Genomic DNA, 57,671 nt, shown 5'->3' on the forward strand with positions numbered 1-57,671 from the left:
AGCGCGAAAGATAATTGTGTTAATAATTGATAATTTGTTTGAATTTCAATGCCTAACAAGTCTGCATTACTGACATTTCTATAGCTACCGACATTACTTGAGTTAAAAATGGCGACAATTGAATTTTCTAATTTTTGTTGGTAAATAGATGAAGATATAGACAAACTTTTGTAAAGGTACTGCCCCCCCATTGAGAGTGTTTTTGCTTCTTCTGGCAATAAATTATCATTACCCTTAAAGGAGCCTCTATCACCAAATAATTCGTATAATGTCGGTGTTCTAACACCATTACTTAAGTTACTGGTAACTTTTAAATTACCTTGCTTAAAGCTTAACCCGACTTCAGTTGTTTGATAATTATCATTGGCTACAAACTTAGCTGCACTGGATTGATTAATCGCTATGTTTGAATTTTTCTCTTGTAGGTTACTCAACAATGCATACACTTCTATGGGGAGTGACTCGGGTTGCCACTCAATGCGAGAGCCTATGTTGAGTTGTTCTTGTTTTGCTGAAATATCACATGACGCTATACCATTACATTGTGTTGGTTTTCCGTTGTGTTCGCTAACAGAGCTGAAATTTTGTTTATTAAAACTGACAAATGGCACTAGATTAAACTCGTTCCATGTAAGGTAAGGTTTAAAGCCGATATGTTTTTTTGTTGTTTCATAATCATTGATATCAAGTTTTATCGAGTCGGGACTTGAAATATAACGCTCATCTTTATTTTCAGCGTAGGCTTCAAATTCAATTGAATTTAGCCAAGGGGATTTGGTTAACCATTGATGTTGATAGCTATAGCGTAAGTTGTCAGAGTTTAACGTCGAATTGTTTTCAGGGGAGTTGTTTTGGTAATTAGGCAGGGCTTTTTCTTGATCGTTATATTGTACATTGACCCTGATCTGATGTTGATTAAATTGGAATATGTCGTTTATAAAAAAAGACTTCTTTGTAAACTCATTATTTCTTAATGCTTGTCTGTCAGACGTATCACTACTACTAAAGCCCGCTGGAACGATAAAATCGTAATCGTTGTCACTGTTAATATAATGACCACCAAAAGACAGACTGTGAGTTTTAAATGCTTTATTATAAAGCGCATTAACTTCTTGATAGCCAAATGAGCCGGTGGCCAAGGTTAATTTACTGGAGTCTTCAGTGGGGTTGTAAGTGTTAATGCGAATAACACCACCTATAGGGGTAGCGCCGGTACCAATCGCTTGATTTTTACTGATTTCAATACTTTCAATTTGTTCTGTGGGTATCTGGTTTAAATCAAAACCACCAAATTGGCTATCGTTAATCAGTTGACCATCAATATAAAGTTGGACCTGCTTACTACTCGACCCTCTAATTGAAACAGAGACAGGATTACCAATTCCACTTATTTGGCGAATTTGAATGCCATTTATCGACTGTAAAATATCGGCAAGCGTTTGCGATGAGTATATAAAGCTTTCGCGATGTAATACTTGATAATTAGGTGTATTAAATGACTGATCATTAACAACTTCAATGACTTCTATATCGTCAGTTGACACGTCTTCTACTTGCGCAAATACAGGCATCGCTATGAGTAAAAGAACAAAGATATTTCGTAAATAAGAAAAAATAATAACCTCAAAAAATTTTGAGGGAGGTACGGAAGGATCATGACAACTAGCTATTGCTAATGTCATTAAATTCCGTAGCGCCCACCGCACTGCAAGTCATTCGATATCATTTAGGCCGGTCTCCGGGCTTAACTTTACATAGCGTAAAGTATTACCGTTGCGGGGGCAGCGCTAGAATTATGCATAGCATGTACTAACTTCCCGATTATCTCTAATTTATACCTTGTTAAAGTATAAATATTGAGCACCTAATCAATTATGGTCGTTATTTTGAGACTATTAATATAGCTTGTCAACAGTTAGAGTATTAAATCTATAGTTCATGGCTAGTTAGCTTTAATCGTTCGACGGGTTTAACGCAACGTCATTTACTCTATATTTTGACCCAGCCCTTTGAGTTCAGAGGTAAAATATGTCGTATTATCAGAAAAATTTTGTTGCCAGACTATTTTATCTGATGGTATTAACGATGATCTGGTGAGGCATTTTTGACGTTACTGACACTTTAGTGACGGCAATTTCTTCTTTTTAATTAATAATGAGTCGTTCAATAACAGCCGATAAAACCTAAGCTCTACGGTAGGTATTTATTGTCTGCCAATTTCACCTAGGCTGTTTAATGGTGAGTTTGGCTAGTCATTATCAGCGACAATTGTCATTGTTATTGATTCGCTATATCCACTGATTTTAAAGTTAATTTTTCAATAATATTAGCTAGCTGATTTTTTTCTTCAGCACTTAATACCGATAATAGTTCTTGCTCACGAGCTAGCACCATAGGTATTAACTGTTGATATATCGCCAAACCTTGCGTGGTTAGTTTTAATAGCGAAGAGCGTTTATCGGATTTATCTGTGTTTTTAACCAATAATCCCTGAGCTTGCATCCTTGTTATTGCCCGGCTCGCCGGCATTTTTTCTAAGTTAGTTTGTTCACCTATCTGCTTTGCGGATAATAACTCTCCGTTACCTAAGCTGGCTAGCACTCGCCATTCTTGACGAGAAAGCTCAAATCTTCCTGTGTAAATGTCAGCAATATTATCACTCACTTTTACTTGTAGTTGCGTCAGCTGATAAGGAAAAAAGTTGGTTAAGTGTAAGCTTTTCATCGTTTAGTTATGCTCGGCTATGCTTGTGAAGTAATGTTGTTATCTACTCTAAATGATTCGGCATTTAAGTGATGTTTTTTCAATAATTTATAGAATTCTGTTCGGTTTCGCTGCGCTATTTTTGCGGCTTGTGAAACATTACCTTCGGTGGTTTTTAGTAATTTTGCTAAGTAGTCACGCTCGAATTGCTCTCTCGCTTCTTGAAAAGAAGGCAGCTGTGCACTTTCATTACGTAAAGCATTATTAATTAAACTCTCACTAATTAACGGCTCGGTAGATAAAGCGACGCATTGCTCAACAACATTTTGTAATTGTCTAATATTACCGGGCCATTCAGCCCTAATTAAAATCTCCATCGCGGCTTGGCTAAAGCCGTTTATTTTATGACTGGTACTTTTAATCGCGACTGTTAAAAAGTGCTGGGCAAGCAAAGGAATATCTTCACGTCGTTCAGACAGGGCTGGTAAAGTGAGTTCCACAACATTTAAGCGGTAGTAAAGATCTTCACGAAAGCTTTTATCTATGATCGCTTGTTGTAAATTTTTATGGGTAGCGGCAATAATACGGACATCGACTTTTACTGACTGGGCACTGCCGACTGGGCGCACTTCTTTTTCTTGTAAGGCGCGTAATAATTTAACTTGAAAGCTCATCGGCATGTCGCCGACTTCATCAAGAAATAACGTACCACCATGGGTTGATTGGAAAAGCCCTTGATGATTTTTATCTGCGCCAGTAAAAGCACCTTTACAGTGTCCAAATAACTCCGACTCGAGTAATTGTTCAGGTATTGCCGCACAATTAATTGCCGTAAATTTTTTATCATGACGCTTACTTGCTAAATGCACGGCTTTTGCCAGGAGTTCTTTACCTGTACCACTGGGACTATGGATCAATAAACTAAAGTCACTTTGGGCAACTTGATAAGTTTGCTGTAACAACGAAGACATAACGGCACTTCGGCTAATTATTTTCTTGCGCCAAATATCGGCTTTTTTGTCGGTATTATGAGCGCTACTTTGTGGTTGTAAGCGAATGGCTTCTTGCACAGTAGAGAGTAATTCTTGGCTTTCAAAAGGTTTGGTTAAAAAACTAAATACGCCTTGCTTAGTCGCACTAATAGCATCGGGTATCGTGCCGTGTGCGGTCATAATTATGACGGGTAAATTAGGCTGTTGCTGACGGATTTTTTCAAATAATGCCATACCGTCCATACCTTCCATACGTAAATCGCTGATCACTAATTGCGGATGAAATGTTTCTAAAATACCTAAAGCCATTTTAGCACTGTTTGCTGACTCTATTTGATAACCCGCAGCAGATAAGCGGATACCAAGTAATCTTAATAAACTGGGATCGTCATCAACAAGTAGTATTTTTTCACTTTTTTGCTGATCGAATTTTTTGCTGTTTGTTGAAACCATCATTTTACTGCCCATGCTCATTAATATTATGTTCTATTTTTCTCAGCTGATTTATTTGCTGCTTTAACACTTCTAATTGTTGTTGTTGATATTGATAGGCTTGCTTAATGAGCTGTCGCGCCTTTTTTTCTTGCGATAGTTCATTCAGTTGTAATATCTGCTGATTGAGTTGTGTTTTTAACATACTAAAAAAGGCAAAGTCGCTTTGGCTTAGATTGTTTTTACTCAGGGTAATAAGCGACAGCTGATTTAATTTACTTTTTGCGGTGAACGGATTGTGAACCGGTGAATGAGGTAGAGCAAAAAATAGTGCTGATTTTAATTGCCATTCAATAGTTTCAGCACTGTTATTTTTATCTTGTTTGATTAACATGCTCTTGGCTAACGAGACTAATTGATGTTGGTGTATTTTATCGGCAATTTGTGCTTGGTTTAACTCGACTAAAGACAAATAATATTCTGTATAATCAAGGGGGCCACTGTTAATGTGATGGCTTTTATTGTCGCTGTTTAGTAACTGACAACCCGTTAACACGGGCAGTAATAACAGTAAAAAACTAACAGTGAGTATTCTATAAAATAAATATAACATTACACTGATACTCCACTCATTTTTTTTGTTAGAAAAGCATTAGGCAAGGTTATTGTCATGGCAGTGCCACTATTTTTACCTGTGTTACTGGTTATATTAATGGTGCCATTTAAGCGCATCAGTAACTCCTTTACTATGGTTAAACCTAAACCACTACCTTTTATTTTGGCATTCTTTGCCGGTGTTCCTTGATAAAAAGCATCAAATATTTTTTCTTTTTGGCTACTGGCTATTCCGCGACCTTGGTCAATAACGGTTATCGACAACAGACTATTATCAAGTGAACAGTTAATGTTAATAACATTATTGTCGTGCGAGTACTTTATCGCATTGGATAAGAGGTTATCTAAAATAACACTTAATTGTTTGGCATTGACCTTGAGTTGTATTGCGTGGTTTTTATAGTCAATGGTTAAGTTTTTCTGTTTAATATCTAAAGTTCTTTGCTGTAATACCTGAGTAACTAACAATGATAAATCAACAATTTCAGTATCTTGTAAACTGGTCGAGTCGAGCACAATATTAAAGTCAAGTAAGTCTTCAATTAAACGTTGCAAGCGGGTAACACTGCTACGGATAATGTTAGATATTTCTTGCTGCTCGGGGTTTAACTCACCAACACTGTTATCGTACAGTAATTCTGTTCCCTCTCTAATGGCGGCAAGTGGCGTTTTTAGTTCATGGGAAATATGACGAATAAAACTAGATTTTTGTAACTCCAGAGCATGCAAGCGCTTGCGCATCACTTCCAAGGCGTCAGCAATTTCTGTCATCTCAGGTGAGCCATGTAAAGTGACCTTTTTTTCAAAGTCTCCTAATGCTAAATGATGTATTTTACTGAGTAATTGCTTGAGCGGTTTAGTGATTAAATAGATAAAAATTGCGGCGATAAGCAAAGTAAAGGGAATGATAAGTAAGCTTTTTAGCATATCGTGTCTAACACCGTTGGCTGAATCTTTAACCTGTTCTACTTGTAAAACAAGTAAATTATTACTTTCTTCGGCTATTATTTTTCGTATCGAAACTAGTTGGGTAAATTGCTCTTGTAACAATGTTAATGACGATTCTTCTAGAGGGTGCCGCGTTAAGTAGCTATGCAGGTACTCAATCGCTTGAGAAAACTCTGTGCTGAGCAAGCGTAAGCTTGGGTTGCTTTTAAAGAGGTTATTACTCGCCATTGCTTTTAAGATAACTTGTTCGTCTTTTAAATAAACACTCAATAAATCTTGATCTTTTAGAATGATAAATTGCCCAGCACTGCGTTCCATTTTAGCTAAGGTAAAGTTAATTTCACGGTTTGTTTTAACGAGTTCAGCAACATTAAAGATAGCCGATGTACTTTGTTGAGAAAGCTCAGTGACTTGATTTGCGCTATAAATTAACGCTATGACTAGCGGAAACGCAACAAAAGTAAAACCTAAAATGCTTAGTTTTCTAATCGAATACAAATTTATTGCAAAAAGTTCGGACAAGCTAAATTTTTTCATAGATATCACAAGTATTAATCAGGAGTGTATTTTAGTTTTATTAAGATAAAAAACAAGCGTGTCGCTTATTTGAGACAGTACTTTAGATGATACTAGAATGTTTTTTGTTATGACTTTTATAAGTTAGTCACTGTTTTACATCGGTTATTTTCTGAATTATTAACGATTTTGTTTTTTTACTTTTTTTTCGGGCTGTTTTATCTGTTGCTTAATGGCGACACTTTAGGCGGCTTAGTTATTTTGGTTTTGTCATTAATTGAATTAAATCAATACCTTATGTTTTTGGTTCGATTCCTGCAATGTCGTTAATGATATTATTACAATCATTAAAATAACCCGATGAACTCTATAAATAAAGGAATTAAAATGAATTCTATTAGCTTAACAAAAGTGACTCTACTTGTTGGTACTTGTGCCTTAGCTTCGTATTTTGTCAACGCAGGAGATAAAGTTGCAAGCCTAGATATTCCTATTGCTGAACAAGCAGCAATTAAACCTGTGGCAACTAAAATGTTGTCGGTAGACAATGTAGCAAAAAGTACACCGGCCATACTGACTCAGTTTGATGAAGATAAAAATGGTTTGCTTAATGAAGCAGAAGTTATTGCGAGCAAAGATGAAAAATTAGTTAAGCATTTTAAAGACATCGATAAAAATGCTGACGCTGAAATCAGTGCTAGCGAGCTAAAAACCTACCTTGCGGCTGTAAAAATTAACAATTAATGGTTGAAAAATAAGCCATATCTCTCTAGAATTATAGTCCCTAATTTCCAACTGTAGATAATAAACAGTTGGAATTTTTATTAGTTAATACGCAGTCGAAAACTATTATGAGCAATAAACCCACTGACGGTGTCCCTATAGAATCAATGCCTCGATTTGTACAAGTTGATGATTGGATTTTTGAAATAAAAACCGTACGAGCTATACGTGTTGATGAATATGGTAAACCCTACACGGCGATCGCCAATTTAACAGTAAATGGAGATAACGCTTACATAGACGGTTTGTTAACACGAGAGAATGAAAAATTTAATCGAAAAGATTACACAGCTTTCCATAAATTTTGTCAGCAAATGCAAGTTAAACAAGCTCATTTCGATCGCTTTAAAAATAACAAACTCATTGCTGAACGTGTTGATGTTAAACCGATTAAAGTTGAAGCGGTTAAGCAGGCAACAATACTTAAACTGGTTCGTTAATCTTATCTGCAGGTTTGCGCTATTTTTCGAATCAAAAGCGGCTAAACTATCAATAACTCTTAATCCCCAGATAAAATGAATACCTATTTATGTCATTAAGTACTGCTCGTCTCGACCGTTTCATTAGTGAACATTGCAACGTTAGTCGCAGAGCTGTGCGTTTAATGTTAGCGAAAAAGCGTATAGCGGTAGATACTATTATTGCAGATGATATTGGCCAACGAATTGATAAGTTCTCAAAAATCACTCTAGATGGACACATTTTACAAGATAATCGTGCGCTCTATATAATGCTCAATAAACCTATTGGTGTAGTCAGTGCAACGATAGATAAACAACACAAAACGGTCATAGACCTACTTGTCGAGCAAAACTTATTTAGCGACAGTGGTAACGAAGAAAAAGACAACTTACATATTGTTGGTCGACTCGATTTAAATACTTCCGGGTTACTGTTACTGACCAACGACAGTCGTTGGTCTGAACGACTTATGTCCCCAGAGCATAAAGTAGAAAAGTGCTATCAAGTCACTTTACAAAACCCGTTAACAGATGACTATCAGTCAGCTTTTGCACAAGGGATGTATTTTGAATTTGAAAATATCACCACTAAGCCAGCAAAATTAACAATTATGAGCAATTTTGTTGGCCAACAAGCTAATCAATATATTGCTGAAGTTAAATTAATAGAAGGGCGTTATCACCAAATTAAGCGGATGTTTGGTCGGTTTCGTAATCCCGTTATAGGCTTGCATCGACAAGCCATCGGAAACTTATTCTTGGACGAAAATCTACCTGTAGGTCAAAGTCGATTTCTAACGGATGATGAAGTACTTGGTATTTTTACAACGACTGTTACTAACTGATAAGAATAGATTAATCTAACTCATCAGCATCACTAATACGCTCTAATCGTTCCTGTTCTTCAGCAAATGCTGCTTTTATTTCTTCTAATATTGTATCAACATCAGCCGATTTTGTGTCTTCTTTAAATAGGCCCGTTAACTCTGTTTCTGGTGATAATTCTGCTTTCTCATATAAGGCCCACATTTCTTGAGCATATTTACTTTTTGCTAATTCTGGGGCAAATTGAGCATAATAATCAGTAATATTTTCAACATCGCGCAGTAACATGCTTTTGGCATTATTGTTGGCTGAGGCATCTACAGCCTGTGGTAAGTCAATAATAACAGGACCGTATTCGTCAACTAGGACATTAAATTCTGATAAATCACCATGAATGATACCCTCGCAAAGCATGATCTTTACATAATTCATCATGATAAGGTGATCTTCAATGGCGTGTTCACGTGGCAATATTATGTCATTTAAGCGCGGTGCAACGTCGCCTTCACCGTCGGTGATCAGTTCCATTAACAGCACACTTTCAAAACAACCAAATGGCTGAGGCACTCGTACACCAGCAGCAGCTAACGTATAAAGGGCTTCAACTTCGGCATTCTGCCAAGCATCTTCTTGTTGTTTCCTGCCATACTTTGAGCCTTTTTCCATCGCGCGTGCGCGACGGCTATTACGGCTTTTTCGACCTTCTTGGTATTGAGCGGCTTTTTTGAAACTGCGTTTATTGGCTTCTTTATATACTTTGGCACAGCGAATATCATCGCCACAACGTACCATATATACAGTTGCTTCTTTGCCACTCATTAATTGACTGATTACTTCGTCAACCAGTCCATCGTCAACCAGGGGTTGTAGTCTTTTAGGTATTTTCATTATTTAATTAAATCGGCTTTGAAGTTATTCTTCGTCAAGTTCGTCGAAGTCTTCGTCTTCACCAAGCGGTTTTACTGAACGGAAACCTTCTTTTACGACGATCTCTACATAGAATGAAGTTAAGCCAAGCTTTTCAGCTTCGTCGATATGTTTATTAAGTGCAGATAAGTGTACAACTTCTGCGTCTGCTTCGGTGATACCATATTTAGAGTCAAAATCCCAAAAATCAACGCCAGCAGGCAGCTTTTTGTTTCTTTCTCTTTTTATGTATTTTTTCACATCATGTTTTACACCTTCAAATAAGCGAGCAACTTTAATTTTTGGGTGAGTGATGTTGAATGTTTTTTTCATGACGTTCCTAAATGATATTGTTAAGAGAATTTGTTACATATGATCTGCATTTTACGTTAATTTTTCCTTGGGTGCGACAGTTAGTATTTGCTAAAGTGAACTTGGTTATATTTTTCGATGTTTTATTCAATTTTTTATAAGGTTTTTCTGTTATGTCATCCGTTATTAAACGTTTCTCCCAGTTAGTTTTTGTTTCATTAACAACATTGCCCTTAGTAGTGAATGCTTCGGGTAATAACAATTTTACTCAATGTATCAATAATTTGCAGGTCAAGGCCGAATCTGCTGGTTATTCAGGCTATATTGTTAATGATATTATTCCAGCGCTTGCGCCGATAAAACGCGTGATTGAGCTCGATCAACGCCAACCTGAATTTAGTCAAAGCTTTGCTGATTATTTAAAATTACGCTTAACTAATTATCACATCCAAACCGGTAGAAAGAAATTAGCTGAGCATAAAGAGCTGTTTGACAAATTGTCTAAAAAATACGGCATTCCTGCACAGTACTTAGTGTCTTTTTGGGGCTTAGAAACTAACTTTGGTAGAAACAAAGGGAAAATGTCGGTGTTAAACTCTTTAGCCACATTGGCCTGTGATGAGCGACGTAGTGAATACTTTACCGCTGAATTATTTGATCTGTTTCATTTGATCGATAATAAAACGGTCACCACCAAGCAACTCGCTGGTTCTTGGGCCGGAGCCATGGGGCATATGCAGTTTATGCCTTCAGCATTGAGAAAGTATGCATTAGACGGCGATGATGACGGTAAAGTAGATGTTTGGCAAAGTGAAGCCGATGCGTTAACGAGTGCGGCTAATTACTTAAATAGCATTGGCTGGATAGAAAAAGAGCGTTGGGGTCGTCAAGTACAGCTGCCAAAAAACTTTGCTTTTCAACAAGTCGAGTTTGATCAGTTCTATCCCTTAGCAACCTTTAAAGCTTTAGGCGTAACACGTGCTAATGGTACTGCTTTATCTGATTATAAAATTGATGCTGAGTTAGTCTTACCTGCTGGCGCTGGTGGACCTGCATTTTTAGTCTACCCTAATTTTAATGTTATTATGAAGTGGAATTTGTCTGAGAATTATGCGCTTTCTGTTGGCTTGTTAGCTAACCGTATTCAAGGGGCTAGCGGCTTAAAAGTCAGTGCTCAAGATAAGGACGTATTATACAAGCCTGCTGAACTACAAGCGCTTCAGGAAAAGCTTAATACGTTAGGTTTTGACGTTGGAAAACCTGATGGTATTTGGGGACCAAAAAGTCGTAAAGCTATTCGTTTATATCAATTACAACATAATTTAATCGCCGACGGTTTCCCCAATAGTGCGGTATTAATAAAAGCAGGTATTCAAGGATAACTCTATTTATCTCTTAGTTAAGATATTTATGCTTATGCAATTGAGTGACTACATACTCATTAAGTCTTATTAAGACGCTTATATACGCCAATTGAAAAGATGGCGCCGAAGAAAAGGGAAGTTCAAGTAGGTTGATATTACTGAGTCTGTCTATGCTCAGTAATGTCTTTTGCGTTACCCTAATGTTTAATCTTCAGCTAAGTGCCTACTCAAAATTAAGTGCGTTAATACTAGTTTTACATCGGCACGATTTTTAATATTTGTGACGTTTTATGCAAAACACTCGGCCAGTTTTGCGGTAATCTTTCGCCCAGTCACATGCTAAGTCATAACATCCCTTTTATCGCTATATCAATAAAAAACTCCAGTATATTGTCGTTTGATAGCGTTTTCCTGTAATGACCATCATTCAAAGAACAAAGAGATGAATTGCATTTTATGTTAAATAAATAAGCTATAAACATCCTTCTTTATCTCAAAACATGATGTAGATCTAATTTTTAACAAATAGCCTTTCCAGCCAACCATTGTGTATGTATGTATTGTTTAAGATCATCATTTTTCTTTTTCGTTAATTTATAATCGCCACATTACTCATATGAAGTGCTGGAATTTTCAAAATAATGTACTTGGCAGTTGAATTATTTTATTTGTATTGGGATAAAATACAAAAATTTTGCTGATGAATTATTAAAGCACTTTTACTACTTTATGGTCATACAGGAAGTTAACATGTATAAAAAGTCATTAATTAATATAGCGTTAACAGCTATTTTATTACCGTCACATTTTGCTATAGCAAACAACAACGATGTTATTCATCAAGGCATTGATGAAAAAACTGAAGTTCTCGTTATTATTGGGAAAACACCACGAAAAATTCAAGACGTTGTCGGTGCTGTTTCAGTCATTAATAGCGAGACAATCGATAAACAATTAGTGCACGATATCGCTGATCTTGTTCGTTATCAAGCGGGTATCAATGTTATTAATTCTGGCAGTCGCTTCGGTGATTCAAATATTGCGATTCGTGGCATTTCCGGTAATCGTATTGCAACAGAAATAGATGGAGTACCGGTTGCAGAACAATTTAATGTCGGTAGCTATTCAAACTCAGGCAGAAACATGATCGACCCTGATTTGATAAAACAAGTTGAAATTCTACGAGGGCCTGCGTCAAGTATATATGGCAGCGATGCGATAGGTGGGGTGATTTCTTATGTGACTAAAAAACCATCTGATTTACTCAGCCAAACAGACAAAGATGTCTATTTGGGGTTAAAAACAGGTTATTACTCAATTGATGACAGTAAGGCTATTTCTTTAAATACAGCTTTTGCTTATGGTAAGTCTAGTGCGCTATTTTCAGGGTCTTTGCGCAAAGGCCATGAGTTTGATCACAACACATCAACAGATTTAGCTAAAGATATTCAAGATAACGAAACTCAGTCTTTTCTTGCTAAGTACTATTATGAGATATCAGACAACCAAGAAATCAGTTTTAGTTATGATTACTTTTCACGTGATAGCCAAAGTGATATGCGTGCAATTTTGGGGTTAGGGCGTTTTGAGTCAACTCATTTATTACTAGGTGATGATGAAACTGTTCGCGAAAATTTTTTAGTAACTTATGATTTTGTTTTAGAAAATGATTGGTTAGAAGGTGGTTATATTCGACTTTATGATCAAAATACTGAAACACAACAACTCACTGATGAAAGCAGGGTATCTAGGGGTAAAGAGTACCTTTATGACAGAGACTTTTTTTATGAACAAGAAGTGCAAGGATTAAGGTTTAATTTTTATACTAATATTGATACTCGTGGTACCACTCAGCATATTGGTTATGGCTTAGAGTTAAGTAAGAGTAAAACTAAAGAAATGCGAAACGGTGTACAAACTAATATAGCCACAGGTGTGTCAACAAATAACATTTTATCTGAGGTATTTCCTGTAAGAGACTTTCCTATTTCAGAGGTTAAAGAGTTAGGTATTTATATTAATGATGAAATTGCCATAGAGGGTACTAATTTCACCATTATTCCGGCGATTCGTTATGATCGTTATAAATTAACACCTAAACCTGATGTTATGTATTTAGAAGATAATCCTGCTACTGAAATTGTTTATATCAGTGAAGATAGTTTTTCACCTAAATTGAGTGTTGTTTATCAAATAAATAATAACAGCAAAGTCTATCTTCAATACGTTAAAGGTTTTCGAGCTCCCCCTTTTGAAGACGCTAATATTGGTTTAGACATTCCAATGTTTAAAATGCGAGCCATTCCAAACGCCGATTTAAAATCTGAAAAAACTCATGGCTATGAAATAGGTTATAGCGTTGATATTGAACAACATACATTTAACTTGGTTGGCTTTTTAAATGATTATAAAGACTTTATTCAAACAAAAGTTAACTTAGGGTTTGATCCAGCGGTGCAACGATTAATATTTCAATCTCAAAATATTGATAATGCAGAAATCTATGGCGTTGAACTTAGCTACAAAGGTAAATTTGATAATGTTTTTAATAGCAATAATAGTATAACTGCCTATGGTAATTTATTTTGGAGCGATGGTGAAAATAAAGATACAGAGCAACCATTAAATGAAATACAACCCAATCATGCTCTACTTGGTGTGCAGTGGTTAAGTGCTGATGAAAATGCATCTATTGCATTTAATGCCAGCTTAGTTGATGGAAAATCAGATATTGATGATCCCGACAATAAGTTAGCTACAACGTCTGGCTATACAACGTTTGACTTGGTGGTTAATTACAGTCTTAGCGATAAAATAACTTTAGCTGCAGCAATATATAATATAACGGACAAAAAATACGCTCATTGGTCTGACATAAACGGATTTGAAGCGAATGATCCACTATTAGATACCTTAGCTGCGGCGGGCATTAATGGCTCAGTACAAATCAAGTATGCTTGGTAGCTTAAGTTAGAAAAATATTAACACAAGAACTTAAGATGAATAAAAAGCCTATTATGAATAGGCTTTTATGTTCATGATGGCTATTTTTAGACAGCCTATCTTTCAAGGGATGAGTGTATCTTTGTTCGTCAACGATCAGTTTTTTGCTTCTGATAAAAAACTGAATAGCTACATCAAGGTACGAAATAGTGCAGTGGCGTGCCTGCATTATCATTCTCTGCATCGATGTTATCGACACTTCTGTTTATATCGATGCAGTAGGAGAGTCAGGCAGCAGTGTTAAAATAAGGCAACACTCAGGCTATGTGTGTTGAGTTTTATTCGTCAATACATTGAGTGAGAATAATCCTTACCCTGGTGTAAAATCAACAAGGCTTAAATTGAACCTTTATTGCTTTTACTCTGAAACACTATTCTTTAGGTGATAAATAAACGTAATAAAGCGGCCGATCACTAGCAATAATTTCTACAATAATAGAGATTTCTTTTGAGTAATATTTTTGGATACTTCTTACTTTACGCCATGTGCTGTTAAGCACTGGGTATATTCTTTGTCGGTGCCATTGATATGATTAATTAACCATTCTTTTAAGAAACTACTGACTTCAGATAGTGCGTCATGACCTTTTTCATCATACAAGCTAACGAATGATTCAACTTGAGCTATCATCACCTTATGTTGTTTTTTATGGGCTTCAACATCAATAAAATTATGCTCAACAAGTAAATTTTCTTCTCGTTCAAAATGATATTTTGTGTAAGCAATTAAATTACTCAATGCTTGACGTTCAAAATCTTCACTCATCGCATAGTCATAGGCAGTAGTGAACTGATTAAGTAAGTTAATCAGTTTTTTATGATCATTATCTAAACTTTCAATGCCGACGCTATATTCTTCTTGCCACTCCAGCTGATTGCTTTGATTCGTTTTCTTATAAATCAAAGGTACCAGTGCTAGCACAACAATTAATACCCAAGAAACTGGATTGGCCATGCTTGATAAAAAGCCTAAAAAAATAGCAACAATAATCAAACCAATAATGGCGGCATATAGTAAAGACTTAGTGCGGTTATTCATAAATAATACCCCTAAAATTAATGTGGTTAAGTAGTTGGTTTCTGTGGTGATTCTAATACGAAAATAGCTTAAGTCTTCTAAAAACGCCTAATTTATTGACCTTGATCAAGTTGCAAATTCATTGATGACTAAAACTTTTAAAACTTGATCTGAATCAGGTTATTTATTCCTGAAGTAATGAATAGTTACATTTGTTTACTGGACTAACACTTTTTCTTGTAATTGATTTTAAGTTGCTTTCAATAATAAAGCGCGTAGACCAGAACGTTAACAACGACGAATTTGTTTATTGGTGTTTCAGTTTCGACTTTTATTAAAGCGAAATAACCGAAATTCTAATAAAAATAAAAATAAAATTAGAGTAGAACACTGAAAAAATAAGAATTATCCAAAACATTAAGCTCGTAAAAATATCTGGAGAATGACGATGAAAATAATTAAATATGGCTTGTCAGCACTTGGTTTAGCAATAGGAATGGCCGTTACTGGTATTAGTCTGTCTGTATCAGCAACAGAGCCGACTTTGTCTGAGGCTGACTTTGATAAAGCGAAATTACAATACTTTCAACGCTGTGCTGGTTGTCATGGTACTTTGCGTAAAGGCGCAACAGGCAAAAATTTAGAGCCTGAAAATACTTTAAAAAAAGGCCAGCAACGTTTAGAGAAGATTATTTCTTTAGGTACTGAAGGTGGTATGAATAACTTTGACGATTTATTCAGTAAAGAAGAAATAGCTAATTTAGCGACCTTCATTCAGATGGAACCACCTATTCCTCCAGAAATGTCTTTAGCGCAAATGCGCTCTTACACCAAAGAATATGTAGCACCGAAAGATTATCCAACTAAACCAATGCATGGTTTAAATTGGAAAAACTTCTTTGTTGTTATCGAGCGTGACGCAGGTACTGCCGCCATTATTGATGGTGATACTAAGAAAATTATTGCACACCTCGATACGGGTTACGCAGTACATGTCATTAAAGGTACAGAACATCATAAAGTTGACCATGCAAAAGATATTGGACGTTTTTGGTACACCATTGGTCGTGACGGTAAAGTAAATAAAATTGATTTATGGCAAACGCCTGACAAAATGTTAGTTGCTGAAACTAAAATGGCTTATGACGCTCGTGATATCGCAGTTTCTGGCGATGGAAAATACGTAATTGCTGGAGGTTACTGGCCTGCGCATTTCGTTATTATGGATGCAGTAACATTAAACCCACTTAAAGTTGTATCTACTCGTGGTTACAATACTAAAGGTGAATTCATCAATGAAGCACGTGTAGCTGCTATTTACACTTCGCCTTTAACGTCTTCATTTATCGTGGCAGTTAAAGAAACTGGTCAAATGCTACAAGTTGATTATACAGACTTAGATAACTTAACCATTACTAGTATTGCTTCAGCAGAATTTTTGCATGATGGTTTCTTTGATCCCTCTGGTCGTTACTTCCAAATTGCGGCTAATGCTTCAAATAAAATGGTTGTGATTGATACTATTGAACGTAAGTTAGAAGCGATGATTGAAGTTGATGCATTACCGCATCCTGGTCCTGGCGCTAACTGGATTGATAAAGAATGTGGTCCTGTTGGTGGCACAACTCACTTAGGTGTTGGCCTAGTATCAGTATGGGGCAATGATCCTATGGGTCATCCTGATAAAGCTTGGAAACTTTGCTATGAAGTTGAAACAGATGGTGCTGGTGCATTTATCCGTACTCATGAAACTTCACAATATGTTTGGGCTGATCAGTTGAAACATCCTGAGCCAGAAGTTCAACAATCAGTACAAGTATTTGATAAAGATACTCACCAAATCGTTAAAACTATCCGTGTAACAACCGAGCCAGGTAAAGCGGCACTGCATATGGAGTTTAATGATGACGGTACTGAAGTTTGGGTATCTGTTTGGAATCGTAAAGATGCTAGAAACCCTACGGGTGAGATTGTAATTTACGATGCAAAAACGCTTAAAGAGTTACATCGTATCAAGGGTTTAACAACGCCTACTGGTAAGTTTAACGTTCATAATCGTATGAACCACAAAACTTAATTAGTCATTTGACTAATAATGCGAGTGCAACAGCCGTTGTACTCGCACTCTTTGTTTAATTTTTCGCTTTATTCCTACGAGTTAATTATGGTAAATAACACAATAACTAAACCTAGCTTTTGGTCTCGTCGACTCCTGCTGGGTACAACAGTAGCCGGAGCTGTGCTCTTTTTTGTTGTCGGTATTGTTTTTTGGGGTGGCTTTAACACCGCGATGGAAGCAACAAACACCACAGAGTTTTGTATCGGCTGTCACGAAATGGAAGACAATGTTTATCAGGAATATAAACCCACCATACATTTTTCAAATAGAACTGGCGTAAGAGCGGGTTGTCCTGATTGTCACGTACCTAGACCTTGGATCCACAAAGTGGTGCGTAAAATACAAGCCTCTAAAGAAGTATTCTCTTGGTTAACGGGTAAATTAGATACCAAAGAAAAATTTAATGAACATCGTTTTGAACTTGCTCAGAGCGTTTGGAAAGCGATGAAAAATACTGATTCACGAGAATGTCGGAATTGTCATAATTTTGAGTCTATGAATCCAGAATATCAAAAACCTCGGGCTCGCAAGCAGCATTTAAATGCATTTGAAACAGGGCAAACCTGTATTGATTGTCATAAAGGTATTGCTCACCATGGTGTGAGAGATCAATTGTCAGATGAAGCACTTGAAGCTCTTGAAGCACCAAACCCTGAATTTATTCGCGAAGTACCGCAAATGTACCTTGATGGTTTAGCGCGAGTAGAAGCAAAAGAATCCAAAGATGCTGCAGATATCAAGGAAGCAGAGCTTGCTGAGAAAGCGAAGATAGATGAAAAAATTGAACAAGCAGTTCAAGCAGCATTAACCAATGCAGGTACTAATTCAACCGCTAATAAAGCAATAACTGATAATGCTTTAGCGACGAGTTCTAGCAGCACGATTAATGTTGATTGGTCAAAAGCAAAATCCACAGATATTAGCGTTTTTTATCCGGGAACTGCATCGTTAGAATGGATATTAGGCCGTTCACATGGTGGTAAACGTGCTTTTAGTAAAGGTGACCGTTGTATTGAATGTCATGGTAAAGAAATTGCTGATATTGGTGAAAATATTGTTTCAGGTAAAAGTGAGAAGGAACTTGAGCCAAACATAATACCGGGTAAGCGAGGAAGTTTCCCCGTAACAATTGATGCTAGCCATGATGATGAAAGCTTATATTTGAGGTTTAGTTGGGCTGACGGTGATCATGCGCCAGTTCCGTTTGTTGAAGGGGGTAAAATGGATCCTGATAACCCAATGAAGTTAGCCTTTATGTTAGCAACGGACGATGTTGAATATGCTGACCGTGCTGGGTGTTGGGCAACCTGCCATGCTGACGCTAACTCTATGCCTTATGCGCCGATAAAAGAGGAACTCATCGGCTCAGATATCGCTACACGCTTAAATTTAAATTCAGGTGTTACTAAGTACTTGAAAGAGTCGCGTACTGAATTAGAAATAAAAGGCCGTGGTGATAAAGCATTGGGTGGTTGGGATAAATTGAAAGGCCAGAGTGATATTGATGCTGCGGAAGCTGAAAATAAATACATGGATATTGTTCGCTATAAATCTGGCAGCAAAGAAGTTGAAGATGGTCAAATATTAGCTGAACGTAATATGCATGGAGGTCAAGGCGCGGAAGTTGAAGCGTCATTGAAAAATGGTACTTGGTCTGTGGTCATTAAACGTAAGCTTAAATCTGACAAAGTGGGTGATGTCAGTATTGCCGCAGGTGCAGTATATAACTTTGGCTTCGCGATACATGATGATTATTCAAGCGCTCGTTACCATCATGTATCATTTGGCTATAAGTTAGCACTTGATAACGATAACGCAGAAATTAACGCCGTTAAACTTTAACACCGCTATAAACATTATTAGCAATGGGTTATTTACTGAGCTCCAAAGTGCAACTTTGGAGCTTTTTTATATTCAGGATGGCTGTTCATTGACATTCTTGTTACACGGCATTAGGGCATCAGGGCGCTATGGCAATGAGCGATTTTATTATAGCTTTGAATGACAGAACACTGACTTTTTAGCTTTTAGCCGGTATAAAGAACCATTTTATGAAAGCGATTATGGGGGTAAGTTATTTGTTCAAAGGGAGTAACCCAATAATATCCAAAACTGTTTGTTAAAGGTAAGTCGAGTGCCGGTAAAAACTCTACTTTATCAAGCTGATTTCGAATAAGAAACTTAGGGAGCAAAGCTATGCCTAACTCTCCAGTGGCGGCTTTAGCAATGATAGATACTAGCTCAAACAGCATGTCTTGTTTTGTTGGCGTTTAAGCATTAGGTTGTAAAAACCAATCTTGCCAAGCTTAAATACGTGTTGCTAAGTGTAGTAGTAGTAGTAGTAGTAGTAGTCACTTTAAATCATCGATGTTATTTAAATAATGCTTTGTTAAAAATTTGGCTGAAATAACGCGCATAAATTATTCACCCATTAAAAAATCACTTTGAGTTTTGGCCAATCTGGATAGCCACTGTGAATGGTAAAGAGAGTTTTAGATATGAAAGTCAAGGGGTTAATGTCAGGGGTTGGTCGTTCATAACTAACGTGTTATTTCTTATCTGACCTAAATGAATAAAGCCGACAATATGCCGGCTTTATTTTTATTGAGTTAATTTATAGCTTAATTACTTTAATAAGGTATTCACTAACCAAGCTGAAATATCGCTAAGTTGTTCCGGTAATACGCTGTGAGGCATACGATAAGATTGCCATTTTGTATTATATCCAGCATCAATCAATAGTTGATTGGCCATTTTTCCCGAGCTCATTGGTACTACGTCATCTTGCTCACCATGGTTTTGCAAAATAGGAGTTTGCTTATTGGCGAAGTGACAGTTGTCGGGCAATTTATCTGCGGTTGGTAGGTAACATGACAAAGCCATAATGCCCGCTAAGGCTTTTGGGTACCTAAGACCGGTAAATAAGCTAATAACGCCACCTTGGCTAAAACCTGCTAGTACTATTTTATTGGCAGCAATACCAGAATCTATCTGCTGTTGAATAAGCGCGTGAATGGCTTGTTCAGACTCAAGTACGCCAGCCATATCAGCTCGATTATGCAAGTCCATACTTTTTATATCGTACCAAGAACGCATCACATAGCCTTGGTTAATTGTTACCGCTTGCTCAGGAGCATGCGGAAAAATAAAACGAATACCATGATTTTTTGGTAAATTTAATACAGGAACAATCGGTGCAAAGCCATCACCTGAATCGCCAAGTCCATGTAGCCAAATAACACATGATGTGGCTGTTGATTTTGGTTCTACCGTAACGCGCGCTAAGGGTTTTATTGACATCTACTTTACTTATCTTAATAAATTGAAATTTACTCTATGATAACAGCTTGAGTTAATATTAAAAATCTATATAAAAGAGTAAATATACCAAAAATTGAAGACCTATTCACAGTAGGATTTATTTTTTGATGGGGTCGCGTTTTAGCTTGTTCCATAAATGCCACATCTTAATTTTTACTTTGTGTCGTTTTCGACACAGTTTAATGCTAAAGCAATTGATTGAATTTTTTTGTTATTAAATAACAGCTGCTTACGTATTTTTTGAAGTTGGCATGTCCCTTGTATTACCTTACTTAATTATTACTTAATAAAATGAAATCATCAGCGTATGGATATCCAACGAGAAAAAAAAATAATACCTTTGTGGCGTAAGTACTGGTATGTACCCGTTGTACTGATGTTAGCTTTTGCAACGTATAAATTAAAAAGTGTGATGGGCGATGCTTCTTTTATTGTTAAACAAAATGAATTAGTGACCGCTGTTGTTGAACAAGGTCGTTTTCAAGTGAATGTTCGCGCAACAGGGGTTTTAAAACCAGTCTATATTCGTTGGGTTTCAGCACAAGTTTCTGGTCGTGTTGAACAAGCCTTTGTAAAAGCAGGCGCTCATGTCATTAAAGGGCAGATGCTGATGCAACTTTCTAACCCTGAATTACACCGTGAATTAGAAAAAGCCCGTTGGGAATACGAAGCAAAAAAAGCAGAAAATTATGCTGCTTATATTGCGCTTGAATCTCAATTGCTTGATTTAGAAAATTCAGTCGTTGAAGCTGACTATAGTTACCAAATCAGCAAGTTAAAACTTGATGCTGAAACACAATTAATCGCGCAAAAAAATGCCACCGTATCAGCGCTTGATTATCAGCATAGCCAACTGGCCGTTAAGCAACAAAATCAATACTGGCTATCACAAATGCAAAAAGTTGAAAAAATGAAAGCGAGTTTACTTGCCTCTAAAACTGCTCAACAAGCACGATTGGGCTTAGTTGAAAATAACTATCAGCGTATTAGAGATCAAGTCGATGCTTTAGCCGTAAAAGCGACAACTAATGGGGTGGTTCAGCAGGTTTCTCTTGCGTTAGGAGAGCAAGTTCAAGTTGGTGGTAGTGTCGCTTTGATTGCGGATCAACGTTCGTTGTTTGCTGAGCTTCAAGTACAAGAAAATAAAGTGAGTGATATTGCATTAGGTCAAGCCGTTGTTGTTGATACGAGAAGTAATAAAATTTTTGGTAAAGTTATTCGTATTGACCCGGCAGTAAATACTGGCATGGTTCAAATTGATGTGCAGCTAAATAGTGAATTACCTAATGATGCCCGACCTGATTTAACGGTAGATGGTTTAATTGAGGTAAGTGATATTGCGGATACACTTTATGTCCAACGTCCGGTATTTGCCCCTCGTTATAGTGATGCAGGTTTATATAAATTGATTAATGATAAAAAATTTGCTCAAAAACAAAAGGTGAAGTTAGGGCAGAGTTCAGTCAACCAAATTCAAATACTTTCTGGTTTAGACGTTGGAGATGAAATTATTATTTCCGATACAACGAGTTGGCAAGAGCATCAAGAAGTGATGATTAACTAATAATAATTATTTATGAAGATAAGAGTAACAGACAAATTAAAGGAAATAAAAATGAGCACATTAATCGAATTGAAAGAAATCAGTAAAAGGTTTTTGACTGAAGAAATCGAAACACGCGCTATTGATACTGTTAATTTAACGATTAAAAAGGGTGAGTATATTTCATTAAGTGGACAGTCTGGCTGTGGTAAATCTACATTATTATCACTTTTAGGTTTACTTGATTCTCCAACCCATGGCACTTATGAACTAGATGGTGTTGATGTTTCATCATTATCAAGAGATCAACGAGCAAAAATTCGCAGTGAACAAATTGGTTTTGTCTTTCAGTCATTTAACTTAATTTCCGATTTGACGGTTTTTGAAAATGTGATGCTACCGTTAACGTATCAAAAAGGTTTATCAAAAAGTGAAATAGAGGGCAAAGTACAGCAGGTATTAGAAAAAGTTGAAATGTCTCACCGAAAAGATCATTTCCCATCACAGCTTTCTGGTGGTCAACAACAGCGAGTCGCTGTAGCTCGTGCTTTAGTTAACGACCCCGCAATTATTCTTGCTGATGAACCAACCGGTAATTTAGATTCAAGAAATGCTGAAGCTGTATTAGCCTTGCTTGATAAACTTCACCAAGAAGGAGCGACAATATGTATGGTGACACACGATCCTTCTTCTGCAAAAAGAGCAGACCGCTGTTTAGAGATGTTTGATGGCCGTTTAATTGCCGATAATATCAACATAAAAAACAATGCAGATTCAATGCCTGCACCTACATTAGTGGTAGGTTAGGAGGATACATGTCTACATTTATTGATATCAAATATGCCTTTAGATTACTTTTTAAGTCGCCTAAGTTCACTGCGATGACTTTAGCTGTTCTTGTTGGAGGGCTTTCCATCAGCTTATTCACCTTTTCATTTTTGTATTCAACCATGCATAAAGACTTAGACTTACCTAACGGCGAAAGCATGCTGTCGGTTAATGCAGAATTTAATGGTGAATTTCAGTTATGGACTTCCTATGAATTCTTTATGATAAAGGAAAAACAAACAGTACTCAGTGAATTTGGTATTTATGATAAACAAGATTTTAGATTGTCTTTTGAAGATAGTGGAAAGAATGTTTACGGGACTTATGTTGACCAAGGATTTTTTGATTTCAGTGGTACAAAAGCAGCGCTAGGTCGAACATTGCAAGCTGCAGATATAGAAGCAGGTGCTTCTCCAGTTGCAGTTATCAGCACTCAGATTTGGGCGAGTGATTATTCATCTAGCAAAGACATTATTGGTAAGACTATTATTGTGAATGATATTGTTACCGAAATTGTTGGTGTTATGCCCCATGGGTATCTTTTTCCTGGTTCGAGTCATATTTGGCTGCCGATAGAACAATCACTCATAAAAAAGACAGCGAACAATCCTAATAATGTTCATCTTTACGGTCGTATTAAACCTGATATCAGTAGAGCTAAAGCTGAACAATCCTTAAGCCAGCAAATTAATACGATTTATCAACAAAATGCTACACAATACGATTTAGAAAAAGGTGATAAGTCAGTACGTTTCTGGTCATTTCCTTTTGCGCAAATGGGAGGGGAAGGTACGGTAATTTTTACCTTTTTAAATGTGATCGCTGGGATGATCCTATTACTTGCGTGTATCAATGTTGGAAATCTTTTACTTGCTCGGGCTATAGAACGTCAAAAAGAAACCGCGATACGAGCAGCATTAGGCGCATCAAACACTCGTTTAGTTAGTCAGTTAATGTGGGAAGGCGTTATTATTACCTTATTAGGTGGCGTTTTGTCGGTTTTACTTGTAGGTGCAGCTTTACATTACACCGATATTATATTGCATTCATGGAACTCCAAAACGTTAGTATTTTGGTGGCGTTGGGGTATGGACAAAGAAACACTATTAATGGCGGCCGCCTTTACTATAGTGACAATTTTTTTATCCTCATTTTTACCCGCTTGGCGCTCTGCCAATCAAGACATTAATACAACATTACGTGATGGAACTCGAGGCGCACAAGGTAAAAAAGCAGGGCGTTTATCAAGATTCTTAGTGACGACTCAAGTATTTCTTGTCGCGATATTAATGCTTATTGGCTCGATGTCAGGGTATATATCCAATAAACTGGTTAATTTAGAAACGGGAGATGATTACACTAATGTGATGAGAGCTAGGCTCAGCCTACCTGAAAATAAGTATGCAGAACCACAGCAGCAAATTGCTTTTTATCAAAACCTAATGACAGACATCAAAAGTCACCCTCGCGTTGCGGGTGTCGTTATGAACAACTGGCTTGGAAATTTTCCCCTAACACTTGAGGGAATTGATTACACCGATGAAAAAAGTAAGCCATCTGTTGATACGCTAAGTGTGATAGGGAAAACAGATACTATTGGTGTTAACTTGGTTGATGGGCGCTTCTTAAATCATCAAGACAAAGAAGGTAATCGTAAAGTCGCTTTGATTAGTCAATCAATGGCGAGTCGATACTGGCCAGGAGAATCTGTCATTGGTAAAAGCTTTCAACTTAAGATCGATGAAAAAAACGAAAAACTATTTATAGTAGGCGTTGTAACAAATCGCATGAATCCTAAAACCATGCTCGGTAAGCTTGATAGCGCTGATGAAGTTTATACTTCAGGGTTACAATTTATGACGGCTTTTCAAAACTTTTTTTACCTAATAGAAGGTGAATTAATTAATAGTGAAGAAATATTTTATCAAGCCTTGTATAAAATAGATCGAAATATTGATCTCTTTTATGCGGTTGAACCGGCAGAGAAAAATAGAGGTATGATGAGTGATGTAATGCAATTAACGTCTAATATCACTTTTGGTACAGGCTTCTTTGCCCTAATGTTAGCACTGGTTGGCATTTATGGTTTAACCGCTAATTCGGTGGCACAACGTACTCATGAAGTTGGTATTAGACGCGCAGTGGGTGCTACCGATAAAAGTATTGTGAATATGTTTATGAAACAAGGTGCGAAACAATTAATTAAAGGATTAGGTTTAGCCTTAATCATTTTTGTATTAATTGCCTTTGGTTTTAATAAAATGTCGGAAGGTATATTTCCAACGTATTTATATGTGGTTCTTGCAGTAACGGTAGTTATCGGATTGTCTGCTATTGTAATGTTAGCGATATATGCACCAACGACCAGAGCAGTTAAAATGGAACCAAGCTCAGCTCTTCGTTACGAATAAGACGAAGGAAGAAAAGCTATCGCCCTTAATGTTAGGGCGATAGACTAATATTAATTAATGGTGTAACTATAATACTGTGAAAAATAATAAAATCTTAATTGCTGATGATGACCTCAATATTATTGCCAGCTTAAAATATATGTTATCAGAAGAGAATTTTGATATTTTAGCGATGACCACGCCAGAAGCTGTTTTGGAAAATTTAAAGCGTGAAAGTGTAGATCTCGTTTTAATTGACATGAATTTTCAACAAGACACCACTTCTGGTGGTGAAGGGTTACAGTTAGTTGAGGCTATTCAACAGTTTGACGAAACTCTGCCTATTATTGTTATGACCGGCTGGGCAACTATTGATATTGCAGTTGATGCTATGCGGGCCGGCGCAAAAGATTTCATCCAGAAACCGTGGAACAATGAACGTATGCTAAGCGCTATTAATACGCAATTGAAATTAGCCAGTATCGATAAAAAGCTCAACCGACTCAATCAAGAAAATAAACTACTCCGCTCACAATCGTTTCCTAAAAATAATGGCATTATTGCGCAATCACCCGTAATGAAAACATTGTTGTCATCGTTAGAAGAACTCGCAAAAAGTGATATGAGTATCTTACTTACCGGTGACAATGGCACGGGGAAAAGTATGCTTGCTTCTTATGTGCATCAACAGTCATCGCGAGCTGAAAATTCTTTCGTTCCAGTAAATATGGGCGCTATTCCAGAAAGCTTATTTGAAAGCGAAATGTTTGGTCATTTAAAAGGGGCATTTACAGACGCTAAAGAAAACAGGGTTGGCCGTTTTGAAATGGCAGAGCAAGGCACGTTATTTCTGGATGAACTTGCCAATATCCCAATGGCTCAACAAGCTAAGTTATTAAGAGTATTAGAGGAAAAAAAATTTGAAGTAGTCGGAAGTAGTAAATCACTGAGCGCGGATGTACGTATTATTTCAGCCACCAACTGTGATTTGGCAAAAGCTATTAGTGAACAGCAATTTAGACAAGATTTATTTTACCGTTTAAATACCATTCAACTACGTATACCTTCATTGCACGAACGAATTGAAGATATTGAGCCTTTAGCCCATTATTTTTTACAACGCTTTAGTGCTAAATATAATATTGTCGCCCCTGAGTTATCATCGGATGCTGTTAAAAAGTTACAACAGCATACTTGGCCGGGTAATATTCGTGAGCTAAGCCATCTTATGGAAAAACTACTTTTTACCTGTAAAAAATCGGTGATAGGTGGACGAGATTTATTACTTGAGGATATTCATCCTTCAGCAAGTGAACTTGATGAGAATAGAGGTGATAAACTCACTAATTATTCGTCATTATCTTTAAATGAAATAGAAAAAATATCAATGATCAGCCGTTTGAAACATCATCGAGGTAACGCCACAGAAACGGCCAAATCTTTAGGGTTAAGTCGCAGTGGATTTTATCGTCGTATGAGTAAACACGGCCTTGACTAATCAACAACGAAAACAAAAAAATGATCATAGCTTGCTAGCTCTGTTTTTGTGCTTGCCTTGTTTGCTTATAACGACCGTAGCACTTTATATAGCCAATGTGTCTGCTTATTTAATTGCTTTTATACTTATTATTTTGGCGTTAATTGCTGTTTTTATTGTTGTCATTTCTGAGCAACGTTCTCAGCAACAAATAAGAACCTTGGCCAATATTTTGGAATCAATGATTGATGGCGATTATAGTTTACGTGGCCGAGAGCAAGAAAATAAGGCTTTTCAAGAACTACTCACTCTCGTTAATAACCTCGCAGACACACTGGCATTAAGTAAAATTGAAGCGAAAGAGAGTCGGCAGTTACTTGAGCGAATAATGCAACAAATGGATGCAATGGTTTTAGCGGTTGATGAACAAGGTCGGATTGTATTGGCAAATGATTCGGCCCAAAAATTATTACAAATAGATATGTCTCAACACGCTCATTTATTGCTGACAAGCCTAGTGATAGGGAAAGTTATTAGTGAAGCACAAAGCGGAATTATTGATTTTGAACACCCCCAGCTTAGTGGTGAACACTTCCTTTTTAAAGAATACTTTTTAAGTGAAGGCAAGCAACATCAACTCTTTTTAATCACCTCAGCACAACGATTATTATTAGAAAAAGAACGAAAATCTTGGCAAAGTTTATTGCGTGTTTTAAGTCATGAAATGAACAATTCGTTAACACCTATCTCTAGTATTAGCCAATCGATAAGTTCTAAATTACAAGATGGGCAGAAAGCCTTAAATCGCGAGTCTTTATTAACAGGGGTTGATATTATTAACGAACGAGCAAGTTCGCTTAGTTCCTTTATTGCCAGCTATAGTCAGCTTTCTCACTTGCCTGAACCCAATAAAAGTAGATTTGCCTTGCAAGGCTTTATTAGCCATTGTATTGCGCTCTTTAATGATTGTCGTATTCTATTTCCAGATAATTCTATTGATTTAGAGCAGGTAAATATTTACGCAGATAAAGCTCAGCTTGAGCAAGTCTTTATAAATGTCTTTAAAAACGCCAAAGAAGCCATGCAGATAACTCGTAGCACAGATAAAATAATTGAAGTGTTTTGTCATGAGGATGATAAATATTTTCACATTCACGTCTGTGATTCAGGTAGCGGGATAGCTAACAAAAATAACTTATTTGTCCCTTTCTATACGACAAAACCACAAGGCAGTGGTATTGGCTTAACGTTATGCAAACAAATATTATTTAATCATGATGGACTTTTATCCTTAAAAAACAGAGAAAATGTCGCAGGAGTTGAAGCTGTCATATCGCTTCCTAAAGGTTGATACGATAAATTATCAACTACACTCGATATTTACCAATATTACCGTTTAGATATTTCTAGCAATGCTTTGGTTAATATTATAGAGCTTTTTTTCATCAAGCTCATAGGTCCACTCCAGTGCTTTAACTAACATAGCTTGGGCCATCTCCATTTTTTGTTGCTTTATGTAAATACGGTATAGTTCCATATAGGCTTGGTTTAAATAGGGCGCTTTCTTCAATGCTTTTTTAAAGTGTCTTTCTGCTTGTTTAATATCATTGTTTTGTGTTGCGACATAAGCCTGAGTTAACGATTTATAGGGGCTAGGGTCGTCTAATTCTTCCATCTTACTTTGCAGAAAACTCACTTCTTCCATTCGCTGTTGAGACTTAAGTAGCATAATATAATTACTTAATAGTGCTATGTTTGGTTTTCCTCTATCTATACCTATTTTGTAGATTGCTTCTGCCGTTTTTACATCGCCAGCCCTACGATGAATAACGGCTAATAAATTAATTGTTTCGATATTTTTAGTGTCATATTTATAGGTGGTACTAGCATACATAAAGGATTTCGCTAAATTTTTATCAGCTAAAGCGTCAGCAGCTATATTCTTATAATACATAGCTACAAAGGTATTATAAGAAAACGTTCCTCCTCTACGATTATTTTTATTTGGGAAGTAATCAATGGTTATACCGGAGGGAGAAAAATAGAAAAAGTTATCATCAGCAACAAAAGAAGGATCATAAATTACTGTTTGTACATGCGAAGATGACAAAATAACATCTTCTTTTTTAGAAAAAATCGGTAAGGTATACACATTACGATATGAGAAATACAACCCCAAAAGCTTAGCATAAGCAGTTGTTAAAATGGCCAAACTCATACAGTTACCTTTATTAAGACGCATTACGGTAGTGGCATTATATGTTTCACCATAATAGGTAAAATTGGCCATGTTCTCGTTAAGTATCTGATAGAGTGCTTGGTGAGGTTCATAGCCCGTAGCTACTTTTTTCTCAAAATCTATTTTTACTTTTTTCTGTTGGTCTTGCGTTAGGTAAAACAGCTCTTGCTCATTTAATGGCGCTATTTTTGTTTGTTCAAATAAATTGTAATTAATAGGAATATTGATGTGTTGTTTAATATCAGATTTTGAGCCATCTATAGATGTAGTTGAACAGGCTGAAAAACAAAAGATAATATCAAAAGTAAAATTATTTTTATGCGATGCATTTGTCATCCTTAACATTCGGGTATATTTATCTCGTCTTGCCACGGGATAACTTAACTACGAAGAGCTCTGTACTTAAATTAACAGAATAATAACTTATAATAAAGTGCTGTTGAAAACTAATCATTACACGTCACTTTTATCGTTCCGTTTAACTACACGCTATGCTTTATCGATGCTAATTATAAGTTGGGCGGTGTAGATGCATAAAGATTAAAGTTGGCTAGCGTTTTTTTTCGCAGATTAAATCAACAAAACACTCCTCATTTGCTATAATCGATATACTTAATTGCAATACCTAATAAAAACGTGGATTTTTCACGCTTTTTTTATATTATTTCTAATCTATGCTTAACCGTATTATTAGTGATAATTCCTTATACGGAGTTTATATAGTTTCATGAGAAAGTTGTTATCTTCACCTGTTAATATGCCCTTGTCTGATGCTGAAAATCAGGTTTATCAAAATGCCCTTAAATATGTCACGCCATTGAGCCTAAATTTAATGGCGGTTAAAGTGACACATCGTCCAGATGATTTTCTGGGCTGGTGTGGCGAGTTGGCCCGACTATGTCGTGAAGAACTTAATAAGGATCTTTTAGAAGATGAGCAACTTTTACCGCTTAAGAAGCTACAAGATATTCTTGAAGCTGGCTTTACGCTTAGTCAGTTTAAAATGGCTAGAATTGCTCCTTGGCCAATATTTGCCAGTTTTATTGAACAACAAAGCACGATTCATGCTTTAGATGAACGTTTACGTTTATTGAATTATCTTGACGAAATTCGCCAACAACCTTTAGCAGACTTAATTGTTGAAGACCGTTTAGCTTTTTCTGGTAAGCACACAACTCAGCATGACTACAGCATTTATAATTTTGATGTTGAATGGTTTGCGGGCACTAAAGGTGCAAAAGTTTTTCATACCTTGCTTGAGCAGTCGCCAGAAAAGTTTGATGCAGCATTAGCGCACATTCCTTTAACTGGAGAAGTAAGTCATGCAAACTACCAAAGTTTTGTTAACGACTTCCAACAAATTTTTAAAGAATATACGCAAACAAAAGCCCAAGGCGAAAAAGCGCCTTTAGCGGTAGCTACACGTCTATTAGCGATGCGCAGACCGGATCAATTTATTGCATTAAATAACAATAAAATTGATATTCTTTGCCAAGGCTTATCGATTGCTAAACTAAAAAACACAGATTTTTCATCTTACTGGCATGACATGATTGGTACTATGCGTACTTTTGCATGGTGGCATCAAGCACAACCAGAGATAGCTGAAGCAAACAGTGATGCAAATGAGGGCGAAGAAAGCGCTCAAGATGAAGCTACTGGCAACAAAGAGAATCGTGAACTTATTCTTTGGAAAAATCGTGCGGTATTAATTGATTTGTTTTTATTTGCTGATGCTGACTTAGCACCAAATTCAAACTACATTAAGTTACGTGAAAAAATGCTTAATAAAGCGAAGTCGAAGTCAAAGGCGACGCCTAAAAAACGTAGTAAAGAGTCAGCTGAAATATTAGTGGACAAAGCGCTTACCTCAGAAGATCTTCCAGCGTACTTGCAGGGTAAACGTGACTCAATTATTATTCAGGTTAAAAATGGTAAAAGTGTTGAACAAGCTATCGGTTTAATGCGCGCAATTTTTGGCTAATTAATCGCTATTTTCATGCTCAATTGATCGGAATCAACTAAGGTCCATTCAAATTTGCAGCTAACTCATTTAGGGCGTATTTTAACGTTAAGTTAAATTACGCCTTTGAGTTTTTATGAACACCGTTAATCTTAAACCTTCGACCAAAACTGACGATTCTTTATATTATAAAGAACAAAAGAATGAAGTCTCCTTATTTGAATATGCCTATCACCATCAATTACCCGTATTAATTAAAGGGCCAACAGGTTGTGGTAAAACGCGTTTCATTGCCCATATGGCAGAAAAACTCAATAAACCCCTTTATACTGTTTCTTGTCACGATGACTTAACCGCTGCTGATTTAGTAGGTCGCCATTTAATTGGTCCCAACGGCACCTATTGGCAAGATGGTCCGTTAACAAAGGCTGTTCGTGAAGGCGGCATTTGTTATTTAGATGAAGTCGTTGAAGCACGCAAAGACACAACCGTTGTATTGCATCCATTAGCTGATGACCGTCGCGTATTACCCCTTGAACGCACCGGTGAGTTAATAGAAGCCGCCCCCGGTTTTATGCTGGTTGTTTCTTATAATCCCGGATACCAAAATCTATTGAAAGGTATGAAGCCAAGTACACGTCAGCGTTTTGTGGCACTGCGCTTTGAATACCCTACTGCGGAATTAGAACAAGAAATTTTAATTAAAGAAGCAGGGGTTGATCCCCATTTAGCTTTTAAATTAGTTGAACTTGCCCAAGCTTTACGTCGTTTAGAAAAAAACGATCTCGATGAAGTTGCTTCAACACGTTTGTTAATCTATGCAGCGAAAATGGTTTCAAGTGGTATGAATCCTATCGAAGTTTGTCGTTGTTGTTTAGCCGAACCATTATCAGATGATATTGATACGGTTAATGCTTTAATGGATGTTGCTAGAATTTACTTTGATGAGTAACAGCGTTATTACTTCAAAAACTTTAGAACTTCGCGAGGTTAAAGTAGCTGACAATATGGTTAATAAAAGACTGCCGGGTGATTTAGCCATGTGGTTTTTTATTCTTGCTGAACTTACTGTCTTTGCTATATTTTTTATTGGCTTTGCTATTACTGAGCAATTACATAGTGATATGTTCATTGCGAGTAAAGCTAAGCTTCACCCGATTGCGGGTTTAATTAATACGATTGCCTTAATCACCAGCAGCTTATTTGTTGCTTTATCTGTTCGAGCTATTCATCTTCATCAAGTTAAACAATCAATTAACTTACTCGTCATTTCACAAGTTATTGCCTGTATTTATTTAGCAGTAAAAATTTGGGAATATCAGTTTCTCTTCAATATAGGCATTGATATAGAGACAAATACTTTTTTTACTTTGTATTTTCTTATTACCTTCTTCCATTTTATGCATGTACTTTTAGGTATGGTTATTCTGCTTATTATTGGCGTAAATGCTAAGAAAGGTGCTTATCAAGAGGACGTCTCTGGCTTTGAATCGGGTGCAAGTTATTGGCATATGGTTGATATGTTATGGATTATTTTGTTTCCACTTATCTATGTTATTTAAAGAGGCGGTAATGACACTATGATCACTTTGAAACAAACAATTATAAGTTGGCTACTTTTAATTATATTGACCTTTAGTTCAGTTTATATCGGACAGGTTATAAAATCCCCAGAGTACTTAATTGCTTTTGTATTATTAATTGTTTTCCTTAAAGGGCAGCAAATTACCGATGTTTTCATGGAACTTCGCACAGCGCCTAAAATGTGGCGGATATTATTACTTGGCTATGTATTTATAATTCCTGCTGTTATTTGTGTAATTTATCTTTTGTAGTGATGTTTAAGGCGTTGGGCGGTCTATTCAGATTAATCATTGACCTAAACAATAGTGTTACTTTTAGTTAAGAGAGGTTTATATGAAAAATTCAGTTGAGCAGTCATCGAACCAACACCATTCAGCCAAAGATGGCCGAGATGCTATTATTTATCAATCGTTATTTTTGATGAATTTATTACTTATACCTGGCCTGTCTTTTTTAATTTTAATATGGTTATTTATTAAAAAAAAGCACCAGAAAGGCTGGCAATGTATTCATCTATACCGCTCCATTCAATTGTCTATTTTAGCCGGCTTTTTTATTATCGTAATTCCGCTTGTTGTCTTACTAACAACTGATGCTTTTGAAGTGTCTTTAATGGTGATGATCATTTACTTTGTTACTATGCATGCCGCTTTTGTTTTGCTGGGAATGCTAAATGTTTCTAGGGCAATGGCGAAAAAACTTCCACTTTTTTGATATAACGCATACTTACCTTTTTTTTAGTCACAAATTATTACACATTCTTTAAAACTTGATAGAAATCAAGTCTCCTTATTTAAGAGCGGTTTATTATCCTCAAGCTTTATTATCGTTTTTACTAAGGAAAACACCATGTCAGAGCGTTTTACTAAAGGCATGGCTCGGAATATTTATTATGGAGGAAGCGTATTCTTCTTCTTAATATTTCTAGCTTTGACCTACCACACCACCAAAGTGATGCCTGAAAGGGATCACCGTGAAAATATTACCGAAGCTGTTGCTCACGGTAAAGAACTTTGGGAAGAGAATAACTGTATCGGTTGCCATTCATTAATAGGTGAGGGGGCTTATTTTGCACCTGAACTCGGTAATGTTTATAAACGCCGTGGCGGTGAAGCGGGCTTTAAAGCCTTTTTAAATGGTTGGATGAAAGCTCAGCCGTTAAATATCCCTGGCCGTCGTCAAATGCCAAACTTTCATCTTAGCGATAAAGAAATTGATGACTTAGCAGAATTTTTGAAGTGGACGTCAGAGTTAGATACTAATGACTGGCCACCGAATATTGAAGGATAATGCGATGAACACTTTAAAATATCAATCTCAAGCGGTCGCAAAACCTTATTTCATTTTTGCATTAATACTCTTTGTTGGCCAAATTCTATTTGGCTTAGTTATGGGGTTACAATATGTTGTTGGTGACTTTCTTGCTGGCGCAATTCCTTTTAACGTAGCACGTATGGTGCATACCAATCTACTAATAGTCTGGCTATTATTTGGGTTTATGGGCGCTGCTTATTATATGGTTCCAGAAGAATCTGAAACTGAACTTTATAGTCCTAAATTAGCTATTATCTTGTTCTGGATATTTGCCGCCGCAGGTGTTGCAACTATCTTAGGATACCTATTAGTCCCTTATTCAACTTTAGCTCACTATACGTTAAATGAATTATGGCCAACGATGGGACGTGAGTTCCTTGAACAGCCTACTATCACAAAAATTGGTATTGTTATTGTTTGTTTAGGCTTTTTGTTTAACTTAGGTATGACTATTTTAAAAGGCCGTAAAACAGCTATTAACATGGTGTTGATGACAGGTTTAATTGGTTTAGCCGTATTCTTCTTATTCGCATTCTATAATCCAACTAACTTAGCACTTGATAAGTACTTTTGGTGGTTTGTTGTTCATTTATGGGTAGAAGGTGTATGGGAATTAATCATGGGCGCAATTTTAGCTTATGTGTTGATCAAAATAACAGGTGTTGACCGAGAAGTTATTGAAAAATGGTTGTATGTCATTATTGCAATGGCGTTAATCTCAGGTATTTTAGGTACAGGTCATCATTTCTACTGGTTAACTACTCCAGAATATTGGCAGTGGGTGGGCTCTGTATTCTCAGCAATAGAACCTTTACCATTCTTTGCGATGGTATTGTATGCCTTTAACATGGTTAATCGCCGTCGCCGTGAGCACCCTAATAAGGCTGCGACACTCTGGGCATTAGGCACGTCAGTAATGGCATTCTTAGGTGCAGGTGTTTGGGGCTTCTTACATACATTAGCACCAGTAAACTACTATACCCATGGTTCACAAATTACTGCTGCTCATGGTCACATGGCTTTTTATGGTGCTTATGCGATGATCGTAATGACAATTATTTCATATGCTATGCCTAAGTTACGTGGTATCGGTGAAGCTAATTGTAATCGTGCCCAAGTACGTGAAATGTGGGGATTTTGGTTGATGACTGTTGCTATGGTTTTCATCACATTATTCTTAACAGGTGCTGGTGTATTACAAGTGTGGTTACAGCGTATACCAGAAAGTGGTGAAGCGTTAAGTTTTATGGTAACTCAAGATAAACTTTCAATATTTTATTGGCTACGTGAAATTGCCGGCGTGTTTTTCTTAATTGGTTTAATTTCCTTTATCTCAAGCTTTTGGGTGAAAGAAAAAGTAGCTAGCTAAGTACTAGTATATGTTGGTATTAATCAACAGAAAATGAAAGCCGGTTACTGAAAAGTAACTGGCTTTTTATGTTCAGGATGGTCTTTCTCATACATCCTGTCTTTTTAGGCATTAGTGTATCTCTGCACGTCTACGGTATGTCGTGATGCTGTGACTGCATGGATGCAAAAATTAGAGTAACGCAGGAGCAGTGACCGAGATGGCAAGGAACGACGATGTTCACAACGGTATGGCCATTTCTAGGCATTCATATAGTCAGATGGTCTTGATACTCCTTTATGTCGATGTAAGAGTCGATAATGGTACTTCTTAGACAGCCTGTCCTTCAAGGCATTTGTCCATCATTGCACGCCAATAGTCATAGTTTGTTGATACGAAAATAGCAGGCATAAAAAAACACGAGGCTGATATAATCAATCTCGTGTTTTATTTAATAGACCTATGGTCTAACCGTTATTTTTTGTAGCTAGAAGCAATGTTATCCATGCGTTCATTAGCATTAGCAACAGATGTTTTAACACCTTCTATTGTTTCTGTATTCATTGTTTGCTGACTTTTTACATCGGCAACTTCATCCGTTAAGGCATTAACTTTATTAGTTAGTGTATCAACCTTTTGGTTTAGGCTACTTACACTTGCTTCTAAAGCGTCAGTGTTAGCACAGCCTGTTGCTGTCATGATAAGTGCTGCTAGAGCAATAGTTTTAATTAACATAGTGTTTTCCCTTTTATTATATTTAAAAGACAAGTATGGCATAATATAATAAATTTATTACACATTATTTATTAATATTTACTTGGTTGATTTGTGAATAACTTCTTCAATTTTATTGGCTAATAAATTAATTTTCACTTCGAGTTGCTTATTATGATCAAGTATTTCTTTATTTTGTCGGCGCAACTCTCTATTTTTAACGTCTGTGTTAGAAAATCCAAAAAAACGATTAATAAACTGCGCGCCAATAAAACTCATTAATCCAACACCAATATAGAACATACACATAACAACGACCCTGCCACCTGTAGTTACAGGGTAGTAATCACCATAACCTATGGTACTAGAGCTCACTTGTAGCGCCCAGAAAGCATCATTATATGTTTTTATATTGGCCGTAGGTGCGGGTAATTCGAAATGCAGTAACAGTTTCGCTGCTCCAGCCATAATCAAATAGAGTGTCAATATTGTTAAGATTAATATATATCGAGATTTATAATTCTTAATACCAAATTCATCGATAGTGTAATGTTTAAGTCTATGGCGCATCATCATAATGTTTATAATTTCATTTTTGCAGTTAACTATTATTGTTTTGCGTAACATGTAGAATTAAATCATCCATTAATTTACGCTTTATTTCAAGTTGTTGTTCAGGAGAAAGGCCGTATTTTAAGGCTAATATTTGGTAATCATCTTGTCCTAAACTTACGGTTAAACGAGGTCGTTTAGGTCTTTTATTCGTTGGTAGGCCAAGAATATCACGAATTTGGTCTGATGGACTCAGACCTGCATGTAATGCTTGAGTACGAATTGCTAATTGAATTTTTTCATCCATATCAAAAGCAACTTGCACCGCCTTGACTGCTTGAATTGAAGATTGCCATTTTTCAGGTAATTTTCTGCTCACAAATTAGCTCCCCGGGAAAATATCGATAATATCAGAAGTTGGACGGTATAACGTAATAAATAAGTCGGTATCACCATCTTGCCATACTTCAATATCAATACCGCGCGATTGCTCTTCATCAAGTAAGCTATAAAGTTCAAATTGCTCGCCTGCTTCATTTCCTTCATAGGCGCTTAAACTTTCACTACGATTATCTCTGCGGTGAAAATAACCTACTTTTGCAAAAACTTGTTGCTGGTATTGTGGACTACTCCAGCCTGATGTTAATAAAGAATCTGACTTTCTCTCTAGAAAGGCTTCACCAGGTTCATCAAATACTGTGGCAAACTCATCTAAATCGAACAGTGATTCGATATCTTGGTGCTGAATTTTAAGAGCAAATTTAAGGTAAGTTTTATCATCACTTTCGATGGTTAAGTAAAGCTCAAGGTTGTTCGCACCTTGTAAAACCCATTCAGTTTGTGTGTTACTTTCAAATTCGTAGCAGTTAATGGCTGATACTTGAAACTGTTGTTTACGTAAGGACTCAGGTAAGGCGAAACTGTCGGTCAGCACAATAATATCTTTAATCTTTAACTCTTCAGCTGAGTTAACTTGGCGTTCGTCTTCTTTCTTTTTAAATAGTCGCTTTAGAAAACTCATATTCAGATCCCAAAAATCCGCCTAGTTGTTGGGAGGAAAACAGCTAGGCGGTTAAAACGGTATTCGTTAGTCAATCATGGCTAACGAGCATGTGTGTTACTTTTGTTTAGCTTTTAAACGGTCTAATACTGAATTCGCACTATTATCTGTGCCACCAATACCGGCTTGCTTAAGTTGAGCAGCTAATGAATTATCTGAGTTTTCAGATTCTAACACTTCTGCCGCTTTCATTTGATCATCAAATTTCTGCTGTTTAGCTTTAATGCGTTCTAAAGAATCTTTAGCATTTAACAGCTTAGAATTACTTGATGAAAAGTTATCTGTGATTGCCGATGTTGCTTTTTGAACACTTTCTGTCGTTTTAACCATAGAAAGTTGACGCTTATATTCACCTACTTGGCGCTCACTTTTCTTCACTAGTTCTTTTAAACGATTAGCACTACCTGAAAAACTATCAAGTGCTTGTTGTTGAGATGCTAGATCATTTTCCAAGTTAGAAATTTTTTCAGCAACAGCTAATGCTAACGTTTCATCACCTTTTTCAAGGGCTTGTACTGCATAGCCTTCGTGCTCAGTGACTTCGCGCTTTAAACGGTCAACTTCACGGCTTGATGACATTTGTTGAGCCATAACACCAGTAAGGTCACGTTTAGCTTTAGTTAAGTGATTTTCTGAATCACGAATCTCTTGTTCAAAAATACGGGTAGCGTTTGAATCAACAATTGATTCTCCAACTTCTGAAGCGCCACCTCGAATTGCGGTCATTATCTTTTTAAAAATACTCATAGTTTTTTCCTTAGGGTGGTTAATTAAATTAGGTACTCGCCCATATCATCTATAATTTCCATCGCGTTATTACTTAAAACGCCTAATTCGTGTTCAATATCATGAAAAGACGAATTAATAGATAGGGCACCAAAAATTACGTATTTATCACCAATTTTTGAAAATGATGATAAAGGCATCGGAATATTCATTTCTAACATGCTTACGTGCATGTCTTGAAGGTATTCAGGTTTTACTTCTTCTACGCCCCATAAGTAGGTGATACATAGTATTTGATCATCGGTTACAGAAACAAAAATTGGTAATTCTTCACGGTCGATAACAGTAATTTGTAAAACGTCCACTTCGCCTGAAATAGGCTGACAATCAAATACCATCCCGGTTTCAGAATTGTCCGCTAAGCTATTTAAGTGATCAGCAATTTTATGAATGTTCATGTGATTCCTTAGTCTGTATTTTTCGTTAATAAATCTAAAAGTAAATATCTCTCAGACATATTATGTCGTTGAGGTAAATTTAGCACTTTGACATAATATGTCAAGAGCCGATTTGCATTATTTGTTATTTATTTGTCATTCTTGTAAATAAGCATTGTTCAAACCTTGTTGATCGCGCCATGCTTTTTGATGTAATTGATAAATATTATGGCTACCTAAATAGTTAATAGGAACATCTGCTTGGTTCTTATAAAAGCTTTTCGAAAACTCGAATGAATTAATCACCATAGGTAGTGTTAGCCAATGATGTTCAATTGGTAATTTTTCTAAAGACTGTAAACGGTTAAGGGGGCTAGCACCACGTTTTGACGCTATCGTCCAACCCCATTCGCCAAAGCTTGGCACATTATCGTGATATTGCTGAACGTGAGCGAATTTAGCCGCTTTTACTGTTTTTCCAATCGCAATAAAAGCATCTTTGGCATGATATGGACTTGCCGATTGTATGCCAATTAAGCCGTCACCCGCGAGCAACTGATGTAAGCGCGCATAAAAATTAACAGAATAAAGTTTATTTAAATCAGGGTGGCTAGGATCAGGTAGGTCAACAATGATGCTATCAAAGGTTTGTTGTTGTTTTAACAAGTTATCAATCGCTAAAAAGGCATCTTCATTAATAATTTTTACCCTAGGGTCTTGTAAACTTTTCTGCGTTAACTGATTAAGCTGAGCCGCCAACGATGGTGATAACTTTTCGGTAGGATCCAAAAATATTTGCATTAATTCGGCGTCTAAATCAATTAAGGTGACTTTTTTGGGCGACCACTGCAAGACATCACGTAATGCTAATCCATCACCACCGCCAATGATTAATATATTGTCATGTCTAGCAGAACCAGCCATAACAGGACTGACTAAATAACTGTGATAAATAAACTCATCAGCAGACGAAAATTGTAAACGGCCATTAAGATAAAAATTAATCACACTTGGCTGCTCTGCTCCCATATGTCGTTGGGTAAAGTTGAGTTGTTGATAGCGGGTCTTATCGGTATAAACAACTTTATCTAAATAGAGCAAGTTACTCATTTGATTTAACCAGCTATTACCAGACTGATAAATAACACCAATGGCGATCAATAATAAAATATGAAGTGAAACTAAGGTTTTTCGCCAGGTGAGTTTATCCCAAAAATGAAAGATAAAAATACCACCGACAATTAAGTTTAAGGCAGCAGTTAACGCACTGGCTTTACTGATATCAATGGATAATAAAAAAATAACCCAAATTGCAGCACCAATACCCGCGCCAACATAATCGGCGCCATAAATAGTGCCTAGGTTATTTTTTAAATGTTTTTGGTGAATTGATTCTCTAATACGTGCGATAAGGGGAATTTCCATACCAATGAAAAAACCTAAGATGAAACCAAAAAAATAGGGACTATTAAAAGCGAGCTGCGATAGTTGTTTTAAAAATCCACCCTGGGGCATAGAGTCGGGTGGCAAATTAAAGGTGTCTGCTAATACCTGTGGAAACGTTTGAGTGAGTGCTATTAAGCCACCAATAATTAAAATTGAGCTGCAACCTAAAAACGCGATGGTAAGCTCTAACCAAACAAAACCTTTGAATGCACAAGTGATCTTGCGTGCGGCAAAAGCACCTAAACCCATAGCGACAATCATCAAGCCTATCATGGCATAAATAGTACTTTCCATCGCGCCTAAGACACGACCAGCATAATGGGATAAAAGGTATTCATAGATTAAACCACAACCAGCTAAAACGGCCATGGTTAAAATAAGCAGTGTATCGTTCCAAAATAATTGTTTTTTATTCATAGTTATAAAGTACCTAGCACCATCAAATAAGGTCAATGGGTAATACTGTTCTTCCTGAAGATAAAAAAGCTTTAAGTGCTTATGCCCTTAAAGCTTTTTTGGTAAAAGAGGGGAAGGTTATGACATCAATGCGGTTAAAATGAGGGCAATTGAAATACTCGTTGCCATTTCAACACAAGCAACGCCTATATTTTGTTGTTGATCAACTTCTTCAACTAAATTAATTCCCCACAGTACAATACGTTTGGCAATGGCTGTTAATATTGCGACTAATAGAGTCATCACGACCGCAAATACAAACCAAGAGATTAAATTGTAAAATAAAGTTTCAGGTGAGTACGTAAGAAAGTGACTCGCTGCGGTAACGGCTAAAGCGGTACTAATTAATTGGCCAGCATAACGTATAGCAATTGCGGTTTGTCCACGTGTAAATGCTTCTTGTAAGCAATCACCTTGATTATTTTTTGCGTATTGGCGCTCTTTTAAGCGGGTAACTAATAATAAAATAGCTTGAGAGATAATAAAGCCGGCAATGATGGCAATAAAGGTATCAACGTCTAAACCATGCACCCAAAGTAAAACCGCGCGAATGATGATAGCCGTCGCAATGGCACCTGCAGCATCAACAATACCTATGGTTAAATTTTCATTGAGAATTTCTTGTGTTTTATTGATGTGTTGCAGTGATAATTTATCATGGATAACACGTCCAATTTTTATCAGTATCAAGCCTAATGTGCCATAAGCGAACATGCCAACAAATTCCATCCAGTAGCTTGGCGCATTTTCACCACTGATTGCACCTGTAAGAACAATACCTAAGGCGGCAACACTCCCTGCGACACTGATGCCAAAAGCAAAGTTATCTTTTTGTGCTAACTCTTGCGTAGAGTTAACTTTAGCCGATAAACCTGAAATAAAACGCATTGCACCTAATAAAACAATCGCAATAGAAATATCAATAACTAAGTAAATTAATAAATCTTGATTTAGGGCAGTAATTTCAAAAAATGTATTCATGTTAATTCCTATATCCTACTCGTTATTTGCCGCGTCTAAAGCTGCGAGATGTGGTGCTTTTGCTGTTTCTAAAGCTGGAGCTTTTTGAGTAGCTAGACTTCTTTGCGTATGAACTATTGGTACTAAATCGCTTTGCACTGGTTTGTGCCGTACTACTTTGTTTAGAAAGGCTAGATGACCCCGTCCGACTTTTACTGTAAGTACTGTTATATTTTTGACCGCGGCTTTGAAATGATTTTTTTGTACGGGTATCTAAATCATTTTGTTTTTTTAATTGGCTTGGTGAACTATAGCGAGTTCGGCCGTAATCATTATAATAACTGTAGTTTCTTGAACGACCCCAATCATTATATGAAGTGCGGCGAGAACCAAATACATCACCCATCATTGAATACATGCCATACCATGCCCAAAAAGACATACCATTGCTTCCTTGCGTCCAACTACCATAACTTGGATTGCCAATTAACTGTTCTCCGGTACCAAAGTCCTGAGCATTATTGGCTTGTTTGCTTTGTGCTTTTGATAACGAGTTAACGCGCGGCAAAACCCCATCAGACATGTCAGCAAGCACATTGAGTGGATCGCTTAATGCGTCGGAGTAAAGTACTGGGTCAGCGGCAAGATAAATGTTAACCAGTTCATTGAAGATATCTTCTTTACTGGCAAACATACTTGGTTGATTTTTAATGGTTGCTAAACGGTCAAGTAGCGACAAATACATTGGACCTTTTGTCGTCGCATCTTTGTTAAATTCGTTAATTAATTGCGTAAGATGAGGTTTTTGCTGTTGAAGTTTTTCAGCATATTGATGAATTAAACTGGCATTACGTACCTGACCATCCGTTAAGGCGTCAGCTAATTGTTGAATACGAAGCTCAGTGATTGGCGTTTGTTGTTTAATTTTTTCTTCGAAGGGATCAGAGCAACCGACTAAGAAAATAATCAAGCTTAAAAAAGCGTATTTGATGTGTTGCATTCCTGCCATAGTGTCCTCAAAAATGCTATTATTAACATATACTCAGGTTATTTGAGTACGAATTTGCTATCTATATGTGTAATATATATAACACGTTATTAATAGCATCATAGACATAATATGTCTATTAATTCGTGATTTCATTTGAAATTCTTCTTCCTTGTCTTTTGCATAGTTAACAAATGGGTCATTAAATGAATAAATCAACTCAGCTACCAAATATACTCTCCCTGCAACAGCAAAAAAGCACGCAATTGTTTAATCATCAATACCCCGAAGCAACCGCTAATTTGTCCAAGCAACAACTCGCTGATTTTCATCAAGCATTAATGGCAAGTGACTTTATATTAAACAGTGCATTGCAGTGCCCTGACATTGTGGTGTCTTTATTTTCAAGTGAACGTGTTTACCAAACTGACTGTCCCAATTATCAGCAAATGCTTACTGAGCTGATTGCCCCTTGTGAAAGTGAAGAGCAATTACATAAAATCTTACGGCAGTTTCGTTTACAAGAGATGGTTAATATTGCCGTTGCTGACTTGTTGTTTGATCTTGAATTAACCTTGTCGTTAGAGCGTTTATCCGAACTCGCTGACCAGCTTATTTTAGCCGCATTAAACTGGTTAACATTACTCTGCCAAGAAAAATGGGGCATACCCAACAGCAAAAATGGTGAGGTTCAACAACTGTTAGTTTATGGGATGGGCAAGCTAGGTGGACGTGAATTAAATTTTTCTTCTGATATCGATCTTATTTTTACCTACCCAGAAATGGGAGAAACACAAGGTGCTAGGCGTAGTCTTGATAATCAGCAATTTTTTATTCGTTTGGCACAAAAATTAATTACTGCCTTACATCAAAAAACGGCCGATGGTTTTGTTTATCGCGTTGATATGCGTTTACGTCCTTTTGGTGAAAGTGGTCCGCTTGTTTTAACCTTTAATGCCATGGAAGATTATTATCAAGAGCAAGGGCGTGACTGGGAGCGCTATGCGATGCTCAAAGCGCGTCTTATTGGTCATGGTAAATATCATGACCAACTTTCAACCATACTCAGACCTTTTGTTTATCGTCGCTATATTGATTTTAGTGTTATCGATAGCTTACGCCGTATGAAAATGATGATCGCCCAAGAAGTGCGTCGTAAACAATTAAATAACAACATAAAACTGGGTGCAGGCGGTATTAGAGAAGTTGAATTTATAGTGCAAGTGTTTCAGCTTATTCGTGGCGGGCGGATAAAAGAATTGCAACACCGCCGCTTATTAACGGTGTTACCTATTTTGGTCGAGAAAGAAGTTATTACCGCTGAGAATGAAGCCGTGCTGACCGATGCTTATTGTTTTTTACGACGAGTAGAAAATATTATTCAAGCGTTAAATGATCAACAAACTCAGACCTTGCCAGATAATACCTTGGATCAAATGCGTTTATTATGGGCACTTAATCATAAACAATGTCAAACATGGCCAGACTTTCTTGAGTTTTTAGCGTTGAAAATGAACAGCGTTCATCAGGAATTTTGTGCACTTATTGGCGAAGAGAGTCCAAATCATCAAGCGAAAGATCAGCATTGGACAGCATTGTGGGACAGTAAATGGTCAGATGAGGAGAGTGTTGCTTGGATCGAACAGGTCAGCTTCTTCGTTGATGCTAAAAAAATATGGAGTTTGCTCGCTGAATTTAGAGCTGAGATGGAAAAGCGCAGTATCGGTAATCGAGGGCGTGGCGTACTTGATAAATTAGTACCCGTTTTAATGTGGCACATACAGCAAGAGCATAGTGGTCACTTTACGCTAGAGCGGGTCTTAATTATTTTTAATAAGATATCAACGCGTACCGCCTATATTGAATTATTATTTGAAAATGAAGGCGCATTGAAGCACCTCATTAAACTGTGCCATCAAAGTAGCTGGATCGCAGAGCATATTGCCAAGTATCCGATATTATTGGATGAATTAATCGATCCTAAATTGTTACACAATCCGCCAGAGCTGAGTAGTTATTCTGCTGACTTAAGACAAGCAATGTTGCGGATACCTGAAGATGATCAGGAGGCACAAATGGACATGTTAAGACAATTTAAGCAAGCACAACACTTGCGAATTGCGACCGGTGATATTTGTGGGATCTTACCAGTAACTAAAGTTAGCGATCATTTAACCGCTCTTGCCGAAGCCATTATTGAAGAAGTTATTCATTTAGCTTGGCAACAAATGGCTCAGCGTTTTGGCGTGCCAGAGTCGACAGTTGGCGAAAACCATAAAGGCTTTTCTGCGATTGGCTATGGAAAAATGGGCGGTATAGAATTAAGTTATAGTTCCGATTTAGATTTGGTTTTTGTTCATAATAGTCAAAGTAATGAGGTTACTAACGGTTTAAAGCAGATCCCCGCTTCGCAATTTTACATGAAACTAGCACAGCGTATTATGCACATTTTTAATACACGTATGGCCAGTGGTATTTTATATGAATTAGATATGCGTCTACGTCCTTCTGGTAACTCTGGTTTGTTGGTCGTTCATGTTGATACTTTCGCACAATATCAGCGAGAAGAAGCATGGACATGGGAACATCAAGCGTTAGTCAGAGCTCGTACTGTATTTGGTAACCTTGAATTAGCTAATAAGTTTTCAGCCATAAGACAAGAAATACTGACTTGCGTCCGTGAACGAGCAAATGTTAGTGCCGATGTTTTAAAAATGCGTGCAAAAATGCGTGCGCATTTAGATAAATCAACATCGGCTGACACTGACATCAAGCAAGGCGAGGGTGGGTTAGTTGATATCGAATTTTTAGTCCAATTCCTTGTACTTAGCGAAAGTGCAAAGCACCCAGAGCTTTGCAAATATTCCGATAACTTGCATTTACTTAAAGGGCTACAGCACTGCGGAGTAATAAGTTCAGAGCAACAAAAGCAGCTAACGACTAGTTATTGCACGTTACGTGATTTTGGTCACCACGCGACCTTAAAAAATCAGCAGCAGTTATTGACTAAGGTGGACTTTGAAGTAATAGCTGAAAACGTTGCTGCTATTTGCCTGTCACTGTATGAAAAATCTTTATAGAAATGTCTGATAACTACAAAAACGTTATTATTTAGCGTCTTTGAGACTTTTGCGGTAATAAAATACACTCTTCATCTAGGTAGGGTATATCCAAATCAATCAGTACAATGGCTCGTTGTTGATGACAAAAATAGACCTTAATACCTTCGCGAAAGTGTCCTTCAACCGCTTTACCAACTTGGTAAGCTGTTTTGATGATTTCTTTATTAATACGAAAAGGGTCTTTGACCAAAAAATCTCTATTTAACCACCAAATAACTTCTAAACCCTCACTATTTGCATATTCTGAAAGTTTTTGAAAGAGTGTTTCACCTAAGCGAAATGGGTGGTTTTCATTGGTGCCACGCCAATTTTTTCGTAAGGGACGTGTGACCATGCGCCGAGCTTCTAGCAGTTTGACAATGTCACCCGTTGGCTCTTGCAAGTAAACTATATTATTGCGAATTTTTGGACCTGAACTGCCATCGTCACCATGTAAGTTGGCGTAAAAGCGAGATAAACCATCTGCCGCCGCATTGTTACTTTTTATTTTTGAAGTCGATGACTCTGATGCCAGAACGGCTTTATCTGCTGGTTTAATTGGCGCAACTTCTGCTGTTGCCTGGGTATCATCCGACAAAGAAGAAAATAGCTCTTCTTGGTTATCAAATAATAAAAAAGCTAAAGCAATTAGAATTGAGCCAAAAATAATGTTGCGTAACCAAAAGTTCATATAAGGCTTTCTTAGTTATGAGGCCATATGGAAAATTCCAGTATGGTGTACCTATAATAAATACTACCATACTGAAAAGTTGTTATTTATACAATGCTGATGATTTCAACCATGACTTATTTGTAAAGTGAAGGGTCATCTTCATTAGGTCTTGTTTTAAAACGTCGATGTAACCACATATATTGTTCGGGCTTAAACATAATGGCTTTCTCTAGCTCTTGGTTGATGCGAATAACGTCAGCCTCGTCATTATCGGTAGGGAAATTCTCCATCATTGGCTTTATTTCTAAAGTGTATCCGCTGCCATCATCATTTCTGGTCGGTATGAGTATGTGACTTTGTACGTTTTTCTGGCGAGCAAAAATTAATGTACCCGTGGTTGTTGCAGCGTCAGGTACAGCAAAAAAAGGCACAAATAAACTGCGATTTCGACCATAATCTTGATCGGGCAAATAAATACAAACTTCCTTATCACGTAGTGCCTTCATTAAGCCCTTAACGTCGCGCTTTCCCAACATGTATTTATTGGAGCGGCCACGACCTCTAAACTGAAAAAATTCCATTAGTTGATTATTGTGTGGGCGATAAAAAACCACCGTAGGGTGTCCAGTACCCATGCCACGACAGTTAATTTCTACACTTAAGTAGTGCATGGTTAAGAGTAAAACACCTTTACCTTCTCGATGGGCTTTTTCTAGGTGCTCAAGGCCAACAATCTTTGTTTTTCGTCTAACTCGCCAATCTGGCCACCACCAGCCCATGCCGGTTTCAAATAAGGCGATGCCGGTATTTTCAAAGTTTTTCTTTAAAATACGGGTACGTTCTTGTGCCGACATTTCTGGAAAACATAGTTGCAAGTTTTTCATCGCAACCGTTTTGCGACTTGAGCCTATTTTATACAGTAAGCGCCCGAGCATCCTGCCGAGCATTAATTGTAATTTATAAGGCAACCATGAAATGGTATAGAGAACAATTACCCCAAACCAAGTTAACCAATACTTAGGTAATAGGAAGGATATTTTAAAATCAGGTTGTAAAACTTTATTTTTACTCACGGGATGATGTCAACTCATTGAAATTCATGTGATACAATATTAACCATTATATCTGTATATCCATAAAGAGTTAAGAGGCATAGGATGAAAGTAGACATTCCCGCTTTTGAGCAAGCAAGTGTGTTGGTTGTTGGTGATATTATGTTAGATCGATATTGGTACGGTCCAACACATCGTATATCTCCAGAAGCCCCCGTTCCTGTTGTTAAAATTAATCAAGATGAACATCGCCCCGGCGGTGCGGCAAATGTTGCATTAAACATAGCTTCTATTGGTGGAAGAGCGACTCTTGTTGGCATTACTGGCGATGATGAAGCCGCTCAGCATTTGAAAAAAAAGCTATCAGCATTAAATATTAATTGTGAATTTGATCAACAAGCTAATATTCCCACGATCACTAAATTACGTGTAATGAGCCGAAATCAGCAGTTGATCCGCTTAGATTTTGAAGAGTCTCTTAGCGAAGTAAATAAAAAAGTACTTGAAGAAAAAGTAGCTGCTCAATTGGTTAATCATGACTTACTCTTGTTGTCTGATTATAGCAAAGGTACGTTATCTGAGGTTCAAAATTTAATTGCTATAGCTAAAAAGCAAGGGAAAGCTGTTTTAGTTGATCCCAAAGGTACCGACTTTGAACGCTATCGTGGTGCAACATTACTAACGCCCAATCTATCCGAATTTGAAGCTGTGGTTGGCGCATGTAAAACAGAAAATGATATTGTCACTAAAGGTCAGGCACTGTTAGTGCACCTTGATTTAGAAGCAATGTTAGTGACGCGCAGTGAACAAGGAATGACCTTGCTCCGTCGAGATCATGACGAATTCCATCTACCGACTCGAGCGCGTGAGGTCTATGATGTAACCGGTGCCGGTGATACGGTTATTGCGACACTTGCTTTGGCTATTGCAGCAAAAGCTGAATATACCCAAGCGAGTGCTTTAGCCAATATTGCTGCCGGTATTGTTGTTGGTAAATTGGGGACATCAACCGTGAGCGAGACCGAATTATTAGCTGAAATATCGACAGGGCAAGAAAGTGGTTTTGGTGTTGTCAGCGAAGAGCAATTAAAAATTGCGGTTAAATTAGCAAAAGCTCGTGGTGAAAATATTGTCATGACCAATGGCTGTTTTGATATTTTACATGCAGGCCATGTTTCGTATTTAGCCCATGCCGGTACTTTAGGCACTCGTTTGATTGTTGCTGTTAATGACGATGCTTCTGTAAAAAGATTAAAAGGCAGTGGACGACCGGTTAACCCTACCGACAGACGAATGGCAGTTTTAGCTGGTTTAGGCGCTGTTGACTGGGTAGTGAGTTTTTCAGAAGACACCCCTCAACGTATTATAAGCAACATTCTCCCCGATATATTAGTTAAAGGGGGGGATTATAAAGTTGAAGATATTGCTGGCGGTAAAGAAGTGATGGCCAATGGCGGCACAGTTAAAGTACTTAACTTTGAAGAAGGTATTTCCACGACCGATATCATCAACTCTATTCGTTTGAAGTAGTCTACCTATTTTAGCGGTATTATTAACTCGATTGATACTGAAGTAATAAAGTGAAGCAATGAAAAAGCAGCTATATTAGCTGCTTTTTTCTTTAGAGACATCAGTAACCTAAAGCGTATTAGCTCTCTAAGTAGTCTGTCGCTTTAACATTGAATTCAGCCAGTAAGTCATTAATCAAACGATTAATTTCTCCAGCCATTAAGGCAAAGTCTGCATCAAGTTTTGCTATAACGTCGTCACTATCGATATCGTCATTTTGTTCTTGTAAGACATCAAAAAACTTTAAACGCTTAATCGCTAGATCGTCACAAAGAATAAACGACATTGCTTCATCCCATTCAAGCGCTAATTTCACTACGTATTTATCAGCGTCTAAATGTGTTTTAATTTCATCGCTATCAAGATCTTGATTTTTAACACGAACTACCGCACCATCATCGCCTAAGGCATGAAACTCTGCTTCCATACCTAAAGTAAAGTTGTCTCCAATACTTTTCTCGTTTAACCAGTCAGTCATCAATTCATCAGGCGCTTTTTCTGGTGAAACACTTGTTACGGGTAAAGTACCAATAACTTTGCGCAACAAGGCTAATAAATCTTCAGCTTTACCGCGGCTACCTGAATTTACAACAATAAGGTTATGCTCAGCATTAATGTAAGCATGGGTATCGGTAACACGAGAAAACGCCCGAGGTAGTAGTTCAAAAATGATATCTTCTTTAAACTGTTCTCTTTCTTTTTTAGTTGCGCTGCGCGCTTGTTCAACTTCAAGTTGCGCAACTTTTGCTTCAATCATATCTTTTACAACGGGAGCAGGAAGAATTTTCTCTTCTTTTCTTGCGCAAACTAAAAGGTTACCGTTAGCGGCATGAACCGTTGAATGGCCATGTTTACCCAAAGCATTTACCCAACCAAAATGCGATTGCTCTGTTGACCCACAAGGGGTGAATAAATGTTCAGCTAAGTGTTTTTCTAATTGATCTTCTGATAATGCAAAAGGGCGAGTAAATGTGAAAAAGTATAGGTTTTTGAACCACATAGAAGTTTCCTGCGCCGCTGGAACACTAAGTGCACCGGCTGATAAATTTTAAAAGAGCAATATAGTAACTTAAATATCAGCTATTAGCACTTACTTGCAGAGTCTTACCGTTAAGATATCGCAATGAAGAATTTTTTAACGCATATCATTAAATTCAATATCATAGCTAAGACCTTGTCCAACCTCAGAATGTGCGACTATTGTGCCATTCAATGTATCAGTAACTAATTCGTTAATGATATGAGTGCCTAAGCCTGTGCCTCCAGTACCACTTTTGGTGGTATAAAAAGGGTCAAATATTTGTGGCAATTTATTTTGAGGAACACCAACACCATTATCTTGGTAATGCAGATGTAGCCGTTCACCTTTTAGTTTTGCACTTATGGTAATCATGCCATTCTCTATACCATCAAAGCCATGGATAATAGAATTAATTATTAGGTTAGTAAATATTTGTGATATTGCCCCCGCATGGCAATAAATATCAATATTATCAACACAGTTTACGTTAACCGTATGTTTGGTTTTCTTTAATTTTGGCTGTAAAGATTGAATAATTTCATTTAGGTATTGTGCAACGTTAATCTTGCGTGTTTTATTACTTGTTTGATCAACAGCAACTTGTTTATAACTGGTGATCAAATCAGATGCGCGATTAAGATTGTTAAAGAGTAAATGTAAACTTTGGTCAGCATTTTTAGTGAAGTCATCTAATGAACGTTTGGTTAATTTTTGGTTGTCGACATCATTTTTTAATGAATTTAATAAATCTGATAAATAACTGGTTGAGGTAATACTGACACCAATAGGGGTATTAATTTCATGGGATATTTCAGCGGATAATTTTCCTAAAATAGCCATTTTTTCTGCATCAAGTAAACGTTCTTGCGCTTTTTTGAGTTCTAGAATCGAGTTTTTTAATTCTTGATTGGTCTTTGTTAAGGTTTGTTCTGTTTGGCTGCGGCGAATATTTTCTGCTTTTAACTGTTTTTGTTGCTCGATAAGTTCACGCTGTTGTTTATTCATTTCAAGCATGGTGGTACTTAGCGATGACGTTTTTTTAGCGACTTCTTGTTCTAATATTAAATTTTGATCGTCAAGTTTATGATTTGCCATTAATATCTCTTGCTTGGCGGTACTCAGTCGATTTTGATATTGCACCAGCTCATCGAGCAGATTGTTGTAAGCTCTTTGTAAAATGTTCAGCTCGTTATTTTCATAATTCATGGTATGAAGCTTTGATGCTTCGGGATCATCTATATCAAAATGGTTGATTTGTTCAGTAAGTTCATTAAGCGGATTTGTTAATAAGCTGGAAAAGGCGAGAGAAAATAAAATAACTAACGCGGCTGTTTTTACCATCGCATTACCGATTAAAAAATATATACCAACTTCAATACGATCGAAAATCACTTCATTACTTGATAAGAGAACGACGGTCCCCACTTTTGTTGTTCGACCAGAAAACTCAAAGATGAGTTGAAACGAATGGCCAAATAATCCTTCAGAAAAAGAGCTAATGGCAGTAGATTCACTATTTAAGGTTACTTTATCGGGTTGATTAAAAAGTTCACCCTCAGAAAACTCACCTAATTGTGCAATGATTTGGTCATTTTCATCGGTAACAACAATGCCTTTTATCATAGGAATGGCGACTAATCCCACAGCAATATCAACAGCTTGCTGTGTATTTAACTCCCAAACAGCACGTGTTAAACTGCTGCTAAATGTTTTTTCTAAGGTCAGTAACTCACTGTTTATGTGGCTCTTAGTGTTAATGTACTCAGCACCAATTTGCACGCAGGTGACAATAAAGGTTAAAACAAAATAAACCGAGAGCACTCGGGTCAATAGTTTTCGAGAAATGCTTGTTACCTTCATTTTATCTTCTTTATTATGATACCTAGCTTAATTCTAGACATTTTACGGTAGGTTAAAAGTATTTTCTGCTATAAGAATGATTTTTATTCAATATAAGGTGTTTTATCTCTTTTTAAAGGAAATAATTTTTTATTTAAAATTGCTGTGGCTTATACGAAGTCTTTCTTAGCTAAATTTATCAAATTGTCATAAACTTTTAAAAAATAATTCATAATGTCACAAAAATGTCATATAAATTAGGCAGAATATGCGGCAAATAATTAGTTAATTTAAATCGTTCTTAATATAAAAGACTCTGTCACCCAATAAGGTATATATATGAAAATTTCTTACAGCACTCTTGCAGCGGCATTATTATCAACTCTTTCTGTATCAGCGTTTGCTGGTGATGTTGATATCTATGGTAAAGCCAATGTTACAGTTCAGTCATCAGATGACGGTACTGGTACTTACTCTGAAGTTAAAAGTAACGCTTCACGTATAGGTTTTAAAGGTGGTCAAGATTTGGGTAATGGCCTTGAAGTTATTTTTAAAGCAGAGTTTCAAGTCGACCTTGATGGTGATAGTGACAAGGGTGATAGCATTACTGACCGTAATCAATACATTGGCTTGAAAGGTAATTTTGGTGAAGTATTGTTAGGTATTAACGATACCGTATTAAAGCAGTCACAAGGCAAGGTTGACTTATTCAGTGATTTAAACGCAGATATTAAACAGCTCTGGAAAGGTGAGAACCGCATGAGCGACACGGTTACTTATAAATCACCTAAGGTTAACGGTTTTCAACTGGGTGTTACTTATATTGCAGAAGATGAGGTTGATGGACAAGATGGCACCTCAATGGCCCTTTTTTATGGTGATAAAGCGCTTAAAAAATCTAAGATTTATGCTGCTATCGCGGTAGACTCAGAAGTTAAAGGTTATGATGCGGCCCGTTTAACCGTGCAGGGTAAACTCGCTGGCTTTACCTTAGGTGCTATTGTTCACAGACAAGAAAAAGTTTCTGATGGCAGTGATGTCGAAGGTTTCTTGTTTTCAGCAAAATATGGCTTTGATAAAATTACAGTTAAAGGACAAGTACAAACGGCTAATTATGATGGCGGCGATCACCGTTCAGGTATGACCGTTGGCGCGGATTACGCCTTAGCGAAAAGTACTAAACTTTTTGCTTTTTACACGAGTTTTGATCTCGACAATGAAGCTGATCAAGATTACTTAGCGGCAGGCATAGAATACAAGTTTTAATTAATTACCGTATTGTAAAAATAAAAAAAGCGACTTTTGGTCGCTTTTTTTATAACTAGCGATGTAGATGAAGATCAATAAATTAAGCTTTTGGCATAAAGATAAATGAATTAAACTTGTTGTGTGTAATATAAATGTCATAAAAAGTTATCACAATGGTCAATAAGTAAAGTGTAGTTAGACAACGGGAAGTTTACATGAATAGACAAATATTGGTTGTTGAAGATGAAGCGCCGATCAGGGAAATGATTACTTTTGTATTAGAGAAAAATGGTTTTAATGCTATTGAAGCTGAAGATTACGAACAGGCAAAAGCAAAGATTGTTGAGCCTTATCCTGATTTGATTTTATTGGATTGGATGTTGCCAGGAGGCACAGGTGTTAAGCTTGCTAAATCATTAAAACAAAATGAATATACGCGGTCTATTCCTATTATAATGTTAACTGCCCGTGCCGATGAAGACGACAAGGTTAAAGGTTTTGATGCAGGTGTTGATGACTATGTTACTAAGCCATTTTCGCCAAAAGAGCTTATAGCACGTATCAAAGCTGTTATTCGCCGAGTTTCTCCTACCGCGCTAGAAGAAGCCATTGAATTTCATGGAATGAAACTTGACCCCATCGCCCACCGGGTTTCAATTAATGATCGGTCACTTGAGCTTGGACCAACGGAGTTTCGTTTATTACACTTTTTTATGACTCATACCGAGCGAGTCTATAGCCGTGAACAATTACTTGATAATGTTTGGGGGACGAATGTTTATGTGGAAGACCGAACGGTAGATGTTCATATTAGACGATTACGTAAAGCGATTACTGGCGAAGGGCATGAAGATTTTATTCAAACCGTTCGAGGCTCTGGCTACCGATTCTCCGGAAAGCTTAAAACGAGTGTGTAATACATAAGTATGCATTTTATTATTATATATAGGTAAAAACGACTCACTATGTATTTTCGTTTATCCGTAAAAAGTATTATCACGCGTTTACTGACTATATTGTCGGTAAGCGCGTTCTTTGGTTTTTTAATTGGCCAAACTCTCCTCGTACTCTGTATCAGTACCTTGGTTATTTTATGTTGGCATTATCACCATTTATTTAAACTTATTAAGTGGCTGTGGCTAAGTAAGTCACTCTCTCCTCCACAATCTGAAGGTATCTGGGGGAAAATATATGATGGCCTGTACCGACAAATTAGACAGCACCGCCACAAACAAAGACAGTTAAACGAAAGAATTAGAAAATTCAGGGATGGTGCTGAAGCATTACCTGATGCTGCCTTAGTCTTATCTGATGAACTGACTATTTTGTGGGGTAATAAAAAAGCTCAGCGCATTTTAGGCATTCGTTGGCCCAGTGATGTTGGTCAACGTATTGACAACCTCATCCGTTTTCCTGAATTCTCTAAATACCTAGAACTCGGTAATTTTGAACAACCCTGTCATATTATTTCACCCATTAACAGCGAATTACAGTTAGAGCTGCGCTTAATGGCTTATGGAAGTGACCAAGTACTCTTTCTTGCCCGAGACGTCAGTAAAATTAAAAGATTAGAAGAAATGCGGCGTGACTTTGTTGCCAATGTTTCTCATGAGCTCAAAACACCGCTTACCGTGGTGCGTGGTTATGTGGAAATGATACTGACCACTGAACATGCGCTCGAGCCTCATTGGCAAAAAGCTTTTTGCACTATTGAAACTCAAGTATCACGTATGGACCGCTTAGTAGAGCAGTTATTAGTTTTATCGCGTGTAGAAAATCATGCCGATGAAGAAAATAAACAATTTGTTGATATGCCTAAACTAATTAAAACATTGGTCGACGATGCCACTTGGCTCAACCAAGATAAACAACACAAAATTACTGCTGATCTTAATGATGACTTATGGATTGAAGGCATAGATACTGAATTGAAAAGTGCGTGTGTTAACTTAATATCTAATGCTATTGCTTACACGCCTGCCCATGGTTCTGTTCACATTTTATGGCAACGAAGTGGTAATAAGGCTAAGTTTTCCGTTAAAGATAATGGTCCTGGTATTCGTCCTGAACACGTTAACCGGATCACAGAACGATTCTTTAGAGTAGACAAGTCACGTTCTCGTGACACCGGTGGTTCAGGGTTAGGTCTATCAATTGTTAAACATGTTTTACATCACCATAATGCCGAATTAGCCATTGAAAGCGAGTGGGGTAAGGGTAGTGAGTTTATTATTTACTTTGAAGCATTAAATAAAAAATAATCTTCTGAACAGCACCTTATCTACTAGTGAATAAGGTGCTGATAGCGCTTTATTTGCTAAACGTGGCTTATTTACCAAGGTTAACTAACTTCAACACACGCTAAATTTTTATCATTATAATAATTATTGCCGCGGTATTTTTATCCTAATCTTTTATCTGAACATTCACGGCTTTAATGATGAACGCTATTATTTGATGTGTTAATTCTTATTTCGCCGTAAGTTCCAGTAATACTGCTCGTTATAAAGTCGTAGCTAGGGTCTAACTATTCCCCTTTATCTTTGAACGAAGGAGAGAAATTGATTAAATGTTGTTTATATACCCATATATTGATCACTGTAATATAAGTGTCATAAACCTTAAATATAATTGTCACATAAACTTTATATAGTGTTCATAAATTAATTAGCCCCAAACAAATTAATAATAATTTAATGGGACATCACTCTCAGTGGAGAATAACATGGGTTTTAAACGTGCTTTAGGCGTTATAGGTTTAGCAAGCTTGGTGAGTTTCTCATCATTAGCAATGGATAAAGATTTACCTGAATATAAAAAAGTCAGTGGTATTTCAGGTAACTTATCTTCAGTGGGTTCAGATACCTTAGCAAACATGATGACATTCTGGGCTGAAGAGTTTAAGCGCACTTACCCAAATGTGAATATACAAATTCAAGCCGCTGGTTCATCTACTGCGCCACCAGCATTAACAGAGGCCACTTCAAACTTAGGCCCTATGAGCCGTAAGATGAAGTCGCGTGAAATAGAAGCATTCGAAAAGCGTTACGGCTATAAGCCAATGGCTGTTCGTGTTGCTATTGACGCATTAGCGGTATTTGTTCATAAAGATAACCCTATTAAAGGATTACGTATTGATCAAGTTGATGCTATTTTCTCAAATAACCGAAAATGTGGTGCTGATAAAGATGCAGACCGTTGGGGCGACTTAGGTTTAACAGGTGACTGGGAAGCAAAAGACATTCAACTTTATGGTCGTAACTCAGTTTCTGGTACTTACGGTTACTTTAAAAAGAAAGCCCTTTGTAAAGGTGATTTTAAAAACACAGTTAATGAACAACCAGGCTCAGCTTCAGTTGTTCAATCAGTATCTTCTTCACTAAACGGTATTGGATATTCTGGTATCGGTTATACAACTTCAGGTGTTCGTGCTTTAGCTTTGTCTAAAAAAGGTGACAACTATGTTGAAGCTAATATGGCGAATGCTATATCGAAAAAATACCCACTATCTCGTTTCCTATACGTTTATGTAAATAAGCATCCAAACAAGCCATTAGCGCCAATGGATGCTGAATTTTTAACTATGGTACTTTCTAAGTCGGGTCAAAAGATTGTTGAGAAAGATGGTTATATTCCATTACCGAACTCAGTTGTTCAAAAAGAATTGAAAAAATTAGGTATTAAGCTTTAAGAAAAAGCACCAGTACCACTTTGAAAAGGCCTGGCTTATGTCGGGCCTTTTTGTTTCTATTGCACTGGTAAATCCCTAAAGGTTCATCAAAATCATTAGGTGAGGTAAGGCCATTTTCAGTTAATACTTATTTTTAGTTTTTTAGTTTAGTAGCTAGGAGTTAACAGTAATTTTACGTGAGCATTATTGAAGGGGAAAGAGGGGGAATCTTGTTTACTCGATCCTTTTTAACATTAGGGTTAAGCCAGTCTATGAATAAAATATCACGGGATTATCAAGCCCAAAGAAGTATTGATAAGTGGGCTAATAATACCGTGTAGATTAAGTTACTATTCAACAGATTAACGAGAAATATCAATCATTAAATCGTCAGCAAGATCTTCTAATGCATTTATTAAGCTTGGTGTTTGTTCTTTATTAACCGCTAAGGTTATTTTTGCTTTAAATAGTGGCTGGCCAGTATGTGGCGCATTATCTTGCTCGCTGACAAGCTTTATCATGTTACCGCCTTGATGGTGAATAACCGCAGATATTTCTTCTACAATACCTTCTCGATCGTTTGCTGTTAGCTCTAAAACTACCGGTGACTCATCGTTAATTTGGCTAGGGGTAGTCTTTTCGATAATGACTTTAAAACCGTCCAGTGTCGTAATTGCACGAGTTAGGGCTTCACATTGAGCTTGCGCTACCGCTATTTCAAGTACACCAGCAAAACAGCCGGACAAATGATGCAAACTACTGGTTTGCCAGTTACCTTGGTGTTGTTTAATGACTTTGGATAAGGTTTCGACTAAACCAGGACGGTCTTTGGTAATAAATGAAATAACTAAGTGATTCATAATGTTCCTCTATAAAGCAAGGCGATTGCCATCATATTAAGCAAGGCGTGATAATTGTGAAAGTTCTTTATGTAACTGGCTTTCATCACCTAAATTTAATTCAACTAACCGTCTTAAATGGGTCACACTGTCAATATCGATAGCATTACATTGCAAGCCTACTTCACACTGTAAGCCTAGCTTGTCATTTTCTTCATGAACGACAGCAATATGCATTTCAACGATCGATTCGCCATTAACTAAGTCAAAATGTAATAAGCCTAACTTACCTTTTAATGACTTTTCAGCTTTAGGC

Annotated in this window: 51 protein-coding genes, 1 pseudogene and 1 riboswitch (2 of these 53 cut by a window edge); of the genes and pseudogenes, 26 read left to right on the forward strand and 26 right to left on the reverse strand. The window is 36.9% G+C overall.

Annotated features, from left to right (window positions below):
* The 5 genes from H4J70_RS05605 to H4J70_RS05625 form a co-directional block, all read right to left on the reverse strand.
* On the reverse strand, positions 1-1,682 hold the 5' portion of the coding sequence (locus tag H4J70_RS05605; RefSeq protein WP_259368004.1) for a TonB-dependent receptor. It extends 382 nt beyond the left edge of the window; only the first 1,682 of its 2,064 coding nucleotides appear in the window; it begins with the start codon at positions 1,680-1,682; its stop codon lies off the left edge, out of view.
* Positions 1,683-1,711: 29 nt separating this feature from the next.
* Positions 1,712-1,883: riboswitch (cobalamin riboswitch) on the reverse strand.
* A 394-nt stretch (positions 1,884-2,277) separates the two neighbouring features.
* Complete coding sequence (locus tag H4J70_RS05610; protein WP_070375908.1) at positions 2,278-2,724, reverse strand: MarR family winged helix-turn-helix transcriptional regulator; 447 nt, start codon at positions 2,722-2,724, stop codon at positions 2,278-2,280.
* Between the two features lie 17 nt (positions 2,725-2,741).
* Positions 2,742-4,151 (reverse strand): sigma 54-interacting transcriptional regulator, encoded by a 1,410-nt coding sequence (locus tag H4J70_RS05615; RefSeq protein WP_310733712.1) that lies wholly within the window; start codon positions 4,149-4,151, stop codon positions 2,742-2,744.
* Between the two features lies 1 nt (position 4,152).
* Positions 4,153-4,740: a hypothetical protein gene (locus tag H4J70_RS05620; RefSeq protein ID WP_182242567.1), complete on the reverse strand. Its 588-nt coding sequence runs from the start codon at positions 4,738-4,740 to the stop codon at positions 4,153-4,155.
* Positions 4,740-6,227: a cell wall metabolism sensor histidine kinase WalK gene (locus H4J70_RS05625; protein WP_182250757.1), complete on the reverse strand. Its 1,488-nt coding sequence runs from the start codon at positions 6,225-6,227 to the stop codon at positions 4,740-4,742. The genes H4J70_RS05620 and H4J70_RS05625 overlap by 1 nt, the downstream gene beginning before the upstream one ends.
* Before the next feature lie 366 nt (positions 6,228-6,593).
* On the opposite strand from H4J70_RS05625, the gene H4J70_RS05630 reads away from it, so the two are divergent.
* The 3 genes from H4J70_RS05630 to H4J70_RS05640 all read left to right on the forward strand — a co-directional run bounded on the left by H4J70_RS05630 (position 6,594) and on the right by H4J70_RS05640 (position 8,295).
* On the forward strand, positions 6,594-6,950 hold the full coding sequence (locus tag H4J70_RS05630) for a hypothetical protein (RefSeq protein WP_182250758.1): 357 nt from the start codon (positions 6,594-6,596) through the stop codon (positions 6,948-6,950).
* Between the two features lie 107 nt (positions 6,951-7,057).
* A complete protein-coding gene (locus H4J70_RS05635; protein WP_182250759.1) occupies positions 7,058-7,429 on the forward strand; it encodes a hypothetical protein in 372 nt (123 codons plus the stop codon).
* An 89-nt stretch (positions 7,430-7,518) separates the two neighbouring features.
* A complete protein-coding gene (locus tag H4J70_RS05640) occupies positions 7,519-8,295 on the forward strand; it encodes a pseudouridine synthase (protein ID WP_182250760.1) in 777 nt (258 codons plus the stop codon).
* A 10-nt stretch (positions 8,296-8,305) separates the two neighbouring features.
* On the opposite strand, the gene H4J70_RS05645 is transcribed toward H4J70_RS05640, so the two are convergent.
* Positions 8,306-9,163 carry a PA4780 family RIO1-like protein kinase gene (locus tag H4J70_RS05645; protein ID WP_070375913.1) on the reverse strand — a complete coding sequence of 286 codons (858 nt, stop codon included), beginning with the start codon at positions 9,161-9,163 and terminating at the stop codon, positions 8,306-8,308.
* A 24-nt stretch (positions 9,164-9,187) separates the two neighbouring features.
* Entirely contained in the window at positions 9,188-9,514 is a 327-nt protein-coding gene (locus tag H4J70_RS05650) for a DUF6172 family protein (RefSeq protein WP_070375914.1), read from the reverse strand.
* 152 nt (positions 9,515-9,666) lie between these two features.
* Here H4J70_RS05650 and H4J70_RS05655 point away from each other — a divergent pair, with 152 nt between their 5' ends.
* Both H4J70_RS05655 and H4J70_RS05660 read left to right on the forward strand, forming a co-directional pair.
* Complete coding sequence (locus H4J70_RS05655) at positions 9,667-10,875, forward strand: lytic murein transglycosylase (RefSeq protein ID WP_182250761.1); 1,209 nt, start codon at positions 9,667-9,669, stop codon at positions 10,873-10,875.
* A gap of 732 nt (positions 10,876-11,607) precedes the next feature.
* Entirely contained in the window at positions 11,608-13,821 is a 2,214-nt protein-coding gene (locus H4J70_RS05660; RefSeq protein ID WP_182250762.1) for a TonB-dependent hemoglobin/transferrin/lactoferrin family receptor, read from the forward strand.
* Positions 13,822-14,332: 511 nt separating this feature from the next.
* Here the strand turns inward: H4J70_RS05660 and H4J70_RS05665 are convergent.
* Positions 14,333-14,899, reverse strand: a complete 567-nt coding sequence (locus H4J70_RS05665; RefSeq protein ID WP_182250763.1) for a bacteriohemerythrin — start codon at positions 14,897-14,899, stop codon at positions 14,333-14,335.
* A gap of 427 nt (positions 14,900-15,326) precedes the next feature.
* On the opposite strand from H4J70_RS05665, the gene H4J70_RS05670 reads away from it, so the two are divergent.
* The 3 genes and pseudogenes from H4J70_RS05670 (at position 15,327) to H4J70_RS20610 (ending at position 18,839) form a co-directional block, all read left to right on the forward strand.
* Complete coding sequence (locus H4J70_RS05670; protein ID WP_182216678.1) at positions 15,327-16,955, forward strand: cytochrome D1 domain-containing protein; 1,629 nt, start codon at positions 15,327-15,329, stop codon at positions 16,953-16,955.
* An 87-nt stretch (positions 16,956-17,042) separates the two neighbouring features.
* Positions 17,043-17,594, forward strand: a pseudogene (locus H4J70_RS20605) (NapC/NirT family cytochrome c); the annotation flags it as partial.
* Positions 17,595-17,597: 3 nt separating this feature from the next.
* The gene (locus H4J70_RS20610; protein ID WP_404842487.1) at positions 17,598-18,839 is read left to right on the forward strand and encodes an ethylbenzene dehydrogenase-related protein; all 1,242 of its coding nucleotides are present in this window, start codon (positions 17,598-17,600) and stop codon (positions 18,837-18,839) included.
* A 185-nt stretch (positions 18,840-19,024) separates the two neighbouring features.
* Here H4J70_RS20610 and H4J70_RS05680 read toward each other — a convergent pair whose 3' ends face one another.
* Together H4J70_RS05680 and H4J70_RS05685 are read right to left on the reverse strand one after the other, a co-directional pair.
* Positions 19,025-19,249 carry a hypothetical protein gene (locus H4J70_RS05680; protein ID WP_182250765.1) on the reverse strand — a complete coding sequence of 75 codons (225 nt, stop codon included), beginning with the start codon at positions 19,247-19,249 and terminating at the stop codon, positions 19,025-19,027.
* Positions 19,250-19,622: 373 nt separating this feature from the next.
* The gene (locus tag H4J70_RS05685) at positions 19,623-20,297 is read right to left on the reverse strand and encodes an alpha/beta hydrolase (RefSeq protein ID WP_182216440.1); all 675 of its coding nucleotides are present in this window, start codon (positions 20,295-20,297) and stop codon (positions 19,623-19,625) included.
* A gap of 328 nt (positions 20,298-20,625) precedes the next feature.
* On the opposite strand from H4J70_RS05685, the gene H4J70_RS05690 reads away from it, so the two are divergent.
* The 5 genes from H4J70_RS05690 to H4J70_RS05710 all read left to right on the forward strand — a co-directional run bounded on the left by H4J70_RS05690 (position 20,626) and on the right by H4J70_RS05710 (position 27,907).
* Complete coding sequence (locus tag H4J70_RS05690) at positions 20,626-21,882, forward strand: efflux RND transporter periplasmic adaptor subunit (RefSeq protein ID WP_182216442.1); 1,257 nt, start codon at positions 20,626-20,628, stop codon at positions 21,880-21,882.
* A gap of 51 nt (positions 21,883-21,933) precedes the next feature.
* The gene (locus H4J70_RS05695) at positions 21,934-22,668 is read left to right on the forward strand and encodes an ABC transporter ATP-binding protein (protein ID WP_182216444.1); all 735 of its coding nucleotides are present in this window, start codon (positions 21,934-21,936) and stop codon (positions 22,666-22,668) included.
* An 8-nt stretch (positions 22,669-22,676) separates the two neighbouring features.
* Positions 22,677-25,100: an FtsX-like permease family protein gene (locus tag H4J70_RS05700; protein ID WP_182250766.1), complete on the forward strand. Its 2,424-nt coding sequence runs from the start codon at positions 22,677-22,679 to the stop codon at positions 25,098-25,100.
* A gap of 76 nt (positions 25,101-25,176) precedes the next feature.
* On the forward strand, positions 25,177-26,577 hold the full coding sequence (locus H4J70_RS05705; RefSeq protein ID WP_182216448.1) for a sigma-54 dependent transcriptional regulator: 1,401 nt from the start codon (positions 25,177-25,179) through the stop codon (positions 26,575-26,577).
* On the forward strand, positions 26,570-27,907 hold the full coding sequence (locus H4J70_RS05710; protein ID WP_182216450.1) for a PAS domain-containing sensor histidine kinase: 1,338 nt from the start codon (positions 26,570-26,572) through the stop codon (positions 27,905-27,907). The genes H4J70_RS05705 and H4J70_RS05710 overlap by 8 nt, the downstream gene beginning before the upstream one ends.
* Before the next feature lie 45 nt (positions 27,908-27,952).
* On the opposite strand, the gene H4J70_RS05715 is transcribed toward H4J70_RS05710, so the two are convergent.
* On the reverse strand, positions 27,953-29,131 hold the full coding sequence (locus H4J70_RS05715; RefSeq protein ID WP_182216452.1) for a lipopolysaccharide assembly protein LapB: 1,179 nt from the start codon (positions 29,129-29,131) through the stop codon (positions 27,953-27,955).
* A 391-nt stretch (positions 29,132-29,522) separates the two neighbouring features.
* On the opposite strand from H4J70_RS05715, the gene H4J70_RS05720 reads away from it, so the two are divergent.
* The 7 genes from H4J70_RS05720 to H4J70_RS05750 all read left to right on the forward strand — a co-directional run bounded on the left by H4J70_RS05720 (position 29,523) and on the right by H4J70_RS05750 (position 35,025).
* Complete coding sequence (locus H4J70_RS05720; RefSeq protein WP_182216454.1) at positions 29,523-30,779, forward strand: hypothetical protein; 1,257 nt, start codon at positions 29,523-29,525, stop codon at positions 30,777-30,779.
* 115 nt (positions 30,780-30,894) lie between these two features.
* Positions 30,895-31,710 (forward strand): CbbQ/NirQ/NorQ/GpvN family protein, encoded by an 816-nt coding sequence (locus H4J70_RS05725; protein ID WP_182250767.1) that lies wholly within the window; start codon positions 30,895-30,897, stop codon positions 31,708-31,710.
* Positions 31,703-32,320: a cytochrome c oxidase subunit 3 family protein gene (locus tag H4J70_RS05730; RefSeq protein ID WP_259364636.1), complete on the forward strand. Its 618-nt coding sequence runs from the start codon at positions 31,703-31,705 to the stop codon at positions 32,318-32,320. The genes H4J70_RS05725 and H4J70_RS05730 overlap by 8 nt, the downstream gene beginning before the upstream one ends.
* Positions 32,321-32,338: 18 nt before the next feature.
* The gene (locus H4J70_RS21000) at positions 32,339-32,593 is read left to right on the forward strand and encodes a cytochrome C oxidase subunit IV family protein (RefSeq protein ID WP_182216457.1); all 255 of its coding nucleotides are present in this window, start codon (positions 32,339-32,341) and stop codon (positions 32,591-32,593) included.
* An 82-nt stretch (positions 32,594-32,675) separates the two neighbouring features.
* A complete protein-coding gene (locus H4J70_RS05740) occupies positions 32,676-33,056 on the forward strand; it encodes a hypothetical protein (protein WP_182216459.1) in 381 nt (126 codons plus the stop codon).
* Positions 33,057-33,191: 135 nt separating this feature from the next.
* Positions 33,192-33,632, forward strand: coding sequence for a cytochrome c (locus tag H4J70_RS05745; protein ID WP_146796219.1), 441 nt, complete (start codon positions 33,192-33,194; stop codon positions 33,630-33,632).
* 4 nt (positions 33,633-33,636) lie between these two features.
* Positions 33,637-35,025, forward strand: a complete 1,389-nt coding sequence (locus H4J70_RS05750) for a cbb3-type cytochrome c oxidase subunit I (RefSeq protein ID WP_182216461.1) — start codon at positions 33,637-33,639, stop codon at positions 35,023-35,025.
* Positions 35,026-35,478: 453 nt separating this feature from the next.
* Here H4J70_RS05750 and H4J70_RS05755 read toward each other — a convergent pair whose 3' ends face one another.
* From H4J70_RS05755 to H4J70_RS05795, 9 genes are all read right to left on the reverse strand, one after another.
* Positions 35,479-35,739, reverse strand: coding sequence for an LPP leucine zipper domain-containing protein (locus tag H4J70_RS05755; RefSeq protein ID WP_182216463.1), 261 nt, complete (start codon positions 35,737-35,739; stop codon positions 35,479-35,481).
* A 78-nt stretch (positions 35,740-35,817) separates the two neighbouring features.
* Positions 35,818-36,294: a potassium channel family protein gene (locus H4J70_RS05760; protein ID WP_182250768.1), complete on the reverse strand. Its 477-nt coding sequence runs from the start codon at positions 36,292-36,294 to the stop codon at positions 35,818-35,820.
* 25 nt (positions 36,295-36,319) lie between these two features.
* A complete protein-coding gene (locus H4J70_RS05765; RefSeq protein ID WP_182216467.1) occupies positions 36,320-36,649 on the reverse strand; it encodes a hypothetical protein in 330 nt (109 codons plus the stop codon).
* A 3-nt stretch (positions 36,650-36,652) separates the two neighbouring features.
* Entirely contained in the window at positions 36,653-37,291 is a 639-nt protein-coding gene (locus H4J70_RS05770; protein WP_182216468.1) for a hypothetical protein, read from the reverse strand.
* A gap of 96 nt (positions 37,292-37,387) precedes the next feature.
* Positions 37,388-38,077, reverse strand: a complete 690-nt coding sequence (locus H4J70_RS05775) for a PspA/IM30 family protein (protein WP_182216470.1) — start codon at positions 38,075-38,077, stop codon at positions 37,388-37,390.
* A gap of 23 nt (positions 38,078-38,100) precedes the next feature.
* Positions 38,101-38,514 (reverse strand): YjfI family protein, encoded by a 414-nt coding sequence (locus H4J70_RS05780; protein WP_070375922.1) that lies wholly within the window; start codon positions 38,512-38,514, stop codon positions 38,101-38,103.
* A gap of 135 nt (positions 38,515-38,649) precedes the next feature.
* A complete protein-coding gene (locus H4J70_RS05785) occupies positions 38,650-40,356 on the reverse strand; it encodes a polyamine aminopropyltransferase (protein ID WP_182216471.1) in 1,707 nt (568 codons plus the stop codon).
* Positions 40,357-40,473: 117 nt separating this feature from the next.
* Entirely contained in the window at positions 40,474-41,376 is a 903-nt protein-coding gene (locus H4J70_RS05790; protein WP_182216473.1) for a DUF350 domain-containing protein, read from the reverse strand.
* Between the two features lie 22 nt (positions 41,377-41,398).
* Positions 41,399-42,364, reverse strand: coding sequence for a hypothetical protein (locus H4J70_RS05795; protein WP_070375925.1), 966 nt, complete (start codon positions 42,362-42,364; stop codon positions 41,399-41,401).
* 185 nt (positions 42,365-42,549) lie between these two features.
* Here H4J70_RS05795 and glnE point away from each other — a divergent pair, with 185 nt between their 5' ends.
* Positions 42,550-45,423: a bifunctional [glutamate--ammonia ligase]-adenylyl-L-tyrosine phosphorylase/[glutamate--ammonia-ligase] adenylyltransferase gene (gene glnE, locus H4J70_RS05800; protein ID WP_182250769.1), complete on the forward strand. Its 2,874-nt coding sequence runs from the start codon at positions 42,550-42,552 to the stop codon at positions 45,421-45,423.
* Between the two features lie 31 nt (positions 45,424-45,454).
* On the opposite strand, the gene H4J70_RS05805 is transcribed toward glnE, so the two are convergent.
* Both H4J70_RS05805 and lpxL read right to left on the reverse strand, forming a co-directional pair.
* Positions 45,455-46,135, reverse strand: a complete 681-nt coding sequence (locus H4J70_RS05805; RefSeq protein WP_182216477.1) for a TcpQ domain-containing protein — start codon at positions 46,133-46,135, stop codon at positions 45,455-45,457.
* A gap of 116 nt (positions 46,136-46,251) precedes the next feature.
* The gene (gene lpxL / locus H4J70_RS05810) at positions 46,252-47,190 is read right to left on the reverse strand and encodes an LpxL/LpxP family Kdo(2)-lipid IV(A) lauroyl/palmitoleoyl acyltransferase (RefSeq protein ID WP_182244215.1); all 939 of its coding nucleotides are present in this window, start codon (positions 47,188-47,190) and stop codon (positions 46,252-46,254) included.
* A gap of 84 nt (positions 47,191-47,274) precedes the next feature.
* Between lpxL and hldE the strand changes: the two genes are divergently transcribed.
* On the forward strand, positions 47,275-48,699 hold the full coding sequence (gene hldE / locus H4J70_RS05815; protein WP_182216480.1) for a bifunctional D-glycero-beta-D-manno-heptose-7-phosphate kinase/D-glycero-beta-D-manno-heptose 1-phosphate adenylyltransferase HldE: 1,425 nt from the start codon (positions 47,275-47,277) through the stop codon (positions 48,697-48,699).
* A 118-nt stretch (positions 48,700-48,817) separates the two neighbouring features.
* Here the strand turns inward: hldE and rdgC are convergent, their stop codons facing one another.
* Together rdgC and H4J70_RS05825 are read right to left on the reverse strand one after the other, a co-directional pair.
* The gene (gene rdgC, locus H4J70_RS05820; RefSeq protein WP_070375929.1) at positions 48,818-49,738 is read right to left on the reverse strand and encodes a recombination-associated protein RdgC; all 921 of its coding nucleotides are present in this window, start codon (positions 49,736-49,738) and stop codon (positions 48,818-48,820) included.
* Positions 49,739-49,873: 135 nt separating this feature from the next.
* The gene (locus tag H4J70_RS05825) at positions 49,874-51,619 is read right to left on the reverse strand and encodes a HAMP domain-containing sensor histidine kinase (protein ID WP_182216481.1); all 1,746 of its coding nucleotides are present in this window, start codon (positions 51,617-51,619) and stop codon (positions 49,874-49,876) included.
* A 318-nt stretch (positions 51,620-51,937) separates the two neighbouring features.
* Here H4J70_RS05825 and H4J70_RS05830 point away from each other — a divergent pair, with 318 nt between their 5' ends.
* From H4J70_RS05830 to H4J70_RS05845, 4 genes are all read left to right on the forward strand, one after another.
* Complete coding sequence (locus tag H4J70_RS05830) at positions 51,938-52,864, forward strand: porin (RefSeq protein WP_182216483.1); 927 nt, start codon at positions 51,938-51,940, stop codon at positions 52,862-52,864.
* A 197-nt stretch (positions 52,865-53,061) separates the two neighbouring features.
* Positions 53,062-53,763 carry a phosphate regulon transcriptional regulator PhoB gene (gene phoB / locus H4J70_RS05835; protein WP_182250770.1) on the forward strand — a complete coding sequence of 234 codons (702 nt, stop codon included), beginning with the start codon at positions 53,062-53,064 and terminating at the stop codon, positions 53,761-53,763.
* Positions 53,764-53,811: 48 nt separating this feature from the next.
* Complete coding sequence (gene phoR, locus H4J70_RS05840; RefSeq protein ID WP_182230256.1) at positions 53,812-55,107, forward strand: phosphate regulon sensor histidine kinase PhoR; 1,296 nt, start codon at positions 53,812-53,814, stop codon at positions 55,105-55,107.
* 464 nt (positions 55,108-55,571) lie between these two features.
* Positions 55,572-56,537 (forward strand): PstS family phosphate ABC transporter substrate-binding protein, encoded by a 966-nt coding sequence (locus H4J70_RS05845; RefSeq protein WP_182216486.1) that lies wholly within the window; start codon positions 55,572-55,574, stop codon positions 56,535-56,537.
* Positions 56,538-56,878: 341 nt separating this feature from the next.
* On the opposite strand, the gene H4J70_RS05850 is transcribed toward H4J70_RS05845, so the two are convergent.
* Positions 56,879-57,376 carry a glycine cleavage system protein R gene (locus H4J70_RS05850; protein WP_182221844.1) on the reverse strand — a complete coding sequence of 166 codons (498 nt, stop codon included), beginning with the start codon at positions 57,374-57,376 and terminating at the stop codon, positions 56,879-56,881.
* A gap of 36 nt (positions 57,377-57,412) precedes the next feature.
* Positions 57,413-57,671, reverse strand: partial view of a PilZ domain-containing protein gene (locus H4J70_RS05855; protein WP_070375936.1) — the 3' portion only. The gene runs 122 nt beyond the window's last position; only the last 259 of its 381 coding nucleotides appear in the window; its start codon lies beyond the right edge, outside the window; it ends in the stop codon at positions 57,413-57,415.

It is taken from the genome of Colwellia sp. BRX8-9 (assembly GCF_014077245.1).
Taxonomy (GTDB): Bacteria; Pseudomonadota; Gammaproteobacteria; order Enterobacterales; family Alteromonadaceae; genus Colwellia_A.

What these genes read in the sequence shown, in the direction of transcription:
- H4J70_RS05610 (WP_070375908.1), bottom strand. Translation starts at nt 2,724, where the DNA reads ATGAAAAGCTTACACTTAACCAACTTTTTTCCTTATCAGCTGACGCAA.
- H4J70_RS05615 (WP_310733712.1), bottom strand. Translation starts at nt 4,151, where the DNA reads ATGATGGTTTCAACAAACAGCAAAAAATTCGATCAGCAAAAAAGTGAA.
- H4J70_RS05620 (WP_182242567.1), bottom strand. Translation starts at nt 4,740, where the DNA reads ATGTTATATTTATTTTATAGAATACTCACTGTTAGTTTTTTACTGTTA.
- H4J70_RS05625 (WP_182250757.1), bottom strand. Translation starts at nt 6,227, where the DNA reads ATGAAAAAATTTAGCTTGTCCGAACTTTTTGCAATAAATTTGTATTCG.
- H4J70_RS05630 (WP_182250758.1), top strand. Translation starts at nt 6,594, where the DNA reads ATGAATTCTATTAGCTTAACAAAAGTGACTCTACTTGTTGGTACTTGT.
- H4J70_RS05635 (WP_182250759.1), top strand. Translation starts at nt 7,058, where the DNA reads ATGAGCAATAAACCCACTGACGGTGTCCCTATAGAATCAATGCCTCGA.
- H4J70_RS05640 (WP_182250760.1), top strand. Translation starts at nt 7,519, where the DNA reads ATGTCATTAAGTACTGCTCGTCTCGACCGTTTCATTAGTGAACATTGC.
- H4J70_RS05645 (WP_070375913.1), bottom strand. Translation starts at nt 9,163, where the DNA reads ATGAAAATACCTAAAAGACTACAACCCCTGGTTGACGATGGACTGGTT.
- H4J70_RS05650 (WP_070375914.1), bottom strand. Translation starts at nt 9,514, where the DNA reads ATGAAAAAAACATTCAACATCACTCACCCAAAAATTAAAGTTGCTCGC.
- H4J70_RS05655 (WP_182250761.1), top strand. Translation starts at nt 9,667, where the DNA reads ATGTCATCCGTTATTAAACGTTTCTCCCAGTTAGTTTTTGTTTCATTA.
- H4J70_RS05660 (WP_182250762.1), top strand. Translation starts at nt 11,608, where the DNA reads ATGTATAAAAAGTCATTAATTAATATAGCGTTAACAGCTATTTTATTA.
- H4J70_RS05665 (WP_182250763.1), bottom strand. Translation starts at nt 14,899, where the DNA reads ATGAATAACCGCACTAAGTCTTTACTATATGCCGCCATTATTGGTTTG.
- H4J70_RS05670 (WP_182216678.1), top strand. Translation starts at nt 15,327, where the DNA reads ATGAAAATAATTAAATATGGCTTGTCAGCACTTGGTTTAGCAATAGGA.
- H4J70_RS05680 (WP_182250765.1), bottom strand. Translation starts at nt 19,249, where the DNA reads ATGCTGTTTGAGCTAGTATCTATCATTGCTAAAGCCGCCACTGGAGAG.
- H4J70_RS05685 (WP_182216440.1), bottom strand. Translation starts at nt 20,297, where the DNA reads ATGTCAATAAAACCCTTAGCGCGCGTTACGGTAGAACCAAAATCAACA.
- H4J70_RS05690 (WP_182216442.1), top strand. Translation starts at nt 20,626, where the DNA reads ATGGATATCCAACGAGAAAAAAAAATAATACCTTTGTGGCGTAAGTAC.
- H4J70_RS05695 (WP_182216444.1), top strand. Translation starts at nt 21,934, where the DNA reads ATGAGCACATTAATCGAATTGAAAGAAATCAGTAAAAGGTTTTTGACT.
- H4J70_RS05700 (WP_182250766.1), top strand. Translation starts at nt 22,677, where the DNA reads ATGTCTACATTTATTGATATCAAATATGCCTTTAGATTACTTTTTAAG.
- H4J70_RS05715 (WP_182216452.1), bottom strand. Translation starts at nt 29,131, where the DNA reads ATGACAAATGCATCGCATAAAAATAATTTTACTTTTGATATTATCTTT.
- H4J70_RS05720 (WP_182216454.1), top strand. Translation starts at nt 29,523, where the DNA reads ATGAGAAAGTTGTTATCTTCACCTGTTAATATGCCCTTGTCTGATGCT.
- H4J70_RS05725 (WP_182250767.1), top strand. Translation starts at nt 30,895, where the DNA reads ATGAACACCGTTAATCTTAAACCTTCGACCAAAACTGACGATTCTTTA.
- H4J70_RS05730 (WP_259364636.1), top strand. Translation starts at nt 31,703, where the DNA reads ATGAGTAACAGCGTTATTACTTCAAAAACTTTAGAACTTCGCGAGGTT.
- H4J70_RS21000 (WP_182216457.1), top strand. Translation starts at nt 32,339, where the DNA reads ATGATCACTTTGAAACAAACAATTATAAGTTGGCTACTTTTAATTATA.
- H4J70_RS05740 (WP_182216459.1), top strand. Translation starts at nt 32,676, where the DNA reads ATGAAAAATTCAGTTGAGCAGTCATCGAACCAACACCATTCAGCCAAA.
- H4J70_RS05745 (WP_146796219.1), top strand. Translation starts at nt 33,192, where the DNA reads ATGTCAGAGCGTTTTACTAAAGGCATGGCTCGGAATATTTATTATGGA.
- H4J70_RS05750 (WP_182216461.1), top strand. Translation starts at nt 33,637, where the DNA reads ATGAACACTTTAAAATATCAATCTCAAGCGGTCGCAAAACCTTATTTC.
- H4J70_RS05755 (WP_182216463.1), bottom strand. Translation starts at nt 35,739, where the DNA reads ATGTTAATTAAAACTATTGCTCTAGCAGCACTTATCATGACAGCAACA.
- H4J70_RS05760 (WP_182250768.1), bottom strand. Translation starts at nt 36,294, where the DNA reads ATGATGATGCGCCATAGACTTAAACATTACACTATCGATGAATTTGGT.
- H4J70_RS05770 (WP_182216468.1), bottom strand. Translation starts at nt 37,291, where the DNA reads ATGAGTTTTCTAAAGCGACTATTTAAAAAGAAAGAAGACGAACGCCAA.
- H4J70_RS05775 (WP_182216470.1), bottom strand. Translation starts at nt 38,077, where the DNA reads ATGAGTATTTTTAAAAAGATAATGACCGCAATTCGAGGTGGCGCTTCA.
- H4J70_RS05780 (WP_070375922.1), bottom strand. Translation starts at nt 38,514, where the DNA reads ATGAACATTCATAAAATTGCTGATCACTTAAATAGCTTAGCGGACAAT.
- H4J70_RS05785 (WP_182216471.1), bottom strand. Translation starts at nt 40,356, where the DNA reads ATGAATAAAAAACAATTATTTTGGAACGATACACTGCTTATTTTAACC.
- H4J70_RS05790 (WP_182216473.1), bottom strand. Translation starts at nt 41,376, where the DNA reads ATGAATACATTTTTTGAAATTACTGCCCTAAATCAAGATTTATTAATT.
- H4J70_RS05795 (WP_070375925.1), bottom strand. Translation starts at nt 42,364, where the DNA reads ATGGCAGGAATGCAACACATCAAATACGCTTTTTTAAGCTTGATTATT.
- glnE (WP_182250769.1), top strand. Translation starts at nt 42,550, where the DNA reads ATGAATAAATCAACTCAGCTACCAAATATACTCTCCCTGCAACAGCAA.
- H4J70_RS05805 (WP_182216477.1), bottom strand. Translation starts at nt 46,135, where the DNA reads ATGAACTTTTGGTTACGCAACATTATTTTTGGCTCAATTCTAATTGCT.
- hldE (WP_182216480.1), top strand. Translation starts at nt 47,275, where the DNA reads ATGAAAGTAGACATTCCCGCTTTTGAGCAAGCAAGTGTGTTGGTTGTT.
- rdgC (WP_070375929.1), bottom strand. Translation starts at nt 49,738, where the DNA reads ATGTGGTTCAAAAACCTATACTTTTTCACATTTACTCGCCCTTTTGCA.
- H4J70_RS05825 (WP_182216481.1), bottom strand. Translation starts at nt 51,619, where the DNA reads ATGAAGGTAACAAGCATTTCTCGAAAACTATTGACCCGAGTGCTCTCG.
- H4J70_RS05830 (WP_182216483.1), top strand. Translation starts at nt 51,938, where the DNA reads ATGAAAATTTCTTACAGCACTCTTGCAGCGGCATTATTATCAACTCTT.
- phoB (WP_182250770.1), top strand. Translation starts at nt 53,062, where the DNA reads ATGAATAGACAAATATTGGTTGTTGAAGATGAAGCGCCGATCAGGGAA.
- phoR (WP_182230256.1), top strand. Translation starts at nt 53,812, where the DNA reads ATGTATTTTCGTTTATCCGTAAAAAGTATTATCACGCGTTTACTGACT.
- H4J70_RS05845 (WP_182216486.1), top strand. Translation starts at nt 55,572, where the DNA reads ATGGGTTTTAAACGTGCTTTAGGCGTTATAGGTTTAGCAAGCTTGGTG.
- H4J70_RS05850 (WP_182221844.1), bottom strand. Translation starts at nt 57,376, where the DNA reads ATGAATCACTTAGTTATTTCATTTATTACCAAAGACCGTCCTGGTTTA.